The following is a 57,671-nucleotide window of genomic DNA, read 5'->3' as shown; positions in this document are numbered from 1 at the left end:
CAAAGTTTGGTCCGCCACTAATCGTGACACCTTTTTCGCTAATAAATTGCAGCCACTTAAGTGGTTTACGAATAAAATCCAGCGGTGACATTACATAGCAGGTCAGTCCTACATACACAGTCTGCAAAACTGATCCGATCAATCCCATGTCATGATAAACAGGTAGCCATGTAAGACCGATATCATCGGCTTGTGTACCAAAAGCTTCAGCAATCATGACTTCATTTGCCATGATGTTTTTATGAGTGACAATTACCCCTTTAGGCCAACCAGTTGACCCTGAAGTGTATTGAAGGAAGCAGATATCGTCTTCAGCAATATGTGAAAAATCCTTTTCCACTAAGTCACGCTGTAATTGGGCATCAACAGCATGCAATATTAAACTTTCGTTTTGGGCTTTTAATGTGATAAGACCCGATAGCTCAAGAATCTTTTTGGTTGTGAGTACTATCTTTGGCTCACAGTCATTCATAATATTCAAAATATTAGAAAAACCGTTGCGGTTAAAAGGCAAGCTGACAGGTACTGCGATAATTTTAGCTTTTAAACAGGCAAAGAACGATACGATAAAGTCCAATCCAGGCTCAAACAGCAACACGGCGCGATCACCACTATCTACAAGATTCATTAAGATTTGGGCCTGACGTTGAACTTGCTCGTTCAGCTCTGCATACGTCAGAGATTGAATCCCACCGGATTGGCGCCCTAAATACTCGAAAGCAACCCTAGCTCCATTTGAATTTGCGTGGGATTCCAAAGTTGCAATGATATTATCCGTACCCATTACAGCCATAACTTACTCCGATTAATTATAATTCACCCTTTAAACTCGCTAATTCAGAAATGAGACTTCTAGCTGGGGCTTTTAATAAAAAATGAATATACTTTTTGTTTAAAATATAAATTCACATTATATTTTATGTGCGAGTGTTTTTTATTACACCTGTAAGGTTTTACAGGTTGGCCTGTTTTTATTAAGAATTAAGAAATTGGATATCTTTCATAAATTATTTTTATTCACTTCAATATTGTGAAGGCGGGCAATTAAATTAAACCTCTAACTCAATTTTTGCCCTTATTTCGTTAATATTTAATAGTGTTTCGCAAGGTTTCTTAGCATGCCAGCTATATGGCCTGTTCGTATTCTTACTTTGTGAGTCTCTTGATTGGATATCTTGTATTTACAATCTAATGTATTGTTTATTTGCTTTTCTTAAGGGCAATAAATGATTCAGGTAAGACCCCCTCACAGCCTTTATTTATAAGGATAAAGCTACTAAAGAAATCTGCTTTAATTTGTACTTGAATAGCTTAAAACTATGTATAGCACCTTGACTGATATATAAACCTATAAATTAATAAATTTTGTCTTCTGAGAATCGATAAAACGCGAACACTAAATTTTAAAATAATAATATCAATTAAAATATTTTACTTATAAAGCTCATTATTCGTTACTTTATCATTAAGTAAAAAATATTATGAAATTAAATTATTATATAAAATCAATTTTTAAAATAAAACTTCTATAAATAAGATTTCCTATATAAACTCAACTTTAATTAAAATTTCTTAAATTAAAAACTTTCAATTAATCCCATTTTACATAAACATCTAACAATAATTTATTTTACCAAAATTAATTATTATATTTCTATATATCTAACTTTATAAAATTCCTAACATGACAGCTCTAATCGCTGCTGAAATTTTATTATTCACATTTAACTTCTGCATTGAATTACAGAGATGAAAATTTACTGTTCTTTCAGTTACCCCGAGAATCTGAGCAATCTCTGCTGATGTTTTTCCTTCCGCAGTCCAACGTAGAACCTCTTTTTCCCGATTCGTTAAATAAAGATTAAACTGAGCAAATTCAGTTTCATTCACAATTTTAGCAATACTGGAATGTACTGTCTGAGACAACCAAAACATATTGGTATATTGAGCTTTCTGCTCTTTTTCTGATAATTGGTCAGTGGATCTTGCTAGTGTTAGCATTCCTCGTGTACCAATAAAGTCACGGCTTGACTGTGCCCAACCGACGTTTAAACCATAAGAACGCGCCTCCTCCCAAAAATCTTTTTGAGATTGTGTGTTCGCAGATTGGCTCGACCAGACAAGAGGTTGAAGTGATAGCATACAATGCTGTACGGTTGGATCTACCCTGACATATTGCTGTTTAATATAACGCTTCTGCCATGCTTCGGGATAATTATTCAACATAATTGTTTTTGGTTCAGCAATAGATAATGGCGACCGCATACCATAAGCACAATAATCAAATCCAAGCTTTGAAGCTGTAGATTTGACTACTTCAAATAGCTGATATTCATTTTTTACTACCAGAGATGCTGATAGTAGATCTTCTTGCCAATTTTCCATTTACTCTCATTAAACCTCATGCATAAATCATTTTTATTTAGTTGCATATAGTGAATTCATAATCCAATTAACAACATTTTGAGCCTGAGAGGGTGGTAAATTTTTCGGATAAACTGGTTTCAGAAAGCTTTTTAAGGTTGTTATATTGCACATGCGAATTATGCTTGAAAGCCTCAAATTTACAGGATGCATTTTATTCCAAAAATGAGTATTTTTTATTTTTAAAAGGAGCCTATTATTTCTTCTTATTTGTATATTTCTATTAATTTAACTAAAGAATAACGTCTACTAGTGACACTAGAAGTATAAATTTTTATTTATTATTTAATGAAACAAAGAATAATGATAATGATTTCTAAAATATTATTTTAACAATAGGATAGATATTATCTACAATACATATAAAAAACTTAAACTGTTGATAATCTTGAAACAAGCAACTCTCATATTGAAGCTATAGATGGGTCAATTTCTGCGTAAGTAAAACTCCCTGCCCGAAGTACTTTCTAAAGAACAGCTTAACGTTGTGTACCACCAGATTATGGCTAACCTGTAAAACTTAACAGTATTTTGTTGGCAATAATTTATGTTATTTATCTATAGAACTGTAATTCAAGTCACTTGAATAGGTAGCATGGTCACAATCCCCCCTGATTTTTCAATCTCAACAGATGGTTTTATTCGGATGAATGAAATCCAGCTTATGAATTACCCCCTCCAACACCTCATATCTATTGTTGAAACTACACAAATTGAAGACTCTCGAATTCTATATTGTGGGTTTACTGAATGGGCAACATTACGGAGCCCAGCTTTAAGTACCGGATGGGACTGGGAATTTATTGAGAACAATGGAATTGCTAGCTTAAAACGAATTGGGCTACCTCGAAGCAATATCATGATTGTTGATTTATCTGGTACAGATATTGGATTTGATGTTACTGAAACATTAATCGAAAAAAAAATAGATTCTTTGTTTTGGGAACAGTTCATTTATGCTCAAATCAATACAACGCAAACAAAGACTAAATTAAGTCCAAATTTCTCTTAGAAACCTGTAAATTCTTACAGTTACCACCTTTTCAGCTGTCGAGTAAAGTCGCCTGAAAAATAAGTGGAAGCACTTGTAATGAATGTTATTGCTGGATTCCAAAACAATTTTTCAGAAGTCCTATATACCAAATTTAAAAGTTACCGCTACAAGGTATTTGTTGAACATTTGGGTTGGGAGTTGAACTGTCCAAATAATGAAGAACTAGATCAATTTGATAAAATCGATACAGCTTACGTCGTCGCTCAAGATAGAGAATCCAATATTATTGGCTGTGCCAGACTACTACCCACGACTCAGCCCTATTTACTGGGTGAGATATTTCCTCAATTAATGAATGGAATGCCTATTCCTTGCTCACCAGAAATTTGGGAATTATCAAGATTTTCAGCCGTAGATTTCTCGAATCCGCCGACCTCTGCTAATCAAGCAGTGTCATCTCCAGTCTCTATTGCAATTCTGCAAGAAGCAATCAACTTTGCAAGAAAACAAGGTGCAAAACAACTCATTACGACCTCTCCTCTTGGGGTAGAGCGGTTATTACGTGCCGCGGGTTTTCGCGCCCATCGTGCAGGACCGCCAATGGTTATCGATGGATATGCCATGTTTGCATGCTTGATTGAAGTGTAGTTGGTTAAAGAATATTGGTGACATAGCAAAGATGAAGGTCTTAAGCCCGAATCTCGTTTCGCTCGCTCAATTTGAAAAGCCCTAGTCAAAAGATTAGGGCTTTTCTTTATTTGAAGATTTAAACTGAATATTAAGACTGCTCAGTAATTTTGGTTTTCAAATTTAATTCTGATTTCTTATGGTAAGCCTCATCAGTTTTAGTCTGCCAATCACGTGGCATAAATGAAGTCGATATGATCGCAACGATAGCCATAGATCCAATATAAATCATAATTAAATAAGGATTACCCTGCCCGATACTTAAAAGTTTGGTCGCAATTAACGGTGCTAAACCACCACCAAGTACCCCAGCCAACTGTACGGAAATTGAGATTCCACTATATCGAATTTCTGCCGGAAATTGACGGGCAAAAAGTTGAGCTTGTGGTGCGTACATAATTGGAAAGACCACGCCAATTGCTAAAACAATTGCTGTCCAGACTAATACTGGGTCTTTTGTATTGAGCATGGTGAAAAATGGATAGCAGTAAAGTGCCAATATGCATAAACCAAACATGAACATATTGCGTTGACCCACTTTATCTGACAAATGTCCACATAACGGTGTCATAAATAGGATGACTATTGCACCACAAATGGTAGCAAACAAAATGTCTTGGCGTGCGATCCCAAGTTGTGCAGTGGTATAAGCCAAGGTAAAAGTTGAAGCAATATAGAACCATGCGTTTTCGGCAGCACGCGCCAAAATAATGGTGATGAGTTGCTTTGGATGGTTTTTAAAAACTTGTAAGGCAGGAACTTTGACTTCTTCGGACTGCTGTTTTACTTTTTCAAAATCGGGTGATTCAGGTACTTTCACCCGAATGTACCAACCTACTGCGAGTAAAATAATGCTGGCAAGAAATGGTAAACGCCACCCCCAGCTAAACAGTGCTTGTTCAGGTAATAACGACACCAGCCCTAATGCAATTGAGGCTAGCATTAAACCGCCACCTGTACTGGCTTGAGGTAAACTTCCCCAGAACCCTTTACCACCTTCGGGTGCGTGTTCAACGGCCATAAGCACAGCACCACCCCATTCACCACCCATTGCCATCCCTTGAATGAATCGTAAGATAACCAAACAAATTGCAGCCCAGTAACCAATTGATTCGTAAGTCGGTAATAAGCCAATCAGTACGGTTGGGATCCCCATGAGCATCAAGGTCAGTAGCAACATCGATTTACGGCCAATCTTGTCACCAAAGTGACCAAAGACTAAGCCGCCTAATGGTCGCCCAATAAACCCAACGGCATAAGTGGCAAATGCAGCAAGCACACCTGTAAGGGCATCCAGATTTGGGAAAAATAATTTATTAAAAATCAGCGCCGCTGCCGCACCGTAAATAAAAAAGTCATACCACTCAATGGTGGTGCCGACCATGCTAGAGATGCCTGCTAATCGATGTGACGACTTTTTAGTAGTTGAACCGTTTCCATGTATTGATTGCATCGTAATATCCTTTTTAGATTTTCTTGTTTTATCTTTTTTATGCTTATGACCAGCCCTGACCATAAGCATTTTCAGGTCTCGCTTTATCTCCTTAAGCTTTTTATGTTTTTGTAATGCGGTTTAGCTCAATTTTTCTAAAATTGGCTCAAATTTCGAATTACGTTCTTGCCACTGTGGTTGTTTATCTTTATCGACAATGAGTGCACGAACACCTTCAATAAAGTCGCCATGCTCAAACCAGATATCCTGTAAATCACGTTCAAGCTGCATGCACTGAGGTAAGGAGAGACCTCGACCTAAATGTTGCAGTTTTAAACTGGTTTGTTTGGCAATAAATGAGCGCTGCTGCAAAATGCTGAGCATCTTACTTGCCCAAGTTTTTAAGCTTTCATCTTGTTCATTTTCAAGACTTTGTTCAATTTCATCTAAATGCTGATATCCAAAGTGTTTACGAATACCTTCAGCCAATTGTTTTAATTCGCTTTCGGCAGGGCGAGTAATAAATCGGGTAATGATGCGTTCAATTCCCTCTTTGCTTAAACTTGGCGCTTCAACGAGAGCATCTTGCAACGCTTGTAACTGCTCGCTTGGCACATGATAGTCAATTAAATCGAGGTAAAGCGCATCGCTACTGCTGATCTGCTCACCCGTAATGGCCATATAAACACCGATATCATCAAGGCGAGACAGGAAGTGTGTTGCACCAACGTCTGGGAAGAAACCAATCGCTGTTTCAGGCATGGCAAATCTAGACTTTTCGCTGCTTACCACAATGTGACAAGCCTGAGCCAAGCCAAAACCGCCACCTAATACATAGCCATCAAGCATAACAATGACTGGCTTTGCATATTCACGCAGTACATTCAGCATTTTATATTCGGCACTAAAGTAGCCTTTGTAGTCGGCCGTGCCATTTTTATAACTGTCATAGAGATAGCGAATATCTCCACCTGCACAGAAGGCTTTTGGACTATTTGATTTGATTAAAACTGCCTGAATAGCAGCATCATTTCGCCACAGTTCCAATTGGGCACCAATACTTTTGATCATATCTAGCGACAATGCATTGAGATGAGTCACACGGTCTAAGGTAATCACGCCAAGCTTACCTTGTCGCTCAATCATTAAGTGATTTTCTGTATTCATTTTATTGATCTCTTATTGATTTTTAAAATTTGGCTTTCGTTTTTCAACGAATGCCTGCATTCCTTCTTTTTGGTCACATGTTGCAAATATTGAATGGAACATACGTCTTTCAAAACGCAAGCCTTCCGTAAGGTTTACTTCAAAAGCTCGGTTGATGGTTTCTTTAAGCATCATGTTTGCAGTTAAAGAGCGTGCCGCAATTTTTTCAGCTGCTTGCAAGGTTTGTTCAAGTAATTCTTCTTTGCTAAACACACGTGCGACTAAACCACTTTGTTCTGCTTCTACAGCGCCCATTTGACGAGCGGTAAAGCACATTTCCATTGCTTTAGCTTTACCAATGGCATGGGTTAAGCGTTGTGTGCCACCAATACCCGGAATTACCCCTAAGGTGACTTCAGGTAAGCCAAACTTGGCGTTGTCAGCACAATAAATAAAGTCACACATCAGCGCCAATTCACAGCCACCACCTAACGCATAGCCACTCACCGCTGCAATTAGAGGTTTACGGCGCTGTGCAATACGGTCTGCAAGATGGAAAAAGTCATCAAAATAAATATCAGGAAATGCTAAATCAGCCATTTCTTTAATGTCTGCACCTGCGGCAAAAGCTTTTTCAGAACCTGCCAATACCATGCAGCCAATTTCGCGGTCTTTTTCGAGCTGATCTAATGCCTGATTAATTTCACTAATTAATTCGCTGTTTAAAGCATTGAGCGCTTGAGGGCGATTTAATGTAATCAGTCCAACCCCATTACGCTTTTCTAATAAAATACTTTGCCACTGCATTATTTATTCCTTGTTCTGATTTTATAGACTACGTGCAATCACTAAACGTTGGATATCGCTTGTGCCTTCGTAAATTTGACAAATACGCGCATCACGATAAATGCGTTCAATTGGGAAATCTCTGAGATAGCCATAGCCACCAAACACTTGTAGCGCACTCGAGCACACACGCTCAGTCATTTCTGAAGCAAATAACTTGGCCATTGAAGCTTCGTTGAGACACGGTTGACCTGCTTCTTTTAAACGCGCAGCGTAGTGAACCAGTTGTCTCGCTGCTTCAATTTCAGTTGCCATGCTGGCAAGGCGAAACGCGATGGTTTGATGCTCAAAAATTGGTTTCCCAAAGGTAATACGCTCTTTGGCATAACGGGTCGCTTCTTCGAGCGCCGCACGTGCTAGACCGACTGCTTGTGCAGCAATACCAATACGTCCACCTTCTAAATTGGCGAGAGCAATTTTCAAACCCTCACCTTCTTTGCCAAGCATGAGGCTTTTATGAATGCGCACATCGGTTAGTGCAATCTGACACGTATCTGAAGCATGTAGACCGAGTTTTTCTTCAACACGAATCACTTCATAACCCGGCGTTTCACGTGGGACTAAAAATGCACTAATACCCTTTTTTCCCGCGCTCGGATCAGTCACTGCAAACACAATAATGACCCCTGCATTATCACCAGAGGTAATAAACTGCTTGGCACCATTTAAAATATAATCGTCGCCATCTTTCACCGCTCGGGTTTTAAGAGCTGCCGCATCTGAGCCCGTATGTGGTTCGGTTAAAGCAAAAGCGCCGATCATTTCACCTTGCGCCAAAGGTTTTAAAAAACGCTCTTTTTGCTCATCAGTACCAAATTTTAAAATAGGTACACAGCCAACCGAGTTATGTACGCTCATGATGGTTGAAGTTGCGCCATCTGCTGCCGCAACTTCTTCGAGGGCTAGTACATAGGCTAAGTTACCCGTGTCTGAACCGCCCCATTGCTCTGAAACAAGCATACCCATAAAACCGAGTTGCCCCATTTGAGCCAAGGTTTCTTTCGGGAATGTCCCGTCTCGATCCCAATCGCTGGCATGAGGCTTAATTTGTTCTTGGGCGAAACTTTTCGCCATATCACGAATGAGTAATTGTTCTTCGGTAAATTGCATTGTTATTTCCTTTACCCTGCTTTAGCTTGTTGTTTAGCAATTTCTTGATTACGCAATAAAAAGCGCTGAATTTTACCACTTGGAGTTTTAGGTAATTCACTCACAAATTCAACTAAACGTGGGTACGCATGTGCAGAAAGTCGTCTTTTAACAAATTGGCTGAGTTGTTCAGCAAGTGCATCTGAAGGTTGAGCATCCGTAGCTAAAATTACAAATGCCTTAACCACTTCGGTACGGTCCGGATCAGGCACGCCAATCACTGCTGCTTCAATCACAGCATCGTGTTCGAGTAGTGCGCTTTCTACATCGAAAGGCCCAATACGATAGCCCGATGTGGTGATTACATCATCACTGCGCCCTACAAAGCTCATGCTGCCATCAGCATGTAATTCGGCAGTGTCACCAGTTAAATAGTAATGACCAACAAAAGGTGATTTACGGCTTTCTTTATAGCCGCCGAACCACATCATTGGAGACTGGCTAATGTCGACTGCTAAAATTCCTGGGGTGTCCGCTGGCAGCTCTTCACCTTGTTCATTGACAATCGCAACACGATAGCCCGGACTTGGGAAACCTGCTGAACCGGCATGAATTTCATGTTTTAAACCATGGTGATTACACACCACCATGCCTACTTCAGTTTGCCCATAGTGATCATAAATCGGAGCATCAAGCACTTGTTTAAACCAGCGAATTACTTCTGGATTCAGCGGTTCACCTGCACTGCTCACGACACGGAACTGCCCTTTTAACGGCGCCATTTGTGCTGGATCAGCCGCCATCATCATGCGGTAGGCAGTCGGAGCCCCTGCCAAGTTGTTAATTTTATAATCTTTCACAATTTGACATAGGCTATCTGTGCTAAAGCCACCTTCATAGAACAAAGTAGCGTGGCCCAAGAATAACGGCCCAGTAATCGCATAGTACAGACCATACGCCCAACCCGGATCGGCAATATTCCAGAATGAATCTTCTTCGGTTAAACCAATGGCATCTTGCATATATCGACCAAAGGCAATCAGTGCTTTTAATGGCACTTCCAAGGGTTTAGCAGGACCTGTAGTACCTGAAGTAAACATGAGCAAGAAAGGATCTTGGATACTCCGCATCACCAAATCACATTGATCGGACTGCTGTTTCACTTCATTCCAAAAGTTAAAATCGCCTGCTTTAAGCGGAGTACCTTGTGCGTCGGCCACCGTCACAATTGCAGGGCAATTTTCAATTTCATCAAGCTTGCTACGGTTGCCCATATCAGTCACCACCAGCTTACTTTGTGCAAGCTGAATACGGTGCTCAATCGCTTTTGGACCAAACGCAGTAAAGAGCGGTTGATAAACGGCACCAATTCGCCAAGCTGCAAAAATGGTCACGATCAGTTCAGGTGTTCTTGGTAATAGACCTGAAATACGGTCACCCGCTTTCACACCTTGTGATTTTAAAAAGTTAGCAAACTGACTCGACCATTCTTTTAATTCACGGAAGGTATATTGCTCTTTTCGTCCATCTTTTCCTTGCCAATACAGCGCAATTTTGTCGCCATCGGCATGTCGATCACAGCATTCATAACAAGCATTTAAGGCATCAAGTGAACCTGATAACATGTGTTTTGCAGTACTTTCCAAATCGAAAGCCTGTGCAGCATTTTGATAATCCATCATATCTTTTCCCTCAGTCCGGATTTGTTGTTATTCACGACAGGGTTTAATGTGTTTAAAGCCATCCTTTGGCTTTACCGTTATGCTTCTTGTGGCAGGTATTGCTGAATAATGCTCGAAAAATCGAGATTGGCATTCCCGCGCATGCACATTTGCTGATAGAGCTGCTGCACTATCCCACCTAATACAACTGGCTGTTTGACTTGGCCCGCGGCCTCTACAGCAAGTCCTAAATCTTTCAGCATCAGTTGAGTCGCAAAGCCGTCTTGGTAGCCTCGAGATGCTGGCGCATTTTCATTAATATGCGGCCATGGGTTACACACATCCGAACTCCAACAACGACCGCTTGAGGTGTTAATGACGCCTGCCAATGCTTGTGGGTCGATGCCCAGCTTTACACCGAGTGCCATACCTTCAGCAACAGCGGCCATTGAAATACCTAAAATCAGGTTGTTGCAGATTTTGGCAATTTGACCTGCACCCACATCACCACAGTGAACAATATTTTTGCCCATGTAACTAAGTACAGGCTTCACGTCGTTAAAGGTTTGATCATCGGCACCCACCATAAAGGTTAAGGTTCCTGCTTGAGCTCCAATGGTTCCACCTGAAACTGGCGCATCACAGATTTTAATATTTTTACTCTGTGCAACAGCGGCAATGTCTTTAATGGTTTGTGGGTCAATGGTACTGCTATCAATGCATAAGCTACCTGCTTTTAGCACTTCCAATACACCATTTTCACCCAAGTAAACTTCTTTAACGTGCTTGGCCGCAGGTAGCATGCTAATGACCACATCAGCTTGTTTTGCTGCTGCCTGTGGGCTGTCGCATACTATGCCACCTGCCTCGGCGAAGTGCTGAATAGCAACTTCACTGAGGTCATAACCGTAAACATTGAGTCCGGCTTTAAGTAGGTTATGGGCCATTCTGCCGCCCATATTCCCTAGACCGATAAAGGCGATATTCATCCGTGATCCCCTTAACGTAAACTAATGGTTGTATTTACACCGCCAACTTCATGGCTATCTTCAAACCAACGACTGGTAATGGTTTTAGTTTGGGTATAGAACTGTACAGCTTGTTTGCCGTATGGCCCCAAATCACCAAGTTTTGAACCTCTTGAACCGGTAAAACTAAAGAAAGGCACTGGCACAGGAATTGGAATGTTGATACCAACTTGACCAACATCAATTAAGTTTTGGAAAGTACGTGCAATCGCGCCACTTTGTGTGAATAGACCTACACCATTACCAAATGGGTTGGCATTGATTAGAGCAATCGCTTCCTCAAGGGTGTCTACACAAATAATGGAAAGTACAGGGCCAAAGACTTCTTCTTTATAAATACGCATGTCGGTATTTACGCCGCTAAAAATCGTTGCACCTACAAAGTTGCCCGATTCATAGCCTTGGACTTGAACATCACGGCCATCAAGTAGCAACTCCGCCCCTTGCTCAACACCGCTATTAATTAAATCAAGCACACGCGCTTTAGCACGTTTTGAAATGACTGGACCAATATCAGTATTTGGCTCATGGCCTGCGTTTACTTTTAAAGTCTTCGCTTTTTCAACTAATTCTTGAATCCACTGTTTACTTTCACCCACCATGACTGCAACCGACAATGCCATACAGCGTTGCCCCGCTGCACCAAATGCTGCACCGACCAAGGCATTTAAGGTTTGCTCTTTATTGGCATCAGGCATAACAGCCACATGGTTTTTTGCACCCATCATTGACTGGACGCGTTTACCATGTTGTCCAGCAAGGTTATAAACATGCGTTCCAACAGCAGTTGAGCCTACAAATGAAATCGCTTTAATATCTTTATGGGTACACAAACGGTCAACCACTTCTTTACCGCCATGCACAACGTTGAGCACACCTGCTGGAATACCTGCTTGAATCGCAAGCTCGACCAGCATCATGGTTGATAACGGATCTTGTTCTGATGGTTTTAAAACAAATGTATTGCCACACACGATTGCCATTGGGAACATCCAAAGTGGAATCATGGCAGGGAAGTTAAACGGTGTAATACCCGCACAGACACCCAAAGGTTGCTGCAAGGTATAAGTGTCTACACCACGCGCTACACCTTCAACATATTCACCCATTTGCAAAGTGCCGATCGAACAAGCATGTTCAACCACTTCTAAACCACGTTGAATATCACCTTCTGCATCGGCCAAAGTTTTGCCTTGTTCAGCCGTTAGTACTTGTGCAATTTCCTTCATGTTGGCACGGATCAAGTCTTGTAACTTAAGCATGATGCGCATACGTGCCTGAATTGGGGTCTGACGCCAAGAAGCAAAAGCATCTTGTGCAGCTTGAATAGCAGCGTCAACTTCTTTAACCGTTGCAAATGGTACACGACCAATCACTTCCTGAGTTGCAGGGTTAACAATGTCTTGCCATTCCTGTGTTTCAGATTCGATAAAATTTCCGTTAATGAGTAATTTAGCGGTTTCCAATTCGATTTTTTGGATTGTGTTCATAACCTCTCCGTAGGCCATATTTTTATTGTGTTCAATTATTAGAAAATACTTCTTGATCGTATTTTCTTTATTCCAGTTTCAATTGAGACTAACAAAGAAAACTTTGACCACCAACGGAAATTCATGCACGATTGTTGTGCAAATATGCACAAGGATGACAACAAAAATGAAAGTGGATTGGGATCATCTACATTTTTTTCTGGTTTTAGCTCGGACTAAAACATTGACCAACGCTGCGCGGATTATTGGTGTCGAGCACAGCACAGTGGCTAGACGGATTCAGGCACTAGAACTTGCTTTGGGTACAACGCTGTTTAAGCGTGAAGCGACTGGTTATGAGTTGACACTCGAAGGTATGGCACTGGTTCCTCGAGTTGAGCAAATGGAACAAGCTTTCTTACAAATTGAGAAACCACATCAACCTTTGCAAGGTCGTGTGCGAATTGGCACACCTGAAGGTTTTGGCACTGCGTTTTTAGCCCGTTTACTGGCTGAGTTCTCTATTCAATATCCATTGCTCACCATCGATCTGATTCCAGTGCCGAAAATGATTAAACTCTCACACCGTGAAGCAGACATTGTGGTGTCAATTGATCGTCCAACGTCTGGACCCTACATCATTACACGGTTATCAGACTACTGCTTAAAAATTTATGGCAGCCAAAACTATCTGGCGCAAAACCCACCCATTCGTGGTTTAGAAGATTTAACCCAACACCGCTTTGTGAACTATATTGATGATCTGGTCTATAGCCCTGAGTTGTACTGTTTAGAACGGTTACCCTTAAAGCTTAATGCGAACTTCCGTAGCAGCAGTATTTTAGCCCAACAAATTGCGGTGAGTGCTGGTGCAGGACTTGCGATTTTGCCCAAGTTTTTGGCAGATGATAAACCAGAACTAGACGTCGTTTTAGAGCAGCAAGTTCGCTTTACTCATACCTTCTGGATGCTGACTTTTGTTGATTTACAACATGAACCACGCATTAAGTTAGTTTGGGACTATTTGCGTAAACAAGCCGATAAATATCAGCATTTGTTGGTTGATTAAAGAGTGTAAATAAAAAAAGCCAATCACGGATGATTGGCTTTTTTGAAATTAGTAATAATTAATCAAAACTTTCTTGGCCTAGTTTTTTCATGCGTGGTTTATAAAACACATGATAGCTAACGCCTAAAACAACTAGCCACAATGGACTAACATATACCGCTTTTAATGTATCTGGCTCTAGTGCCAAAATCACTAAAGTGAACAAGAAGAAAGCAATGACAACATACGCCATTAACACACCACCCGGCATTTTAAAGGTCGATTTAGCATGTAACTCTGGACTCAACTTACGGTAACGTAAATAGCATGCCATGATCAGAAGCCATACACTAATGAATAGAATCACACAGAGTGAACTTGCCAAAGTAAATGCTTCCATGGTGTTTGGAACAAAGTACTGAAGCACTGCCCCACCCATAATGAAAATACATGAAAAGATTAAACCATTTGAAGGTACGGCACGTTTTGATAAACGCCCCAAGGCACTTGGCGCCTGACCATCTTTCGATAAACCGAACAGCATACGACTGGTTGAAAACACACCGCTGTTCATTGAAGACATCACTGAAGACAGTACCACCAAGTTCATGATGATAGCTGAAACAGGAATACCCGCATTTAAGAACAACTCAACAAACGGACTTTTATCTGCACGAATGTGATCCCAAGGTGTTACTGACATCACCACAAAGAGTGCCAATACATAGAATAGAATAATACGTACAGGAATCGCGTTAATTGCCTTCGGTAGATTTTTCTCTGGATCTTTCGTTTCAGCGGCTGTTGTACCAATCAATTCGACGCCAATAAAGGCAAACACGGCAATCTGGAAACCTGCCAAAAATCCGCTTACACCTTTTGGAAATATGCCGCCATGCGACCACACATTACTTACACTCACAACCTCACCATGCGGAGCTTGAAAATGAGTGAGGATCATGTAACCACCGACTCCAATCAGGCCAATAATGGCCAGAATCTTAATCAGTGCGAACCAGAATTCAACTTCCCCAAACAACTTCACCGTAAGAAGGTTAAGCCCTAAAATGAATAGTACACAGCCTGCACTAATCATGGCTTGTTGTGTTGGTGAGAAACTGGCGCCTTCCGGCAGCCAGAAACTTAAATAGTTAATGACCGCAGATAAATCTGCAATACCGACCAGTACCCAGCCTAACCAATAGGTCCAACCTATATAATAACCAGCCCATGGGCCAATCAAATCATATGCCATATCGACAAATGACTTGTAATGTAAGTTGGCAAGTAGTAGTTCACCCAATGCACGCATAAGGAAAAAAAACATCCCACCAATTAACATGTAAATCACGAGGATTGAGGGACCTGCGAGGGAGATGGTTTTGCCCGAGCCCATAAATAACCCGGTTCCAATTGCACCGCCAATTGCAATCATTTGTAGATGGCGATTATTTAATTTCCGTTGTAAATGATCAGGGGAGCTTGCCTCATCTGGATGATGAACCATTGTCATATTAGAAGTCCTTTTTATATTTTGCTTAACTTAAAATCAGCAACCTATAGGGAGAAAAACGAACCGTATATCGTGGGTTGCTGAGTCTATACCTCAGGACAAGATGTTCAAGTATATTTTTTCCTTAATTGATAAATCGTTTGTCCTGTTTTTTTAAGTCACATTATTTATGTACTGCCTTCACGGCAATTTTAATTAACATATCTGGATTCTCCAGATTAGCCGGAGTGTAGCATGTGATAATGCTAGATGTCGCTTTTACGCCCCCCTCTAAACTGCTCTATTGAGTTAAAAATAAACAATATTATTCCGATAAAAAATCGAAAGAAAATAAAAAAAGCCAATCATGATTGATTGGCTTTTAATAAAACTTAATGATCGTTGACGAGTTCGCGTCCTAGTTTTTTCATGCGTGGTTTATAGAGCACATGATAGGTAACACCTAAGATAACTAACCATACTGGACTGACATAGAGCGCTTTCAATGTATCTGGCTCAAGTGCCAAGATGACTAAAGTGAAAAGCATAAATGCCAAAACGATATAGCTCATCCAAATGCCACCCGGCATTTTAAAAGTAGATTTTTCATGTAATTCAGGACGTAATTTACGATAGCGTAAATAGCACACCATGATGAGACTCCAGACACTAATGAATAGAATCACACAGAGTGAACTTGCCAAAGTAAATGCTTCCATGGTGTTTGGAACAAAGTACTGAAGTACTGCCCCGCCCATGATAAAGATACAAGAGAAAATCAAACCATTTGAAGGTACTGCACGTTTTGATAAACGCCCCAAGGCACTTGGCGCCTGACCGTCTTTTGATAAGCCGAACAGCATACGACTGGTTGAAAACACACCGCTGTTCATTGAAGACATCACCGAAGACAGTACCACCAAGTTCATGATGATAGCTGAAACAGGAATACCCGCATTTAAGAACAACTCAACAAACGGACTTTTGTCTGCGCGAATATGATCCCAAGGCGTTACTGACATCACAATAAAGAGTGCGAGTACATAGAACAAAATAATACGTACAGGAATCGCGTTAATTGCTTTCGGTAAATTCTTCTCTGGATCTTTGGTTTCAGCAGCCGTTGTACCAACCAGTTCAACCCCTACAAAAGCAAACACGGCAATCTGGAATCCTGCCAAGAAGCCTTCTGTACCTTTTGGAAATAAACCGCCATGCGACCAAACATTGCTAATGCTTGCAACAGCGCCTTGTGGAGCTTGGAAATGGCTGAAAATCATATAGCCACCCACTCCGATCAGGCCAATAATGGCTAAAATCTTAATGAGTGCAAACCAAAATTCAATTTCACCAAATAGGCGTACAGTCAGTAGGTTAAGACCCATAACAAACATTACACAACCTGCGCTAATCATGGCTTGTTGCGTTGGCGAAAAGCTCGTGCCATCGGGCAGCCAGAAGCTCAAATAGTTAATGACCGCTGAAAGGTCCGCAATACCCACCAGCACCCAACCTAACCAATAGGTCCAACCCAAATAGTAACCGGCCCAAGGACCAATCAAGTCATGAGCCATATCAACAAAAGATTTGTAATGCAGATTTGCAAGGAGCAACTCGCCCATTGCCCGCATTAAGAAAAAGAACATTCCTCCAATAATCATATAGATTAAAAGAATTGAAGGACCAGCGAGGGAGATGGTTTTGCCCGAACCCATAAATAGGCCGGTTCCAATTGCACCGCCAATTGCAATCAGTTGTAAATGACGGTTAGACAGTTTTCGTTGCAGATGATCAGGAGAGTTTTCCGTATCTGAATGACGAGCCGTTGTCATATTAAAATTCCTTTTTGAATTCCTTTGTTAAGATCAGCAACCTATGGCGAAAATCGAACCGTATGCCATAGGTCACTGAATCTGTTCACCAAAAATGACTGGATAAACCGTATCTATCTTCCTTCTGTTAGATACATCATCATTTTTGGAGTAAAAACGAATTACTTTTGTGCTGCCGTCACGGCAATTTCAATTAACCAATCTGGATTGACCAAATCGGCCTGAATTGTGGCACGCGATGGAGCAACACACCCTTTTAACCAGTCAACCCAAATTGCATTTACGGTTGAAAAGTCAGAAAGATTTTTCAAATAGAGCTGTGCAGAGAGCAAGCGAGATTTGTCGGTATTGGCTAATGCCAAAAGTTCATCAATCGTTGCAAGAATTTCACGAGTTTGGCCTGCCACGTCTTGCTCGGTATTTTTAGGTACCTGACCTGACAGATAAACCACTTTGTTAAAAACAGTCACGGCGCTCATGACTTCGTTAGTGTTAATCTTTTGTATATCTGAATTCGACATTCGGATTTCCTTATACCTGATTAATAAATTGAACACGGGCGGTGACAGCACACATCAGTTCATAGCCCACCGTACCGGATGAAACTGCGACATCATCAATAGGTAAAACGACGCCTGTACTTGATTGGCCCCAAAGCACAACTTCACTGCCGACTTTGGCACTCTCAATGCCCGTTAAATCGACTGCCAACATATCCATGCTGACGCGGCCAATTGTACGAGTGAGGACAGAGTCCACTAAAACAGGCGTACCTGTTGGTGAAATACGCTGATAACCATCGGCATAGCCGCAAGCCACAATCCCAATCATCATAGGTTGCTCTGCGACAAAGTTTGAGCCATAACCTACGCTTTCATTCGGTTCTAAATGCTGAACGGAAATAATTTCGCTGCGTAAGCTCATGGTCGGTTGTAAGCCCCAGTCCGCAATACTATGCGTCGGGTAGTCTGGCGAGCTGCCATAGAGCATGATGCCGCTACGCGCATAATCTGATTTGAGCTGGTCTTGATAGCGCAGAATTGCTGCGCTATTACTTACTGACCTTTCACCCGGTAAATCTTTAATAATTTCTTCAAATGCAGTGATTTGATAATCAATGCCTTGCTGGCCGAAACGATCGCCATCTGCATCTGAAAAATGCATCATGTGCGTAATCTTGGACACATTTGCCAAGCTATTTAAACGTTTCCATGCCTGAACATAGTGCTGTGGTTTAAAACCAAGGCGGTTCATACCACTGTTCATTTTTAGACAAACATCAAATTGAGCTGGATAAGGATGCTTTTCTACCCACTCGATTTGCGCTTCACTATGAATGGTGAAACTGAGTTGATACTGCACACAATCAAATAAATCTTGAGGAGAGAAAATCCCTTCGAGCAACAAAATTGGACCTGTCCAACCTAGAGCACGAATGCGTTTTGCTTCATCAAGATCAAGTAAGGCAAAGCCATCTGCTGCTTTAAATGCTTCATAAACACGTTCAATTCCGTGTCCATAAGCATTGGCTTTTACAACGGCAAAGACCTTACTGTTTGGCATAGCCTTGCGTACCACCGCCAAGTTATTTTGTAAGGCTTGACGGTGGATCACTGCGGTAATAGGACGAGGCATGATTACTTTCCTAACGTCCGTTATGCAGCATGCGCGTGTGAATAACGCTGAATTGAAAGGCCATCGGTACTGATTTCAGTCTTATGATTCAATACGATGTCACTAATTAATTTTCCTGAACCACATGCCATGGTCCAACCTAAAGTACCGTGACCTGTATTCAAGAACAGATTTTTAAAGCGAGTCGCGCCAATAATTGGAGTGCTGTCTGGTGTCATTGGACGTAGACCAGTCCAGAAAGATGCCTGTGCCATATCACCGCCTGGGAACAAGTCCTGAGTGACCATTTGCAAAGTTGCACGGCGGTCTTCGTTCAGACCTAAATTGAAACCACTTAACTCAGCCATACCACCTACGCGAATACGTTGGTCAAAACGAGTAATCGCGATTTTGTAGGTTTCATCAAGCACCGTAGATTGCGGAGCAAAAGCTGGGTCAGCAATTGGAATCGTCAACGAATAACCTTTCACAGGATATACAGGCAACTGTAGATCAAGTGGTTTCAAGAAATCACGTGAATAGCTACCAAACGCTAAAACATAACGATCTGCTGTTAAGACCTTACCATTGACCTGAACGCCCTTAATTTCATCGCCTTCAACAATCAATTTTTCTACGTTTTGGTTGAACTGGAAGTTAACACCCAACTCTTTAGCAATTTGAGCTAAAGCATTGGTAAATAAATAACAGTCACCTGTCTCGTCATTTGGTAAGTGTAAACCACCAACGAGTTTATCTTGCGCATTTGCCAACGCTGGTTCTACACGGCCAAGTTCGTTGCCATTTAATAACTCGTAGCTTACGCCGCACTCTTGTAGCACGCTAATGTCGCGTTGAACCGCTTCCATTTGCGCTTCTTTACGGAATAACTGCAAAGTACCTTTAGCGCGGTTTTCGTAATTAATGCCTGTATCTTTTCTAAGTTCACGTAAGCAATCACGGCTGTATTCAGCCACACGCATCATACGTTCTTTGTTTACAGCATAACTTTGTGGATTACAGTTTTTTAGCATTTGAGCCATCCACTGTAACTGCCACATGCTGCCATCTAAATTAATCGCAAGCGGTGCGTGATGTTGGAACATCCACTTCACAGCTTTAAAAGGGATTCCTGGTGCTGCCCAAGGGGTCGAATACCCTGGCGAAATTTGACCTGCATTACCAAAGCTTGTTTCTTCAGCAGGACCTGACTGACGGTCAAGAACAGTGACCTCAGCTCCTTGTTGAGCTAGATAATAGGCACTTGCCACTCCGATAACGCCGCTACCTAATACAATTACGCGCATTTCCATTCCCTCACGCACACCAGTTTATTTAACTAGTATATTTCTGCTTCAATAGTTTATTTCACTGTTTTTCAGGGTATAATCTAGGTAAATTTATGTTTTTCTCGCGAGAATTTTAAAAAAAGAGGAAATATCTATGCGTCCCTTAGATCGTATAGATCGCATGATTCTGGACATTTTGCAGCGCGAAGGACGAATTGCGATTAGTGAATTGGCATCGAGAGTCAACCTCTCTACCACCCCTTGTTCAGAGCGTGTAAAACGCCTTGAGCGCGATGGCATTATCATGGGTTATTACGCCCGTCTAAACCCAGCTTACGTAGACCGTAACCTGCTCGTCTTTTTAGAAATTAAGTTATCTGCCAAATCTGGTGATGTATTTGATCAAGTGGCCAGAGATTTAGTTGAGATTCCTGAAGTGCTCGAATGTCATCTTATTTCAGGTGAATTTGACTACCTTGTAAAAGCACGTTTAAAAGAAATGAGCGCATACCGCCGCTTATTAGGCGATCTATTAAAGAAACTCCCCGCATCGGCATCGTCACACAGTTATGTGGTCATGGAAGAAGTGAAAGAAACTTTATATTTAGATGTAAGCAAGTAAAGCGAGCATTATTGAACTCGCTTTACTCACATTTTAGAAATTAGAAATATTTTAAAATCGAAATATGTTTATTTTGATGTTTGAATTTCGAGAAACATTTAACCGCTGGGTAGAGTGCAAAAGACAGCACAATTGTGATTAACCACAACATCCACACATGGCTGACCGACAAATAATTTCCGTAGTTGGCTCCCCATAGACTGAGTGCAAACATATACATCAGTTTCAGCACATATAAATGCAATAAATAAAAGAACATCGGCACCGAGCCAAACACCACCAATGGTTTTAAAAACGAGTGCTGCTGCATACGTTCAAAAGCAACCAGCACAAGCAAACCAATTCCAACATTCAGCAAAATAAATAACAAAGACGGTGGATACTTGGTGAGGTTAAAAAAGCTCATGAGGCTCAGTTGTAATGACTCAAAATGTTGCCACGGCTGGTCACCATAGACGTTGATAAAACGCAGTAAAACAAATAACCCAATACTTGCTAAACCAAGGCTGAGTAAAGCGCGGCCTCTTTGCTTTGCTGTATATTTTGAACTAAAGAACTGACCTAAAACGTAGCCTAATAAAATCACCCCAATCCAAGGTAAAACAGGGTAACTTGTGCGAAGCTTAATACCCGCAAACTCAAGCCAGCTACGTTCATGTAAAACAAACCATATATTCTGTAGGATGCCTTGTGAAAAGTGCACAGAATCTAATAAGTTGTGCCCAAAAATAATGACCAACGCTACACCAGCAAGAACTGGCAAAGGCAAACTTACACAACAAGCTAGCACCACCATGCTAATACCGATCGCCCAAATCACCTGTAAGTAAATGACTTCGGGTGGAAAAGTCGCTGTCCATGCAAAATTCACAAGCGTAAGCTCTAATACAATCAAAAATAAGCCGCGTTTTAATAGAAAAGCACGTGTTTGCTGTAAATTTTGTTTTTTTGACTGAAATAAAAATGCAGAAATCCCGGTTAAAAGTACAAAAACCGGAGCGCAAATATGTGCCAATAATCGACTGCCAAATAATGCTGGTTCTGTTACTGTTACGTCCATTGGATCGGTAACCTGTTTATGTAAATAGAAAGTTTCTCTTACATGGTCGAGCAACATAATGATGATCACCAAACCACGCAATGCATCAATCGACTGTAAACGTTCAATATTCTTTTCTAAAGACATAGCAGTAATCAACAAAATAATGTAACGTTATACTATTACATTATAGTTCTTTTGTCTTTCATGGCTGATTATTTATGCAACACAAATTAGGATTGTTGTCTTCGTTGGGTCTATCATTTATATCGACATTCACTTGGGCAGAAGAAACGTCAACGGTACTTGAAACCATACGTATTCAGGCTGAAAGCACCCAAGAGGATGTGAGCCAAAATAGCTCGGCGACTAAATTTTCTCACGATGTTTTAGATGTCCCTTTTAACCGTGCTTATCTTTCTAAACAAATGATGGAACAACAAGACGTTCAACGGATTGATGACGCATTAAGCTTGGTGAGCGGAGTTTTTCATCAAAATAGTTTTGGTGGTGGCTTTTGGGATAATTACTCTTTCCGTGGTTTTAGTACCGACCCCAATTTAGGTGCCTCCATGATCCGTAACGGTTTGAGTGTCAACCGAGGGATTAGCGCTCCAAAAGATGTCGTAAATATTGAATCTTTAGAGTTTTTAAAAGGACCGATGGCTGCGCTATATGGCCGCGGCGAAACAGGTGGTTTGCTTAACCTCAACAGTAAAAAACCACAGTGGGAAAGCGAAAGTGAAGTTAACCTACGTGCCAATACTCAAGAACAATATCGAATAAGTCTAGAACACACTGCCCCTATTAACGATGAACTGGCCTATCGCGTAGCCGTGGCTCACGAAGATAATCAAAGCTTCCGTGATCATGTCAGTAGTGAACGCTGGTTCTTTTCACCGCAGCTCACGTGGAAAATTTCAGACCAGACACAACTCGACTTTGACAGTGAATTTACAGAGCACAAAGGAACCTTTGACCGTGGTGTAAGTACAGTCAATCACCAGTTTGTGATGGACCCGAAAACCTTTACAGGTGAACCTGACGACGGCGATTTGAAAATAAAAGATTACTTTTACCAATTACGTCTGAGTCATGAATTTAACCCTGAATGGAAGCTAAACAGTGCTGTCAGTTATAAAGACGCCAAAATGGTCGGCTTTGCAACCGAACCTCGCCGTATGCAAGCCGATGGACGTACTTTAGAGCGTCAACGTCGCTATCGTGATTATACAAGTGAAGATGTGCTGGCTCAGACAGAGTTACTTGGCAAGGTTGATACCTCTTGGGCTCGCCATGAAATTTTACTTTCGACCGAGCTTGGTCAACTCGACTATAAGCAAAACCAGCTTCGTCGCAATCACAGCACAAGCTCAACAAGCACAATTGATATTTACCAACCTGAATACGGCAAATATTTACCGAACTTAGCTCCGTTTACTAACACCAAAGAACAGCAGCGTTACTTTGCGCTTAATTTACAAGACCAGATCTTTTTCAATGATCAGTGGAGTGTGCTATTCGGCAACCGTTTTGATCAGGTCGAACAAGACTTTAAAAATCATCTGACTCAGACTGAAAGCAACCAGACGCTTCACCAGAATAGTCCGCGTTTCGGAATAAATTTTAAAGCTTCTGACCAATGGGCGTTTTACACCAACTATGGTCGCTCATTTGCCATGAATAGTGGTATGAACCGAAATGGTCAGACTTTTGCCCCTGAAAAAGGCGAAAGTTATGAGGTCGGCACCAAATATAAAATAAACGATCAAAGTGTGCTTAGTCTCGCTTTGTTTAAAATGAAAAAACGAAATGTACTCACAACTGACCCAATCGACAGTAACTTCCAAACCGCAGCAGGCGAAGTGAGTAGTAAAGGAATTGAGTTTGACTTAAATAGTCAAATCACTGACCGCTGGTTCGTCAATGCCAACTATAGCTATACCGATGCTCAAATTGAAAAAGACCAAGACTTGGCAAAAGGCGCTCGTCTAAGCAATGTTCCAAAACACCAAGGCGCTGTAAGTACTAACTATGAGTTTCTACAAGAAGGTCCACGAAAAGCAGGCGTAGGTGCCAATCTTACCTATGTGGGCGAACGTAGCGGACATAACCTTGATAATGGCTTTAATTTACCAAGCTATACGCTGGTCAATTTAAATGGCTACTATGCCCCATCTGACCGCTTACGCTATCAGCTGAACGTAAACAACCTGTTTGATAAAACTTACTATGTCTCAAGCTATAGCGATTTATGGGTTCAACCAGGTGAGCCACTAAATGCCTCAATTTCGGCACAGTGGAAGTTTTAATTCATACATAAACAAAAAGCCCGAATTATTTCGGGCTTTTTTATTAGAACATACCATTTTCATTGACGAGCGGGTCAGGCTGTACTTGGCCAATATCCCAAAACTCAGCAATTTTTCCATTTTCAAAACGACAAATATGGACCACAGCCAAGGTGGTTAACCCATTCATTTGCATTTCAAGTTTAGAATGCACAGCAACCAAATCGCCCTCTTCAATGACATGTTGAACGTCAAAGACTTTGTTTGGAGTTTCAGCCGCGCTTTCACGCATCCCTTCTCTTAAAGAAGTTGCATCACCCGCATAATAAGGGTTGTGATGCTTGAAGTTCGGTGCGGTGTAATTGCTATAGGCTTCATCGACTTCGCCAGCTGCGGCAAGCTCTAAAAACCGTACTGCAATTTGTTTTTGAGATAGGTTCATGATTATCTCCTACTCTTTATTTTAGACCTTACTGCAACAGGTCATCTTCGTCGTCGCCTTCCTCGAAGACATAGGCCATACAGCCCCATCCATCATATTCACCTTGAAATTTTTCAGCGATGCTAGCAAACCATTGTTCCAAATCAACAATATCTGAATACTCAGGTTCCATGTTGACAAAGATGGTAATCACCCACTCGTTTGGCTCAACAGAGTCATCTTGGAAAAGTGAAACTTTTTGTTCTTGGTAAAGTAAATAGAGTGCACATTGCTCTGCATTTTTTTGATCTTGAAAAGCAATTGAAAATTCAATTTCATGCAGCTCGGTTAAATCATCCCCATCTTCAGCCATTTGCCAAAGTACATTGCCGTTATCGTCATCTGGAAATTGTTCGTAGTCACGAGTCATAAAGTGATCCTTGTTGTTGTCGCAGTATTAATATTATTCGACATCAAGAATACCCGACTTTTATTGCAGTTTGGGTATATATTCCGTTCCCAATTGCATCAAATTGAATTTTTAATTGTATGTAAATTTTAAAAAGGCACTTGGGATTGAATGACCACATCTGTGCCTTTCAATGGATGCTGAAAAGCCAGATACGCAGCATGTAAAGCCATACGGCTTAAATGAAAACGTTTCGGTTCAGGATGGTATAACTTGTCACCCATAATCGGGTGTCCAATATGCATCATGTGCACACGTAACTGGTGCGAACGCCCTGTGACTGGTTCAAGTAACACTCGCGTTTGATCTACTTTTTCGTCATAAACGAGCGGTTGAAACAAGGTTTTGGCATGTTTGCCTAATTCAAAATGTACAATTTGTCTTGGGCGATTTTCCCAGTCAGTAATGAGAGGAACTTCAACACTACCCTCTTGTGCGACTTGGCCTTGCACCAAAGCAATATAATGTTTTTTGACTGTTCTGGCCTGAAACATTTTACTTACCGCAACCTCTGCATCACGGTGCTTGGCAAACATAAGTAGGCCCGACGTCGCCATATCTAAACGATGCGTGACTTTAGCCAAAGGGAACTTTTCTAACACCCGTAAATAAGCGCTATCATGATGCTCAGGTAGGCGACCCATCACAGACAACAATCCCGCAGGTTTATCAACCACAATTAAATCGTCATCTTCAAATAAAATTGAAAGCGGATCTTGTGGCGGAGCGTAAACAAAATTGTCGTTTAAAGGCATGGTCGTAGAAACAGCAATGGAGCATGGCGGCAAATCATAAAGAAATTTCAGACCTACCGCAAAACAATCTATAAGCTATCATCATGTTCCACGTGAAACTCGAAAAATCTTTATCGCTTTTTATTCATTTCAGCTAAAAGATCGAGCTGAATTTCTTGAATATGCGCAAGCCTTTCCCACTGATGCGATAAAAGATGATCCATTTTTTCATGTAAATGACGAATCTCAAGCTCAGCTTTTAAATTAATTTGATAGTCATGTTGCGAACGTAAGCGATCTTTGGCTTCTTGACGGTTCTGACTCATCATAATGACAGGTGCCTGAATTGCAGCCAAACATGACAAAATCAGGTTAAGTAAAATAAATGGATAAGGATCGACTGGACGTACTACCATCACGACGGTATTAAAAAGGATCCAAGCCACTAAAAACAGCCCAAAACAAGTTAAAAAGACCCAACTTCCACCAAATGAAGCTATTTTATCTGCTAACTTTTCACCCAAAGTCCAATTCTGATCGAACTCTGTCTCTGTATTACGAGTAATGAGTTCATGCCGTTGCATACTGCCAATTACTTCATTCTCCAAAGTGGTTAGCTCCCCCTTTTCTGAACGTAATAGGGACTGCACATATTTAATACGGTAGTCCGCCAAATCAGCACGACAAATAAAAGTTGAAAAAGACCACTCTGGGTAATCTTTCAAGATTTCTTCACCAATGACATCTCGAATGACTTCACCAGACACAAGATCTTTTAAGGGAAAACTCTTTCCGCATACGGCGCATTGGCGATACTGATTTTTATTGTCCATATTATTCAGCCCATTATTATGATAATAAGATTAGTATATAAACGATTTCGGCCTAACACATCGTAAATAAAAATAGTACTCTAACCTAATATCTGTAAAGTCGCTGGCACTATTTTTCGATGCGCAGGAATTACAGGCACCATGTACAATCGCCCAAGTAGATTTTTAATATGTACCACTGTAGTCACTGTAAGCACTTGGGTATCTTCATTTTTATAAATAGATAAAGTCACATTCAAATGTTTATCATCATCTCCGATCACTAACTCATTTTCGGTACGCTGTAACAAGGTAAAAATTCCAATTCGGTCGCCTGCGACATATTCATTTTCTTTTTTATTCGAATCAATCTGCTTAAAACTTCCTAAATCTTTAAGGCCAATCTTGGAGGTAATTTTATTGCGTAGATTCATACTCCACTCTATCCACTGCGGAGTATGCTGGAACAATTTAATGAGCTGCCCAAATACATTCAGGTCAGGCTGACCAAGCACAATACTCCACGAGTCGTGGAAATAAGCATTGTTCAATTGAGATGAGATTTGGCTGTCATGCGGCAAGGCAGAAAGATAAGGCTTATTCATGAATTATATTCTTGTAAAGTATCATTTTTATTATAGAGAATTTTTTAGGGTGTCAAGGGAAACCGTATATGGTTTACTTCAACAATTATAACTTTGTAAGTTAGAACCTTATGCCTATAAACTTTTGATCTATAGCGTCCTAAGCCGAATCGAGACCTTTTGGGTGAGTACACACTAACGTTATACGTTTTGGTGCATGCTACTCTTTTCGATCCCTATCACACCCTTGAGATATAGTTTAGCCAGCACCCTATGGGATTGTTTTTCTAAGAACAGCTAATTTTAAATATTTTTGGTAATTTTTACGCAAAAAATCAAATTAAAAAGAATATATTTCCATTTCATAATAATTAGTCAAATTTAAATTCCACTTTATTTGTTTTTTACGGTTTATTTTACCAATTAATTAAACTTATATAGTCAAATTAAAAACTACTTCACTAGCAACCGTTTAGCCGATTCTATAATCATTGCTCTACGCTTTTTATGAGGATTATCAATATCCTCGATCGGGGTAAACATTCTGGCAACTTGAGGCAACATAAACCAGCTATTTGCAAGTGCTAAAATCATGAAAGTTAAATAACTTGCTTCAATTTCATCGGTTACCCTGCCTTCATCTTGTTCTTTTTTAATTGCTTCAATTTTACAATTATAATTTTCGCAGCGGATATTTTCATTTGGCACTTCTTGTGAAGAGTAAATCAACCCTTCCCAAAGCAATAAACGACTCAGTTCAGGGTGTACACAATGATAGTCATACACACGCCCAGCATATTCAGCAATATCTTCTTCTTCAAAAGATTTAAGAGGTACAGACTGAGCAACTTTAATTAATTCATTGCTTAAAACCACCGCGAATAAATCTCTTTTAGCCCCGAAATAATTATAAATACGCTCTTTGTTAACACCTGCAATTTTTGCAATTTTATCAACAGTGGTACCATCTGGACCATGCAAAGCAAACTCACTAATTGCAGCTTTCAAGATTTTTTGTTTTGTTCCTTCAGTATCCCACGACATAATTATTTTTCACTTGCATATATTATTAAAACATATTATAAAATATTTCCAACCAAATAGTTGGTTTTTTTTGGAACTTTATAATGAACAACAATATTATAATTTTTGGCTATGGAACAGGTATTTCCAAAGCCGTAGCACATAAGTTTGGTAAAGAAGGCTATAAAATCGGGTTAGTGGCAAGAAATGCTGAAAAACTCGAGAAGGCCATTCTAGAACTTAAAACACAAGGTATAGAAGCTTATGCTTTTACATGTGATTTAGCAGTTCTGGAAGACATACCAAATCTAGTAAAACGTATTAAAGACCAATTCGGAGAGATTAAAAATATTCATTGGAACGCTTTCCATGATATTGAAGGCAACATCTTAGAAACCAATCCGCTAGACCTCACCCAAAGCTTCCATATTCGTGTTTCAAGCTATATTGCTACGGTACAAGCTTGCCTACGTGATTTAGAAAAGAATAACGGTAGTATTTTATCAACCAATGGAATTTTTGCGTTCGATGCCGTGGGAATAGATTTAGTTGCCAAAGAATATTCATCTTTAGCAATTGCAGCCGCCGCTCAATATAAAACCACCAACTTACTTGCTCATAGTCTCGCTGACTCAAATGTTTACGTGAGCCAAGTCATTGTGAATGGCTTTGTTGATGGAACACCGGGTGCACAAGATAAAAGCTACACGGTACATCCAGAAACGATTGCGGAGCAGTTCTGGTACTTACATCAACATAAACAAGAAACTGTCTCTCTTTGTGGTGAAGCAATTCAAGCTGCCTAAAACAATTCCTGATGAAAAATTTATTTAATGAATTTAAAATTATTTATTAAATAACAATACATTAAAATATTTCTAATATAGAGAAAACTATGAAAGTCCTTCATATCAACTCATCAACTCGTGGTGAGAATAGTCAGTCTTTACTTATTGCTGAACAAGTAATTACCCAGCTTAAAATAAAGCACGCTGATTTAGTTATTGATGAATTTAATCTTTTTGAAGATGATCTACCTGCGTTCGATAAAAATGCTGTGGGTGCCAAAATGGCATTATTTACAGGACAAGATTCAAACTCGAAAGAAAAAGAAGCATGGACAAAAATTAAAGAGGTTTATAACCGCTTTGCATCTGCCGATATCTATGTATTTAACGTACCTCTTTGGAACAACAACATTCCTTACATCTTAAAACAGTTTATTGATGTCGTAACTCAGCCAGGTTGGGCTTTTGGTTTTGACCCATCTACTGGTTACACAGGCTTGTTAAATAATAAAAAAGCATATGTCGTGATTGCTAGTGGTGTGTATTACCAAGGTATTTCTAATAATTTCGGTTCTGACTTTGCAACGCCTTATCTTAATGACTGGTTAAAGTTTATTGGCGTAAGTGATATTGAGAATATCCATATTTCACCTACAGTAGTGAATACTGACTATGAGAAAACAAAGCAAGATGTGATGAGTAATGTCGAGAAACTAATCGCGTAAGACTATGAATAGCAAAATAAATTATGCAGTTGCTATTTGTGAGCCATTAGAAATTGAACATCCAGATTCATTTCTGGATGTTCAAGTTCCTTACCCACAAGCACTGCCTCACGATGTTATTGTAAAAGTTCAAGCAATTTCAATTAACCCTGCCGATACGCGTGCACGACGTAGAAAAACTAAAGATAACCAAACTACAGTTTTAGGATGGGATGTTGTTGGAACTGTTACTGAAATTGGTTCACATGTTCCTGAAAAATTTAAAATTGGAGATACAGTCTATTATGCAGGTGATATTAGCCGTTCTGGAGGTAATTGTACTTACCATGCAATTGACTCAAGATTAATTGCTCATGCGCCTAGCACTATTTCTATAGAAGATGCGGCAGCTCTTCCCTTAGTATCATTAACTGCATGGGAAGCATTAGCTGAAAGGCTATCACTTCAGATTAGCTCTACTCATTCAAACAGCCAGCTTCAACATACCAATAAATCAAGATCTTTATTAGTGATTGGAGGTGCTGGTGGCGTAGGCTCAATGGCAATTCAACTTGCTAAACTTGTTCCACAGTTGACAGTTATCGCTACAGCTTCACGGCAAGAAACGAGTAATTGGTGTCGGAAATTAGGTGCCGACTATATTATAGATCACACTCAAGACATTCCAACTCAATTATCCAAATTGGGTTACTCTGAGGTCGACTATGTTTTGATCTGCAATTCACCAGATTCATATTTTAATATTCTGCCAAGTATTACTAAGCCATTTGGAAAAATTTGTAATATTGTGCCTTTTTCTCATTTGCAAGATTTCAATCTATTGATGAAAAAAAGCCTCTCATTCCATTGGGAACTTATGTTTACACGCTCTAGTTTTCAAACTACAGATATGGCAAAACAATCTGAAATTTTAGATCATATTGCAAAGCTAATTGATCAAAATATTATTATTTCACCAAGACTTACATCTCTAGCTCCTATTAATGCTGAAAAAATTAAGCAAGCACACCAGTTGGTTGAATCTAATAAGACAATTGGCAAAATTGTAGTGGTTAATGAAAAGCAAAGTTAAAGCAACATAGAAGAAGCGTAATAAATTACGCTTCTCTGAATTTTTAATTTGATGTTTATATGTCGTAGTAGTATTTAACTACTTTTCATACTCTGATGGATCAATTTTGTATTTTTTAAAGAGAATAGAACGTACGGAGTCATTTATACTGTCATCATATTTAATGATTAAATAAATATCCTTCTTAGTTAAGGGAATAGTTTTTAAAATATCACTTAGCTCTGTACTTCTAATAGATCGTACTTCACTTGGTTGTTTGGATATTTCAGGATCTTGCTCTTCAAAATTAAAATCTACACCTTGTAAATTAAAATAAACCATAACTCTTCTATTTAAAGAATCACTATCATCATATAAAACAGTTCCTGCTGGAAGGATTGTATATTCTGAATAATTATCACCATTTGAAGAAATTTTTAGAGGCCTCTCTAAAATATGTATCTTAGGCATTTCTCTAGAGCTCCACAGATAAAAATTTAAAACTAATTGAACTAAAAACAAAATTCCTAATATGATTATTACCAGATTTTTTTTCATATATCCCTACTTTTTAAGATGATATGTATTTTTAATATCTACTTTTACATCAGGAGACTTCATTAAATAATCATTTAAATTATCGGGTAAAAATAGGTATTTTGGCATTTCATATTTACTTGCCTTAAATGCTAGCTTTACTGTAGTGGATAGTACTTTCTCAGCATTTACAAACATATGGCCTGATTTCGCCATACTTGGAATTGCTTTTTTCGTTGCTTCTAAACTTTGAGTAGTGCAATTAGGGGCCAAAGCAAAATAGTCCTGAGATAAAGCATAACTTTTATAGTATTTTTCATTTCGTCTTAATGTAGCTGTTTTCAATAAATTATTATAATAATTTAATACCAGCATAGCCTGACTATCAAAGATTTTATAGCCATAAGCATGGGTTGTCCTCGTTTTTGAAGTTCCTACCCCTTGGCTATTTTCATCAGCAATATAAGCGTCAAAGCTACTCCAAATCCTTAATATCCCTTCCCCGCGGGGACTATTAGCACCCTCTAAAGTAAAAATACCAAAGCTTTCAGGTTTCGTCTTACCATACCTACCAAAATCATAGATATAATCCTTACCTTTCAACTTAATATAAACAGCAGTATGGCCATACGGTGACTCTCTATCTCCTTCCCCATATGCACTCCCTACTAATAGATGTAACTCAGCTTCTGGTTTCAAAGGAACTTTCTGGGTCGGTGGATTAGCTGTATTCGTTGTAGTACTTGTTGTTGAATTATTCGCCATTTACCCTATCTTCCTGTTCGAACCAATTAACAACTAATTCATCATTTTCAGCAGATTTTATAGTTTTCGTCATTCCTTTCTCATTGGTAAAACCATAAGATTTTATTCCTGTTCTTTTATTCAAAATTGAATAAGGTATTCCTTCTAATGGTTCATTCTTAGATGAATCTATAGCTTGGAAATTACGATGCTCAGTTTTAATTCTCAAATCGGGCAATGCAGGAACATTAGCATTCGCACTCCCGCCTCCCATAAACACATGCTGCCCAGCCTTCACCTCAAATTTGCCGCCCGTGGTCATAAAAATACCCGAACCGGTAATTCTGACTTGAGAGCCGCCTGCGGTGAGCACAATTTCTTTGGCTGCGGTCGCTTCGATTTTGTCTTCGGTCGAAATCACCTGAACAGCTTTACGGGCGATTAAATCTGCTCCATCGCCTTGTGCTTGTATTTCGACTTTACCCTTGCCTGCATAAAGTCTCGCCCCTTCTTGCGCTGCAAAAAGGCTAATTTTATTTTGAGCGTGTGCGATCAGGTTCTTTTGGGTAGATAAGTTAATGCTATCGCCCGCAGTTTGGTTGAGCTGCCCATCTGCACTTAGGTGAATGTCTTCATTACTGCTTAGCGCGACGCTATTTGGGCTTGCCAGCAGCATAATCGCTTCTTTAAAGGTTTTGGCTTTTGCGTTGTCTTGCTGCTCAAGTTTTTCAATAAAAGATTTTAGGTTTTCTAAATTTTCTAACGGATCAGTTTGCTGATTTTTAGCTACTTCACTGAGTGCCTTGGCATTGTTAAGGCCGCCTTCGATTTGTTGTTTGGCCTCATTTGCATCGAGGTGTACACCTTGGGCTTGGTCCTGTTTATGGGTACTAACGAGTAAGCCACTACCCGCTCTTACTGCGCCCCACTGATCTGTTCTAAGTTCAAAACCTTCACCTCGGCCATCACTCTCTGCCTTGTCTTTTGGATGGCTTAAGTTACCCAAGTTGAGCTGGCTTGCCGCATGGCTGCTTTGTAGCTGGGCACTGATTTGCCCTGTGGTGTCATCAAAACGTAGCTGGTTAAAGCCTTTGCCATCCACTTCTTCTGAACGGATACCACTGAGTTTTTTAGTGTCAGGTAGCTGGCCTTTTTGGTCAAACTGAGTTGGGTGGCGTTCGGCTTCATGAATACGACCCACCACAAATGGGCGGTCAATATTGCCGTCAAAGAAGTCGATGACCACGATCTCACCCACGCGAGGCAGGAAACGTGCGCCATAACCGGCGCCCGCCCACGGAGTCAGCACATCAACCCAAGCGGAGTCAGTATCATTGTCGTTACTTCCTGCTCCACCATCATGGCTATGGTCGTCAGTTCGGGTAAACAGGAAACGGACTTTAATGCGCCCCCACTGGTCGACATGGATGCTTTCGCCTTCTAGTCCCACCACTTTAGCGCGCTGCGGGTAAGCGGCTGGTCGGTGTTCTAGCGGGCTATATTCAGGTACAGCTTTAATATTGCGTCGAACCACGTTCAGCTCAGCAAAGTGGCGTTGTTCAGGGTTTTGGCTGTCGAGCTGGGCAGCCTTGAGTTTGTCTTCTGGTAACAAGCGTTCGAGTTGCTGCTGTAATTCTTTTGGTAAATTATTCTGGTTATAGTAGTGCTTGCTTAAGATTAAGAACTCTTTATCGGCACTGTCATGTTGGTCGAGTTCAGGGTGATCATTGAGTTCAAACCAGTAACCTACCTGTGCATCACGGACGTTACCCGAAACGGTAAATTGTTTAGAACTCAGGTGATAGTAAGCATTGATGTGCTGGTTAAGCTGTTCAATCTGGCTATTACCTGAAGCGGTGGCTTGGTCTTCACCGTTTAAGTCCTGCATCCAAGCGGGGCTAACATGCCATGCATCTTCAAGGTTTAGGCTGGCATTGTCATAGTGTTCGCTGTGCTTTTGTGTGCCTTGTACGCTACCGCTGCCTTCTTCTTGTTGTAGGGCATCAGCTTGCCAGCGTTGCACATGAACCGAGGTTGGTTGTAAGCGGCGCTCAGCTTTAACTTGGGTAATGGTATCGAACTGTTCTGTAGCACTGCTGCGTTGGTAACGTAGGCTACGACGTTCAAGCGCTTGATAATTTTGGTTATCGTCAATTAAACGTAATACCTGCGGCTGAATAGAAGCATTCGGGTCAGCGACCAAAAGTTGCGATTCATCGATTAACCAGTTAATTCCTTCGCTACGCCACAAGCGGGTTAAAAAGTCATAGTCACTTTCATTGGACTGCATCACAAATGGACGCACATCGTAGTCTTTGGTTAAGCCTGCTGCGTCGAGTGTTAAGCTTGCGGCAAATAACGGGCTTTTGCCCTGCCATTCTTTAAACAGAATTTCGCTAATATCGCGCACGCTTTTATTCATAAACACGCGGCTATTACGGCGTTTATGCCAGAGTGCAGTTGGGTCTTTTAAGGTGAGGTTATAAATGGTGAGTGAGCCGTCGCTTTGCCCTTGGCTTGCTTCGGTAATAATGCCCGTGGTTCTAAAAAACTGACCTGTATCCGTAACCTGATCGACAGCTACCTGACAGCCAATAAATTGTTTTAATGCAATGTGCGCGTTTGTCGACAGACACAGTAACTCAGCAACGCTACCTTGGTTGAGGGTATGTTCACCCTCAATGCGTTGCAAGAAAACTTGCTGATTTAAAGACTGATTTGAGAATTGGATATGAACAGCGCGATTTTGTGAAACAAGGCCTAAACGCTCCAATATACTCGACACACTCATCTGCATTTTTATTATCAATCAAACTTATATTTAGGCCGCATTTTAATTAAAAAAAGACTAATCTGTCTATCTATACTCATTTTCAAAATGTAACTAGTCTAAATATGCAGTTTTAGGTTAATTTCTTATTAGATAGGTATTTAATCCGTAAAATTTACTCATTTTAAAGTGCTATAAACCACCCAAAGATATTTAATATTTTTCTTTTATATTCAAATAGATATTAAAGAAAAATAAATATTAAAATTAATAAAATTCAGGATGAGATATGAAAATAAAAAAGTCTGCTTTTTATATATTTATGGTGATTTTTTCACTTCATTCTCATGCATTTGCTGAACCGAGTGTGGCCGATATTCAATATCGTGCAGAACAAGGGCAAGCTGTTGCTCAATATCATCTTGGCATGATGCTTTTAAGCGGCGAACAAGGCGTTGTTAAAAACTATGAACAAGCGTTTAAATGGCTAACTGCGGCTGACCAAAATGGAAGCGTGGGGGCAAAATATAGTTTAGGGATGATGTATTACACAGGCACGGGTGTAGAAAAAGATGCCAAGCGCGCTTTTGATTATTTCACCAAAGCTGCGGCCAAGAACCATGCGAAAGCGCAATATAACTTAGGGGTGTTATATGACAGAGGGGAAGGAACTGCGCAAGATTATGGAAAGGCGTTTGAGTGGTTCAGTCGTGCTGCCAACCAAGGCTACCCACCCGCAGAATATAATTTAGCTCAGCTCTATAAAAAAGGTCACGGCGTCACCCAAAGTGATGAGCAAGCGCTTAAGTGGTACACCAAAGCGGCTGAGCACAATGAAAGCGATGCTCAGTACAACTTGGCCCAGATGTATTTAAATGGTGAAGGCACACCGAAAAACCTACAACTGGCAAAGAAATGGTTTCAGCAAGCGGCCAATGCAGGCGATGTAGATGCGAAAGAAATGCTCAAAAGTTTAGAATAAAGACTGTCTTCTCTCTAATATTTTATAAATCAATGAGTTTCTATTACTTATAAAAACAGTATGTATGACCTATTTTATTGTTTTTATAAGGTCACATTCATTTCGATTTTAAATTACCCTTCCCATTTTCTAAAAACGAGACAGGTATTTACCCCACCAAAACCAAAGCTGTTGCTCATAACTGTTTTTAGTTCGGTTTCTCTGCTCTTTTGAACAATATCAAAACTTTTAGCTTCTTCGCGCAGTTCGGTAATATTAATACTCGGTGCGATAAAGTTATTTTGCAGCATTAAAATAGAATAAATGGCTTCGTGTACACCTGCTGCCCCCAAACTATGTCCAGTCATCGACTTGGTCGAACTGAGTGGCGGTACTTTTTCGCCACCAAAAGCTCTTTCTATAGCCAATAGTTCCGGAATGTCTCCTGCTGGCGTTGAAGTGCCATGCGTGTTGATATAGTCGATGGTTTCACAGCCGTTTTGTTTGGCTTCTGCGAGTGCTAGCTTAATACAGCGAGTCGCACCTTCGCCACTTGGGGCAACCATATCGACACCGTCACTATTGGCAGCATACCCAACCACTTCTGCCAAAATTTTTGCTCCGCGCTTTTGGGCATGACTTAAAGACTCCAAAACTACCATGCCACCGCCGCCAGCGATCACAAAGCCATCGTTATCGACAGAATATGGGCGTGAAGCCGTTTCAGGTGCATCGTTATATTTAGAACATAATGCGCCCATTGCATCGAATATTGCCGTTTGCGACCAATGGTCTTCTTCGCCGCCACCAGCCAGCATTACGTCTTGTTTACCAGCGGCAATAAGGTGAAATGCATAGCCAATTGCGTCGGCTGAAGTAGCGCAGGCACTTGCAATGGATTGCGATATACCTTTTAGGTTGAAAGCATTTGCTAAGTTAGAACTAACCGTATTTGTAAGATAGCGTGATGCTAAATCAGGTGATACTCCGCTTGCGCCTTTTTCTTTTAAGCTATGTAACATGTCGATGATGGAAGCTGTCGAGCTGCCGCCTGTTCCCCCAATCACGCCATATTTTGAGTTATTGGCAATATCACTCACATCAAGCTCAGCGTGTTGTAGCGCATCGACCGCTGAGTTGTATGCATACATGGCACAAACGCCCATGTGTTTTTTTAATTCTGGATCAATATTTTCAAAATCCATTTCGGCTGTGGCGCTGACATGGCTCCGAAAATTCAATTGTGCATAGACATCGTTATAGCGAATGCCTGAGCGACCTGCTTTTAAGGAGTCGGTTACTTTCTCTAATGTATTTCCAATACAGGAATTTATTCCCATACCTGTTATTACAACACGTTCCATTCTTATCTCTATAAAAACGACAAAAATAGATCTTAACAATCAAGTTCTTTTTTGGAACTGGCAAAATATCTCTATATTTATTATTTTTTATAATCAAATATAAATAAAAAGTTAATAATAATATTTTTATTTTAAAATCTATTTAGTTTTATTATTAAATCAAAAATATTCTAAATATTAAATTGACGTAATTAAAATCACCGATTATTATCTCGTTGCTGGCCTACATTGCCAGTCGGTTATGACAGACCGCGAATAACAAAGACGATGTGCAAAATTCTTATTTTGTGTGTCGGGAACTCGTTCGCCCCCTTTTTCTCTATGGTAGGGCGGAAGGGGGACACCTTTGTGTGTGCTGGTTCCTTTGTTTCCAGTCTGTCAACCCTCTTTCGTTCTACCACCATAAATTAATTCGCGGTAATCTGGTGGTAGGACTCCATAAATTATAAGGAGTTGACCATGACATTTTTCAAACTTATTCCCCCTCCTGCTTAATCATTTTATTTATTTAAAATTTAGGTTTTCTATTGTCTATTTTTAAAATTTATAAATTATTTTTATTTTAAAAATTTAATTATTTTATTTTCCTATATACATGGGAGGGTTAATTATTACCTAAAAATTATTTTAACCCTTAAAACCAATTATATTTTTATTCTACTCATAGATATAAATCATTATGAGAATAATATGACAATTTATAAATCTATTTTGGCTTTAAGTTTGGTTCTAAGCAGCTACGGTTTTTCAGTTTGCAAAGTCCTGTTCTCCCACGGGACTTTGCCCCTACTTTTTTCAGCGTCATGCAGCGGTGTGACAAAAGTAGTCTGGGTTAAGCGTTTGGCTTAGCCCCTTTATCTCTGTGCTGCAATGGTTTATTACTTTAAATCAGCGCAAAAGATTAAAGTCTGTTGTGGCACAGAGGCCTAAAGAAGAATATTTTTAAGAAATTTGAATTCTTATAGTTTAGATATTTCTATACCCAGCTCGTTTTTAACGATAAAGTCATGTTTAATAATTAGTATTTTTTATCATTAATATCATAGAGCTAATAAAAATGAGTTTTTATACAGAACTACAAGTCCGTTATACAGATTTTGATACGATTGATTTATCTACTGAAAAGCAAAAAATTCTAGAAATATTAACGGAGGATTCAATCCACGAAGATGTTTATGGTGATTTAGTAGAAGCCTTTACTAATGGTCATGCAGGTCTTAATGTCGATCCAGTTTATTGCTTACAACTCATAGAAAAAATTACCGCTCTATTTCCAAATGCAAATTTTGAATGTCGAGGGTTAGGAGAAGAGTATTTTTATACATGGATTCTTTGTGTTGAAAATGGCCAGATTATTTTTAGTAGCAAGCCTTGGGAAACTGAAAACCCTTTTATATAAGGATAACCATACCCATTCTTGTACGTTTTAACCTACAAACTTTTAGGGATTTTGCGGATTGGCGACTTCCTGCTTTTTTCCTATGATGAGTTCATACAGGAACAGGATGTTCCGGAACACAAAACAACAATAATAGGTTCATGCACCAGGAGCGTGAGATACGACAGGAGTCATATCTAGCAACCAAATACGAAAAAGCCCGACATGATGTTGGGCTTTTTTTATTGCTGTTTAAAAATGCTCTAAAAGAAAATTCTTATATTGTTTTATTCACAATATATCTTTGAACTACTTGATCGACATTAATTTCAGAGTGAAGGCGGCCATTATTTGCTTGAATTACTTTTGCAGACGCTAAATTAGATTTATAACAATGTATATGTAATTCCGTTAAACCTAACTTCCACGCCTCCTGAATCGTAAGCTCTAATAATTTTGAACCAAAATCATTTCTACGTTTAGAAGGGCGAATACCTAGACCAATATGCCCACCACAATATTGAATCTGTTCATTAAGCTTAGGCCGTAAGTTAGATACACCAATAATTTCACTGCCTTCTACTAACCAATATGTAATATTGGCAACATGTCCCTCCTGTAAGGATTTCCCATTTTCATATTCTTTTAGTTTATTCAAAAACGAATCAAAATTTGTATGATCAAAATCCATTGTCAAAGGATAACGTTCTTCATCAGCTAATTCATTGATATAGCTGTGATAGCTCTCTTTAAATCTTAAATGAGGTTTTACCAACATAACGGTCATTTCTTACTCCCGAAAATTGTTCTTTTTATAATCACAATTTAAAAATAACATATTGTTATCAATAACAACTCTTTTTCCACTCCTAATCCTAAACAGTTATTTATAAAAGTAAGCCTGACTATTTACTTGTTTCTCTCATCTACAAAACCTCCCAAGAAACTTTTCGATGTACGCTTTAACCTACAAACTTTTAGGGATTTTGCGGATTGGCGACTTCCCTCTTTTTTCCTATGATGAGTTCATACAGGAACAGGATGTTCCAGAACATAAAACAACAATAATAGGTTCAAGCACCAGGAGCGTGAGATACGACAGGAGTCATATCTAGTACCCAAATACGAAAAAGCCCAACAGGATGTTGGGCTTTTTTTATGGCCATTTAAAAATGATATTAAAGCTAACCTATAGCGGACTATGTGCCTGTTCTTGCTTTTTATGACGTATCCAACGTATTGCCAAAATAACAGCAATAACCACCACAATCGCAACAAGCGCAGGAACTAACAAAGCTGAAACCGAAAGTAAGATTGCCCCAATCCACTCCCCTGTAGCAACAACAAAATTTCCTAAGCCACCTGTGGTTGCAGTTGAAACACCACGTGCAGCGATTGTACTCATTTGCACCACACCTGCCGTACCACCGCCCACAATAATCGCTGCCGCCCAACCTGCGAACTGTGACATTTCACCACTACTCACAGCCATGGTCGTTAACGTACCCGCAATCATGGCCGCAGGAGTCGCGACTGTGTCTAAAGCATTATCGACCCATGGAATATAATAGGCTGCAACTTCACAGACTGTTGCCACAGCTAAAGCCAAGCAAACCGATGGCATAGCCAACCACTCAAAACCTTTTGATGGTTCAAACCATCCCATCATTGTTGCAATGCTCATGACCAACAACGGCACAAACACGCGAAAACCGCAGGCAGCGCTCAGCCCCACGCCAATACATAAACCCAATATTGTTTCCATAACGGTTTCCTTTTTCATGCCCATCGCGGGTCTTGTTATGTAAGTCTTATTTTAAACTAACAAAAAGCCCCATCGGGTGACAGGGCTTTTTGTTAAATGCGAACGCAAATATTATTTTATTCTTAACGTTTAAACTCAGTGCAATAGCATTTAGTGCATGGTGGTAAACGATCTGTATTAATTTCTAAAAACACTCTCTGGCCACATTGAGCGCAGAAATAGAAGCCTGTTCCGGGTTTTTCGCCAGCTGTTACCATGATTGCATTCCTATAATCGTATAGATATTAAACAGGAATATAACCCAGTTAGAGTGATTGTCAATTGTCCATTTCGCCCGATGATGATGGCATAAATGCAAAAAATGTTATTTGTACGATTTATCTTACAAACTTTTAGGGATTTAGCGGATTGGCGAATTCCCGCTTTTTTCCTATGATGAGTTCATACAGGAACAGGATGTTCCGGAACACAAAACAACAATAATAGGTTCATGCACTAGGAGCGTGAGATACGACAGGAGTCATATCTAGCAACCAAATACGAAAAAGCCCGACAGGATGTCGGGCTTTTTTTTATTTATTAAAAGAATATTAATCAGTTGAATCATTATAATTGATTATGCTTTTTACAATATTATGTCTTTGTAGACGATTAGTTTTATCTCTAGTTCCCTCTTTTGACAAGGATTTATATTGATAAATCTCGCTAATAATTTTTGAAAAAGAATTTTTCAAAAATTCGTCATTATCATAATTATCTAGAAATTTTCTATAATTACTTAATTGTTGCGAACTTAGTATTGCACCATCACTTATTAACTCATAAAGAGCAGTAAATAAACTATAAAAATGAACATTTCTTTTAAGGACTTTTCTTCTATCTTCATTTTCGTCAATAATTTGATCAATTTCATTTATCAGCTGATTAAACTTAGTAATATCATTTTCTTTATCAGGATATAAATCATTATAAAGATCATAAATTTTATTAAGATTTTTTTCAGTTACATCTTCTTGAATACCTTGTTTCATAAAAACTAAAAGTGTACTTATAACTGAAATATCACGCATTCTTCTTCTATCTGCTATTCCAAATATTTGATTCTTATTCCAGAATTCTAATTCAGAAAGAGTTGAAACAACCTTCATAAACTCCCCTTCAAATTCCGCGTTCCGTAATTCTTGTGGGTTTAATGTTAAATTATTACTATTCAGTCTGAGAAACATTTTAACAATATTATCTCTAGCAACATTATTTCTAACTAATCGTATTGAAAAAATATATGACCAAATTGCTTTTTTATCTTCAACATCTAAGTCTTTAAAAAACTTATTTCTAATTCTTTCATAACAATCCGTTTCTTTATTAAGAACAGAATCTGTGAGCTTATAATGATTTGCAACAAATTGAAAAATTGCCCCAGTTCTTTGCTGACCATCAACAATAGAGTATTTTGTATCACCTGTATTTTCGTCAGTTCCAACATTCCAAACATAAATTTCAGGAATCGGATAACCCATTATTACTGACTCTATCAATTGAATTTGATTTTTCTGATTCCAAACATAGTTTCTTTGAAATGAATCATCAACAATCAATAACCCCTTTGCATTTAAATCATATAACCATTTAATATTCTGCGGCTGAATATCTATTAAATCAATTAACTTCACTTTGCACCAACCCTTCTTTTAATTTATTAATACCACGTATATGATAATCTTGAACCGACTCCCAATCAGCATATATTCTATAGTTAACTTCATGGTTAACAGAGAATTTTAATTGTAATTCAGCCTTAAACGTTCTTACTAACCTTTGCCACTCTTTTAAATCTTCATTACCATATGTTTCATCTGTATCTTTGATTCCAATAAAACCATTAAAAATATTGTTTGCTTTATGCTGAAAACCATACAAATTATTTTCCTGTGCGATTTTCCTGTAAGCATTCCAAATTTTTTTATAGTAATATTTCGATACAATAATTAAATCCAGATCAGAATCCTCACAAAACTCTTTAAACTCCTTACGAGGCGAAAAGCTAAATTTTGTTTTAGCACTTCCTACAATTGCAATATTATTAAATGGAATATCTAGATTTTTAGAAATAAATTTTTTAAATTCATCATATTTTTCACTGTGGCCTTCCCCTTGATCTTTAAAATACCATACCTCTTGCCCAATAAGATATTTGTAATATATTTCCATGACATCATGTTTTTTTATAAAATCAATTAAATCGACTTTCAGCATTTTTTCAAATACCTCACCTCTTTAAACTAAAACAGCTCTATAAAAATTAAAAAACCCCATAATCAAGATAGAGCCTTTTAGAATAATTTTCAATCAGTTATAGACTAAGTATTAAGCAAATTGACCTTCTAAAGAGTCTTCCACAATTTCATTTTGTATGCTTTAACCTACAAACTTTTAGGGGTTTTGCGGATTGGCTCTCCCCCACTTTTTTCCTATGATGAGTTCATACAGGAACAGGATGTTCCGGAACACAAAACAACAATAATAGGTTCAAGCACCAGGAGCGTGAGATACGACAGGAGTCATATCTAGCAACCAAATACGAAAAAGCCCGACAGGATGTCGGGCTTTTTTTATATTCTTATTTTTCTGCTAAATAGCTTCTTACACGTGCATCATTGAGTAAAGTCATTACCCCTTCTGCAATACATCCATTTAAATCTTGTACTAACACACCACTCGTATGAGGAACGGTAAATGGAATAGTTTGCCCATTTCCTAAAGTCGCTTCGAATTTAATTTTACTGCGCCAGAAAAGCAGATTGGTGTAGGTACTACGTAATGAATTTACTTTAATCGCAATCGATTTCGATCCATTACCCTCAACAGGTTGACCATTTTTCAATAGTTCCTTTTGAGTCTGTTGTACCATCGTTTCTGTAATAGACTTAATGCTAGAGTCCAGTTTTGTGCCCATATAAGAATATACAATCACTCGTTCATCTGAAGTTTGAGCATTGGTCACATCAGCCTTGCCAATGACCTTCACAGGTTGAATTAAACCTGCACGCAGAGGGTACTCTGTACTTACATAAGGCATCGTCCCACAAGCAGTTAATATAAGAGAGCAAATTGAAATAATGAATAAGTTACGCATTGATATTTTCCAAGAAATCTATTGTGATTTATATTTAAGTCTAAGCGCCGCGTATCTTAATGTAAGTTAAAGAGAATTTGATGACAAAAATAAAATAATTTTAAAAAATATAATATATGCAGTCATTTTTTATAATTAATTAACTATGCGTAAATAAATAAAAACCCCACTCTAAAGCAGGGCTTTTAAAACAATATCAATAATGTTTAACTAAAGTATCAAGCCACTTGGCCTTCTAAAAAGTCTTGCGCAAAACGCTGTAATACACCGCCCGCTTCATATACAGAAACTTCTTCTTCTGTATCTAAACGGCAAGTCACAGGCACTTCAAGAATCTCTTCTTTACCATCCGCTGTGGCACGCTCAATCACTAAAGTTAAAGTCGAACGCGGCGCGATATTACCAATCACGCTATAAAGCTCTGTACCATCTAGTTTTAAAGTCTTGCGGTTTACACCCGGTTTAAACTCAAGTGGTAACACACCCATACCCACCAAGTTAGTACGGTGAATACGCTCAAAGCCTTCTGCCACAATCGCTTCAACACCTGCAAGGCGCACACCTTTTGCAGCCCAGTCACGGCTTGAACCCTGACCGTAGTCAGCACCCGCAACAATAATTAATGGCTGCTTACGGTTCATGTAGGTTTCAATCGCTTCCCACATACGCATTACTTCGCCTTCTGGCTCTACACGCGCTTTTGAACCTTGCTTAATGGTGCCGTCTGAACGAACCACCATTTCGTTATACAGTTTCGGGTTAGCAAATGTTGCACGTTGTGCAGTCAAATGGTCACCACGGTGCGTTGCGTATGAGTTGAAGTCTTCTTCTGGTAGACCCATTTTGTGAAGATATTCACCCGCAGCTGAGTCCATCAAAATCGCGTTTGAAGGCGACAAGTGGTCAGTCGTAATGTTGTCACCCAAAATGGCAAGCGGACGCATGTTCGCTAAAGTACGTGGTGCAGCCAACGCCCCTTCCCAATATGGCGGACGGCGGATGTAAGTACTTTGTGGACGCCAGTCATAAAGCGGACTTTCGGCCTCTACAGTTACACCTAAATCAAACATTGGGATGTAGACTTTACGGAACTGTTCAGGCTTCACAGCTTCTTTAACTAACGCATCAATTTCAGCATCAGATGGCCAAATGTCTTTCAGGTAAATCGGGTTACCGTCTTTATCGTGACCTAAAGCATCTTTTTCGATGTCAAAACGAATCGTACCCGCAATTGCATACGCCACAACAAGCGGTGGAGATGCCAAGAACGCCTGTTTTGCATATGGATGGATACGACCATCGAAGTTACGGTTACCAGACAGTACTGCTGTTGCGTACAAGTCACGGTCGATAATTTCTTGTTGGATGACTGGATCTAATGCACCCGACATGCCGTTACAAGTCGTACAAGCGTAAGCCACAATACCAAAACCAAGTTGTTCTAAGTCTTTTAGAACACCTGCCTCTTCGAGGTAAAGAGCAGCTGCTTTTGAACCCGGTGCAAATGATGATTTCACCCAAGGTTTACGAACTAAGCCAAGCTCATTTGCCTTACGTGCCAACAAACCTGCTGCCACGGTATTACGTGGGTTAGAAGTGTTGGTACATGAAGTAATTGCCGCAATAATGATTGCGCCATCTGGCATTAAGCCATCAGAACGGTTTTCAACAACACCTGCAATGCCTTTTTCTTTGAGGTCCGCAGTTGAAACACGTGCATGTGGGTTTGATGGCCCAGCAATGTTACGTGTTACTTTTGATAGGTCAAAACGAAGTACACGTGGGTACTCTGCTTTGGTCATATCAGATGCCCAAAGGCCGATTTCTTTTGCGTACTGTTCAACCAATGCCACTTGTGCATCTTCACGGCCTGTTAGGCGTAAGTAGTCAATCGTGTTTTGGTCGATGTAGAACATTGCCGCCGTAGCGCCGTATTCTGGTGTCATGTTCGAAATGGTTGCACGGTCACCCACAGACATGCTGTCAGCGCCTTCACCAAAGAACTCAAGATAAGCACCAACCACACGTTCTTTACGCAAGAATTCAGTTAGGGCAAGTACGATATCTGTTGCAGTAATACCTGCCTGACGCTGACCTACAAACTCAACACCAATAATGTCTGGTAGACGCATCCAAGATGCACGGCCCAACATTACGTTTTCAGCTTCTAAGCCACCAACGCCCACAGAAATTACGCCCAAAGCGTCTGTATGTGGAGTGTGTGAATCTGTACCTACGCAAGTGTCTGGGTATGCCACGCCATCACGCGCCTGAATCACCGGAGACATTTTCTCTAGGTTAATCTGGTGCATAATGCCGTTCCCCGCAGGGATCACATCGACATTTTTAAATGCTGTTTTAGTCCACTCAATAAAGTGGAAACGGTCTTCGTTACGACGGTCTTCAACAGCACGGTTTTTTTCAAAAGCGTCTGGGTCTGCACCACCGAATTCCACTGCTAAAGAGTGGTCAACAATGAGCTGTGTTGGTACAACTGGGTTGACTTTAGATGGGTCACCGCCTTTGTCGGCAATCGCATCACGTAAACCTGCAAGGTCAACCAATGCAGTTTGACCCAAGATGTCGTGACACACTACGCGCGCTGGGTACCAAGGAAAGTCCAAGTCCTGACGGCGTTCAATTAGCTGCGTTAAATAAGCAGTTAAGTTCTCGGCATCGGCACGGCGTACCAATTGCTCTGCAAGTACTTTAGACGTGTAAGGCAGTTTTTCGTATGCGCCTGGCTGAATATCTTCAACGGCTTGACGCACGTCGTAATATTCAAGCTGGGTTCCTGCCAGCGGTTTACGGTATTTTGTGTTCATTAACCACGCTCCGCCAATGGTTTAAATTTGAGGTTTTCAGGGCCTGTGTAGTTCGCGCTTGGACGAATGATCTTGCCGTCTTGGCGTTGTTCAATCACGTGAGCTGACCAACCTGCTGTACGTGCAATCACGAATAATGGTGTGAACATTGCAGTTGGAACGCCCATTAAGTGATAACTCACAGCACTGAACCAGTCGAGGTTCGGGAACATGTTTTTCGCATCTTTCATCACTGCTTCTAAGCGTTCAGCGATTAAGTACATCTTGGTGTTCTCTTGTGCTTGTGCCAAGTCATGTGCCACTTTTTTGATGACTTCGTTGCGTGGGTCAGAGATTGTATAGACAGGGTGACCAAAACCGATCACAACTTCTTTCTTCTCAACACGGCTACGGATGTCTGCTTCTGCTTCGTCTGCGTTGTCGTAACGTTGTTGAATGACGAATGCAACTTCGTTCGCACCACCATGTTTAGGTCCACGAAGCGCACCAATACCGCCTGTAATTGCCGAGTACATGTCAGAACCTGTACCTGCAACCACACGTGACGTAAATGTAGATGCGTTGAATTCGTGCTCAGCATACAAAATGAGTGATGTATGCATTGCTTCAATCCACTCTTCAGATGGTTTTTCACCATGAAGTAAATGTAAGAAATGCGCTGCAATTGAGTCGTCATCAGTTTCAACTTCAATGCGACGACCGTTATTGCTGAAGTGATACCAATACAACAACATTGAACCTAGGCTTGCCATTAATTTGTCAGCAATGTCTTTTGCGCCAGCTTCGTTATGGTCTTCGTGTTCTGGAGTTAAACAACCAAGAACTGAAACACCCGTACGCATTACATCCATTGGATGTGCAGACGGAGGAAGTTGTTCAAGTGCAGTTTTCAGTGCTGCTGGTAAGCCACGAAGTGCTTTTAATTTTGCTTTATACGCTTTGAGTTCAGCTTTGTTTGGTAATTTGCCATGTACGAGCAAGTGAGCAACTTCTTCAAATTGGCTACCCACTGCAAGGTCAAGAATGTCATAGCCACGGTAGTGCAAGTCGTTACCGCTACGTCCTACGGTACAAAGTGCTGTGTTGCCTGCAACTTGTCCGCTCAGTGCAACTGATTTTTTTGGTTTGAAGCCTGTTGTTGTTTCATTTGAGCTCATAAGATTGTCCTTTCCTATCTATCTGAATTTATTTATTAAACACGACGGATTCGTACCGTTTTCACTTCTTATTTCTTTTTAGCAAATGCGTTGTCTAAGTAGTCTTCAAACGCATAGTAATTAATGCGTTCATATAACTCTTTACGCGTTTGCATAATATCAATCACGTTCTTTTGCGTGCCTTCTTTACGTAAGGTTTCATACACAGTTTCGGCAGCTTTGTTCATCGCACGGAAAGCAGAAAGCGGATAAAGCGCAAGGCTTACATCAGCAGATGCTAACTCTTCAGTGGTAAACAGTGGTGTAGAACCAAACTCGGTAATGTTTGCCAAAATTGGTGCGCCAGTCTTCTGAGCAAATTGCTTGTACATATCAAGCTCGGTAATTGCTTCAGGGAACAACATGTCTGCACCCGCTTCAATGTAAGCACCTGCACGGTCAATTGCAGCTTGCAAACCGTCTACTGCCAGTGCATCGGTACGCGCCATAATTACGAAGCTGTCATCACCACGCGCATCGACCGCAGCTTTAATACGGTCAACCATTTCTTCTTGAGTCACAATGGCTTTGTTCGGACGGTGACCACAACGTTTTGCGCCCACTTGATCTTCAATGTGCATTGCCGCAGCACCAAACTTGATGAGTGCTTTTGTGGTACGCGCAATGTTAAATGCAGAAGCACCAAAACCTGTATCAGCATCGACCAATAATGGAAGATCACATACATCGGTAATACGGCGTACATCGGTCAACACATCATCAAGGTTACTGATTCCCAAATCAGGTAAGCCTAAAGAACCAGCGGCTACACCACCACCTGATAAGTAAATCGCTTTATAACCTGCACGTTTTGCCAAAAGTGCATGATTGGCGTTGATGGTTCCAACCACTTGTAATGGCTTTTCTTGGGCTACGGCATCGCGAAATAGCTGACCTGCGGATTGTTTAGCCATTGTTATGTTCTCCTTGTGCTTGTAGCAGTGTTTGCTCAATAATTTTGTAAGAGGCATTGATATGTCGATGCATAAGCAGCTCGGCAAGTTCTCCATCGCCTTCTGCAATTGCATCTAAAATACGGATATGTTCGTCCCAAGCTTTGCTCGGTCGATCGGGTGTGTTTGAAAACTGAATTCGGTACATACGAATGAGGTGATAAAGCTCATCACATAGCATTTTTTCTAAGGTTTTATTGCCACTACTTTTGATAATGCAGTAGTGAAAATCATCCTGCCCTTCTTGCAAGTAATATCCTTTACCTGCTTTAAAGTTTTCATCTTCAGCGTGCATACGCAAAACATCACGTAGCGCCAAAATTTGCTTTTTATCAATATGCTGTGCAGCAAGTTTGCAAGCCAAACCCTCTAAAGACGCACGAATTTGGTAAAGCTCTTTAAACTGTTGCAGGGAGAGCGAAACCACACGTGCACCCACATGAGCAGTTCGCTCAACCAAACGTTGCCCTTCAAGGCGATGAATCGCTTCACGCAATGGCCCACGGCTAATGCCATAAGTCCTAGCCAACTCAGGCTCAGAAATTTTGCTACCTGCCGGAATTTGACCTAAAACGATCGCCGTCTGTATTTGTTTAAATACATTCTCGGTCAGTGTTCTTCCCTGACTTTGTAATGGCTCTGGTGCGTAGGTCAAATCTTGCATATTGTCGACAATTTTTAATCAATTATGGCTTTTATAGCGGTATGAATGAAAAAAATCAAGGTGATTGTTGACACTTTACAGAACGCATCAGGTCAATTTTTATCGTTTGACCTGTTATTTCACCTTATATTTAAACCATTAAACCACTTACCAATTAGTACTTGTAAAACAGTTATTTAATATTGTTTTACCTATAGATTTATGGCACTTTTTTAGCTGCTTTTCGACCGCTAATCTTTTGTTTCAAACTTTAGTCTACAACCAATGTATTACAGCAAGATTGTAGACAATCTGCTTGAATGAAAGCATGAGTTATAAATTAGTATCTATTTACCGTAATTTCTTTTAAATCTTTTTATCATTTTCATCCAGAAAATATCGATATTAGTGAAATTATCAGGTGCTTCACGGTAGCTTTATTGATACATTATTGAACATCGACATAGTTGTGGCGTATTTTTCGAGACAGAAAAAACCCAGCACTATGCATATTGTTGAATGAAAGGACTTTTTTGATGTTTCAACATATCCCCCCATACGCAGGCGACCCAATTTTATCTTTAATGGAACAGTTCAACGCTGATACTCGTTCTGGAAAAGTGAACTTGAGTATTGGTCTTTACTATAACGAAGACAGTATTGTTCCTCAGTTAGAGACCATTATTGAAGCGCAAAAGCGTATTGAGCCTAAAAACGGTAAAACCAAACTTTATTTGCCAATGGAAGGCTTCAAACCTTACCGTGAAGCAATTCAAGCACTTTTATTTGGTGCAAACAGCCCAGCAGTTAAAGCTGGCCGTGCTGTAACCATCCAAACGCTTGGTGGTTCAGGTGCATTGAAAGTTGGTGCGGATTTCTTAAAAACTTATTTCCCAAATTCTGACGTTTGGGTAAGCCAACCAACTTGGGACAACCACGTTGCGATTTTCAATGGCGCTGGCATCAAAACTCATTTCTACCCATATTTCGATAACGAAACGCGTGGTGTAGATTTTGACGGTATGCTTTCAACACTTAAAACTTTGCCTGAGCAAAGCATTGTGTTATTGCACCCATGCTGCCACAACCCAACGGGTGCTGACTTAAACCCAGCGCAGTGGGATCAAGTGATTGCAGTATTAAAAGATCGTAACCTTATTCCATTCCTAGATATCGCTTACCAAGGTTTTGGTGACGGTATGGAAGAAGATGCGTATGCAATCCGTGCTTTAGACCAAGCGGGTCTAAACTTCATTGTGAGCAACTCGTTCTCTAAAATCTTCTCTTTATATGGCGAGCGTGTTGGCGGCTTAACTTTCGTATGTGACGATGCAGAAGCTGCTCAGTGCACATTCGGTCAGTTAAAAGCGACTGTACGCCGTATTTACTCTAGCCCTCCTACTACAGGTGCTTGGTTAGTTGATGAAGTGTTAAATGACGCTGAACTTAACCAACAATGGCAAGGCGAAGTAAAAGAGATGCGCGAGCGTATTATTAAAATGCGTAGCATCTTGAAAGACGAACTCACTAAAGCACTACCAGACCGTGACTTTAGTTACCTTGTAAACCAAAAAGGTATGTTCAGTTACACAGGTTTAACTGCTGAGCAAGTGGATATCTTGCGTGAAGAATATGCAATCTACTTAGTACGTAGTGGTCGTATTTGTGTAGCAGGTTTAAACATGAACAATGTTTACACTGTTGCTAAAGCAGTTGCAGAAGTACTTGCTAAATCTGTAGAAGCTGCATAAGACATCTACAAAAAAAGGCGCTTCGGCGCCTTTTTTAATGTCTCGATATTACGATTTAGCTTTGCCCCAATATTTCAGTTTTGAGGTATGTCCAATCCCCACATTAAAGCTATTGGTTGGGTCAAGTTTTTGATAGAAGTTGGCTAAAGCAGGCTTGGCAATGTAGAGATGCCCAACATTATGCTCTGCTGGATATTCAGCACGGCGCGCATCGAGTAATTTCCACATTTGATGTTCCATTTCTAAAGGGTCATGGCCCTTTTTAAGAATATAGTCTTGATGGAATACATGACAAAAGAAATGCCCATAATAGAGTTTATGGAGGATTTTATTTTCCATTTCGCTAGGCAGTTGCTCTACCCACTCACGGTCATTACGACGTAACGCAATATCAAGCGCCACAATATCTTCAACTTCACTATGATGCGTATCACGATAACGAATTGCCGCCCCTGCAATCGCAAAACGGTGTAAGAAGGCCTTTCGTCCTTCTTCTTCGCTACATACGAAATAGTGACCTGACTGATGTACTGCAAAATATTCTTTTAAAAACTGCTCGGTCTGAGCTTTTGAATTATTTTCAACACGTAGCACTAAATGGTGCTCATAACGATCTCGATATTCGGTCATACGCTTCGGTAAATGACTCGGTAAAAAGAAGGTAATCGCCTGCAAAATATGGTCTGTTAAGCCTTTAATTTTAAATCGTTCTAAAAAGCCATCGACTTTATCTTTCATCGCAAAAGCTTTTGGAACATTGGCTGTGCCAAATTTCTCAATAAACAAAAACGTGTCTTTCCCGTACTTTTCGCCAATTAAATAAGCATCTCGGTGAATATATTCACCTGCAATCGGCAAGCTTGGTAGTGAGGTGAGTAAATAACGGCGAATCGCTGTTAAATCATTGGCATCATTAGTACCAATATAAAAGACATTACTTTCTACTTTTTCATAGGTATCAAGGCGCACGGCAAATACACAAACTTTACCCGCCGAACCCGAAGCCTCAAACAAACGTGACGGATCTGCATTAAAACGTGCAGGCGTATCTTCATCGACTTGAGTCACATCATGGGCATAGCGATGGTCCGATGCCTGTTTTTCGCTATCATCTAAAATATCTACGGCTTGATATTTCTGCTTCTCTAATCGAGTCAAAATTTCTTCAGGAGTCGAACCTAAATTCACCCCTAAATGATTCACCAATTCTAATTGACCAGCAGCATTCACCTGAGCATATAACGCCAGTTCAGTATACGCAGGACCACGGCGTACCAAAGCACCACCAGAGTTATTACACACCCCACCCAGTACCGATGCTCCAATACACGATGAACCAATTACTGAATGTGGCTCGCGATCATAGCCTTTTAAAATTTGCTCTAAATTGTCTAAGGTCGCGCCGGGTAAGCAGATCACTTGCTTGCCGTCATGAATGACCTGAATGCCCTTTAATCTACGCGTACTCATGACTAAAACAGGACGATCATAATCATCACCATATGGGGTTGAACCACCTGTAAGTCCTGTATTGGCTGCCTGCATAATCACAATACAGTCTGCCTCAATTGCAGCTTGTAGCACCTGCCATTGCTCTAACAATGTGCCTGGCACCACTACAGCAAGCACTTTCCCCTCACCAAAACGACGACCTTGACGGTACTGACGCGTACTTTGGTCATCGGTCAAAACATGCGAACGCCCTACAATGTTTTGTAAACGTTCGATCACTACTTGAGGAGAAAATGTTTGCATGATGGTTTCCTTTTGGTCATCCATTTATCAAATTAGACCAACACGACGGTATCTTACCGTTTGTAATTTATAATTTAATTAGCTGATTCTCTAATGTGAATCAGCCCTATATTTACTATCGTGGTTGGCGGCAGGGATGTCGCCGTTTCGATGCGGTAGCAAGGACGTACCGTCATCGAAACAAAGGTTTTTGGTTACTTTTAACCTTTCAAAAGTAACCAATGCCTGTGCGTAAAACATTAGCAAATCACCAAATTTTGAGGCTGTGCTTATTGCTTCACTTAATAAAGTTATTTCTTAAAAACTCTGTTTCATCGCCTGTACTAAACAATCCGCGTTAATATCCGAAATCGACTTAGCACCCGTCAGCGTCATCGCAACACGCATTTCTTTATCAATCAAATCAAGCAAGTTCGACACCCCTTGCCCACCAGCTGCTGCCAAGGCATACACAAATGCACGGCCAAGTAAAACCGTATCGGCACCGAGCGCCAACATACGCACCACATCTAGGCCATTACGAATGCCTGAGTCAGCCAAAATAGCCAAATCACCTTTTACCGCATCAGCGATTGCAGGCAACGCACGAGCAGAAGACATCACGCCATCTAACTGACGACCACCGTGATTCGACACCACAATACCGTCAGCACCAAAACGCACAGCATCTTTGGCATCTTCAGGGTCTAAAATACCCTTAATTACCATTGGGCCATCCCAAAATTCACGAATCCACTCAAGGTCTTTCCATGAAATCGATGGGTCAAAGTTCGAGCCTAACCAGCCAATATAGTCTTCAAGCCCAGTCGGTTTACCTAAATATTTAGAGATATTACCCAAGTCATGCGGACGCCCCATTAAGCCGACATTCCACGACCAATGTGGATGGAACATAGACTGCATATAGCGGCGCATCGCAGCATTTGGTCCGCTCATCCCCGAATGGGCATCACGGTAACGTGCACCTGGCACAGGCATATCTACAGTAAACACAAGTGTTGAACAGCCAGCTGCTTTTGCTCGTTCCAAGGCATTACGCATAAAACCACGGTCGCGTAATACATAAAGTTGGAACCACATTGGGCGGTTAATTGCAGGTGCAACTTCTTCAATCGGACATACCGAAACCGTTGAAAGCGTAAATGGAATGCCCTTTTTGTCGGCTGCCATCGCGGCTTGCACTTCGCCGCGGCGTGCATACATACCTGTTAAACCAACCGGTGCCAACGCAACTGGCATCGACAATGTTTCATTAAACAGTTTTGTCTCTAAACTTAACGCTGACATGTCATTCAGCACACGTTGACGCAATGCAATTTCTGACAAATCTTGTACGTTACGCTTTAAGGTATATTCCGAATACGCTCCACCATCAATGTAGTGAAATAAAAATGGAGGTAAGCGACGTTGTGCCGCAGCACGATAATCATTGCCAGAAGAAATAATCATTTTGAATCAACTCTATTTAAACGATTTGCACGTTTCTGGCGAGCTTCGTCTTCATCCAGAGAACGCACATGATTAATCACAAATTCAATATGACCGCAGACAGCTTGGCGTGCGGCCTCGGGATCTTTACGATCAATAGCATCCATCACCTGAAAATGCTGCTCGCTCAGCAAGTCACCATTGACTGGGTCGTTATAAACTTTTTTACGCCCTAACAAGACGTTGTATTGCAGCAAATCAAACAAGCTGCGCATCATTTGAATCAGCACCACATTGTGAGATGCTTCAGCAATTGCTAAGTGAAATTCGGCATCTGCCACAGCAGCCTGTGCTGAGTCACCTGCATTTTGATGGCGACTAATTTCATTAAAATAATGATGGATTTTGGCGCGATCTTCAGGCGTTGAGCGCAATGCGGCATACCATGCCGTGCCGCCCTCAAGCAATAACCGCGCCTCTTGTACATCAAAACGGTAGAGTGGATCTTCTTCAATCAGGTTACTAATTGGGTTCACAATGAGTTGCTGTGGCCACTGTTCAGGTAATTGCTGAATATAAGTCCCATCGCCACGGCGGCTACTGAGCACCCCTTGACTATTGAGCTGTTGAATTGCTTCACGCAAAGACGGACGAGAAACTCCTAAACTTGTTGCAAGCTGGCGTTCGGCAGGCAAACGGTCACCTTTTTTCATGTGACGCTCTTCAATTAATGCCTGCAATTTCATGACCACTTGATCGGAGATTCTCATCGCGTTTCCTTCACTGGAGTTATGGAATCATCCACGGAACCAGATAAGCCTGAACCGTAATAATGATGCCAACAAAGACAGTGAATATGATGCTATGTTTTACCGTGAAACGGAACAAGTCAGATTCTTTTCCAACTAAGCCTACCGCTGCACACGCAATCGCAATCGACTGCGGAGAAATCATCTTACCTGTCACACCACCACTGGTATTGGCAGCCACCAATAACACTTCTGGAATACCAATTTGCTGAGCCGTAGTCGCCTGTAGTGCCGAGAACAAAGCATTTGAAGATGTATCTGAACCCGTAAGGAACACACCCAGCCAGCCCAAAAATGGCGAGAAGAAAGTAAACGCATGACCCGTATGCGATAGAGCCAAAGCTAAAGTTGCAGATAAACCTGAATAGTTCGCAATGAAAGCAAACGCCAACACCATACCAATCGAGTAAATCGGTGTTTTCAACTCATTGATTGTTTCACCAAAAGTCGTTACTGCCTCACTTGCTTTCATTTTCAAGAAAATAGCAGTGATGATTGCAGCAATAAAAATTGCCGTACCTGTTGCAGAGAACCAGTCAAACTTATAAATCGCTTCGTATGGCTTCATCTCTGCCACAATCGGTGGCATTTTTTCGACCAATTTATGCAAGTACGGTACTTCAAGTTTAAAAATCCAGTGCTCAAGAGCACCATCTTTTGCAAATAATGCTTTAAATGGCTTAACACTCCAGATGGTCACCATGACTGTTAAGATGGCAAATGGAGACCATGCCTTAGCAATTTTCCCAATACTGTAACGTTGAACCGTTGTAGGTTGCTGAATTAGAGTTTGGCCAGCTTCAGGTTCAAAGCGGAAAATATGTTTTGGTTTCCAGAAACGGAACAACACAGTCAGGCTGACCAATGAAGCAATTGCAGCAGTAATGTCTGGTAATTCAGGGCCAATAAAGTTAGATGTAAGATATTGGGCAATCGCAAAAGCGCCACCACCCACTAATACAGCAGGCCAAGTTTCTTTAACACCACGCCAACCATCCATAATCGCCATGATCCAAAACAGTACGATCAGCGTTAAAAACGGCAACTGACGACCAACCATCTGGCTAATTTCCATAGTGTCTACACCAGAAACCTGCCCCGCCACAATAATTGGAATACCCATTGCACCAAATGCCACTGGCGCGGTATTTACAATCAAGCATAAACCAGCAGCGTAAAGTGGCTTAAAGCCTAAACCTACAAGGAGTGCAGCCGTAATTGCGACAGGAGCACCAAAACCTGCTGCTCCTTCTAAGAAAGTACCAAAAGCAAAACCAACCAATAACATTTGTAGACGTTGGTCTTCGGTAATTGACAAAATGCTTGAGCGAATAACTTCAAACTGTCCCGTTTTTACCGAAATTTTGTATAGAAAAACTGCCCCAATAATGATCCATGAAATTGGCCATAGACCATAGAAGAAACCGTAAATGATTGACGCAAAGGCCATTTGACCCGGCATTTGATAGAAAAAGAGAGCAATCAATAATGCAATAATGACTGTGCCCGTACCCGCGATACTGCCTTTTAAACGAAAAACTGCTAATGCCAAAAAGAAGAAAATAATCGGGATTAATGCAACCGCGCTGGACAGCCAAATATTATTTAAAGGGTCATAAAGTTGTTGCCACATATTGAGCATTGTCATCTCCTTGAAATGCCGGGGCGAATTTTTGTACCTTAAATTCTTAAACATTTAACACAATTGGTATGACCAATTAAAAATTAAGTGCAAATGTTGTTCCTTAAACCACAGATCGCATCATAAACACAGATATTAGCAAGATCAATCATTAAATAACCACCACAATTGGTATGACCAATAGTGATGAGTAAAATCAAGCTATTTCGAGCTTTTGGTTTTATTTATTAGACTAAAGTCGTAAAAAAATATTCTTATAAATTTAAATCTGAACTACAGAAATGAAGCGTAAAACTTGAATATAAAAACTATAAACATAACCATTTATTAAGAAATGTATAATAATGCTCAAAACTTAATTCATTTGTATTGAACTGAATAATGACTACTTTAACGTGTTTTAAAGCTTATGATATCCGAGGCAAACTCGGCACCGAATTGAATGAAGAAATCGCTTATAAAATTGGCCGCGCTTACGGGCAAATCTATAAACCAAAGACTGTAGTTGTAGGTTGTGATATTCGTCTAAGCAGTGAAGATTTAAAACAAGCGACCATCCGTGGTTTAAATGATGCGGGTGTGAATGTTCTTGATTTGGGCATGACGGGTACCGAAGAAGTTTACTTCGCTGCTTTCCACTTAGATGTGCAGGGTGGTATCGAAGTTACTGCTAGCCATAATCCAATGGACTATAACGGCATGAAATTAGTTCGAGAAAATGCTCGTCCAATTAGTGCAGATACTGGTTTAAAAGAAATTCAGGCTTTAGCAGAAACCAATAACTTTGAAGAAGTTAGTCAAAAAGGCACAACTCAAAGTTATAACATTTTACCTGAGTTCGTTGATCACTTAATCACCTACATTGAACCAGCAAAAATCCGCCCACTTAAGTTAGTGGTAAACGCGGGTAATGGGGCTGCTGGTCATGTGATTGATGCCATTGAAGAAAAATTTAAAGCGCTTAACGTACCAATTGAATTTATTAAAATTCACCATGAAGCAGATGGTACTTTCCCAAACGGAATTCCTAACCCAATTTTAATTGAAAACCGTGACAGCACTCGACATGCTGTAATTGAGCATAAAGCAGATATGGGAATTGCCTGGGACGGTGACTTTGACCGCTGTTTCTTATTTGATGAAAAGGGACAGTTCATTGAAGGCTACTATATTGTTGGTCTATTGGCTCAAGCTTTCTTGATTAAGCAATCAGGCGAGAAAATTGTGCATGACCCGCGTTTAGTCTGGAACACATTTGATATCGTAGATGAATATAAAGGTGTTGCTGTACAGTCAAAATCTGGTCATGCATTCATTAAAGACGTGATGCGTGAACACAATGCCGTATATGGCGGAGAAATGAGTGCACATCACTATTTCCGTGACTTTGCTTACTGCGACAGC

Annotated in this window: 52 protein-coding genes and 1 pseudogene (2 of these 53 cut by a window edge); 14 read left to right on the top strand and 39 right to left on the bottom strand. The window is 40.3% G+C overall.

The window, feature by feature from the left end:
- Both AC1PJP_RS09460 and abaR read right to left on the bottom strand, forming a co-directional pair.
- Positions 1 to 793, bottom strand: the 5' portion of a protein-coding gene (locus AC1PJP_RS09460; RefSeq protein WP_311070017.1) for a fatty acyl-AMP ligase. The gene continues 1,097 nt to the left of window position 1, outside the view; only the first 793 of its 1,890 coding nucleotides appear in the window; its start codon is at positions 791 to 793; the stop codon falls past the left edge of the window.
- 875 nt (positions 794 to 1,668) lie between these two features.
- Positions 1,669 to 2,385, bottom strand: a complete 717-nt coding sequence (gene abaR / locus AC1PJP_RS09455) for a LuxR family transcriptional regulator AbaR (protein ID WP_311070016.1) — start codon at positions 2,383 to 2,385, stop codon at positions 1,669 to 1,671.
- Positions 2,386 to 3,019: 634 nt separating this feature from the next.
- Between abaR and AC1PJP_RS09450 the strand changes: the two genes are divergently transcribed.
- Both AC1PJP_RS09450 and abaI read left to right on the top strand, forming a co-directional pair.
- Positions 3,020 to 3,436, top strand: a complete 417-nt coding sequence (locus tag AC1PJP_RS09450; protein ID WP_005309101.1) for a DUF4902 domain-containing protein — start codon at positions 3,020 to 3,022, stop codon at positions 3,434 to 3,436.
- A gap of 63 nt (positions 3,437 to 3,499) precedes the next feature.
- Positions 3,500 to 4,066, top strand: a complete 567-nt coding sequence (gene abaI / locus AC1PJP_RS09445) for an acyl-homoserine-lactone synthase AbaI (RefSeq protein ID WP_080632436.1) — start codon at positions 3,500 to 3,502, stop codon at positions 4,064 to 4,066.
- Between the two features lie 130 nt (positions 4,067 to 4,196).
- Here the strand turns inward: abaI and AC1PJP_RS09440 are convergent, their stop codons facing one another.
- The 7 genes from AC1PJP_RS09440 to AC1PJP_RS09410 form a co-directional block, all read right to left on the bottom strand.
- Positions 4,197 to 5,558, bottom strand: coding sequence for an MFS transporter (locus tag AC1PJP_RS09440; RefSeq protein WP_479766880.1), 1,362 nt, complete (start codon positions 5,556 to 5,558; stop codon positions 4,197 to 4,199).
- Between the two features lie 120 nt (positions 5,559 to 5,678).
- Positions 5,679 to 6,704: an enoyl-CoA hydratase/isomerase family protein gene (locus tag AC1PJP_RS09435; protein WP_049838226.1), complete on the bottom strand. Its 1,026-nt coding sequence runs from the start codon at positions 6,702 to 6,704 to the stop codon at positions 5,679 to 5,681.
- Between the two features lie 12 nt (positions 6,705 to 6,716).
- Positions 6,717 to 7,490, bottom strand: a complete 774-nt coding sequence (locus AC1PJP_RS09430) for an enoyl-CoA hydratase (protein ID WP_479752451.1) — start codon at positions 7,488 to 7,490, stop codon at positions 6,717 to 6,719.
- Between the two features lie 21 nt (positions 7,491 to 7,511).
- Positions 7,512 to 8,639, bottom strand: coding sequence for an acyl-CoA dehydrogenase family protein (locus tag AC1PJP_RS09425; protein ID WP_224970371.1), 1,128 nt, complete (start codon positions 8,637 to 8,639; stop codon positions 7,512 to 7,514).
- Positions 8,640 to 8,650: 11 nt separating this feature from the next.
- Positions 8,651 to 10,300 carry an AMP-binding protein gene (locus tag AC1PJP_RS09420; RefSeq protein WP_479766879.1) on the bottom strand — a complete coding sequence of 550 codons (1,650 nt, stop codon included), beginning with the start codon at positions 10,298 to 10,300 and terminating at the stop codon, positions 8,651 to 8,653.
- 77 nt (positions 10,301 to 10,377) lie between these two features.
- Positions 10,378 to 11,268 carry a 3-hydroxyisobutyrate dehydrogenase gene (gene mmsB, locus AC1PJP_RS09415; RefSeq protein ID WP_479766878.1) on the bottom strand — a complete coding sequence of 297 codons (891 nt, stop codon included), beginning with the start codon at positions 11,266 to 11,268 and terminating at the stop codon, positions 10,378 to 10,380.
- A gap of 11 nt (positions 11,269 to 11,279) precedes the next feature.
- Positions 11,280 to 12,797 carry a CoA-acylating methylmalonate-semialdehyde dehydrogenase gene (locus tag AC1PJP_RS09410; RefSeq protein ID WP_151767853.1) on the bottom strand — a complete coding sequence of 506 codons (1,518 nt, stop codon included), beginning with the start codon at positions 12,795 to 12,797 and terminating at the stop codon, positions 11,280 to 11,282.
- 166 nt (positions 12,798 to 12,963) lie between these two features.
- Between AC1PJP_RS09410 and AC1PJP_RS09405 the strand changes: the two genes are divergently transcribed.
- Positions 12,964 to 13,845, top strand: a complete 882-nt coding sequence (locus tag AC1PJP_RS09405) for a LysR family transcriptional regulator (RefSeq protein ID WP_004640467.1) — start codon at positions 12,964 to 12,966, stop codon at positions 13,843 to 13,845.
- Positions 13,846 to 13,903: 58 nt separating this feature from the next.
- Here the strand turns inward: AC1PJP_RS09405 and AC1PJP_RS09400 are convergent, their stop codons facing one another.
- From AC1PJP_RS09400 to AC1PJP_RS09380, 5 genes are all read right to left on the bottom strand, one after another.
- Positions 13,904 to 15,331 carry an amino acid permease gene (locus AC1PJP_RS09400; protein WP_081402316.1) on the bottom strand — a complete coding sequence of 476 codons (1,428 nt, stop codon included), beginning with the start codon at positions 15,329 to 15,331 and terminating at the stop codon, positions 13,904 to 13,906.
- Positions 15,332 to 15,708: 377 nt separating this feature from the next.
- Positions 15,709 to 17,148 carry an amino acid permease gene (locus tag AC1PJP_RS09395; RefSeq protein ID WP_282496099.1) on the bottom strand — a complete coding sequence of 480 codons (1,440 nt, stop codon included), beginning with the start codon at positions 17,146 to 17,148 and terminating at the stop codon, positions 15,709 to 15,711.
- Positions 17,149 to 17,309: 161 nt separating this feature from the next.
- The gene (locus AC1PJP_RS09390; protein WP_000071347.1) at positions 17,310 to 17,669 is read right to left on the bottom strand and encodes a RidA family protein; all 360 of its coding nucleotides are present in this window, start codon (positions 17,667 to 17,669) and stop codon (positions 17,310 to 17,312) included.
- Between the two features lie 10 nt (positions 17,670 to 17,679).
- Positions 17,680 to 18,783, bottom strand: a complete 1,104-nt coding sequence (gene alr, locus AC1PJP_RS09385) for an alanine racemase (RefSeq protein WP_282496100.1) — start codon at positions 18,781 to 18,783, stop codon at positions 17,680 to 17,682.
- A gap of 20 nt (positions 18,784 to 18,803) precedes the next feature.
- Complete coding sequence (locus AC1PJP_RS09380) at positions 18,804 to 20,069, bottom strand: D-amino acid dehydrogenase (RefSeq protein WP_282496101.1); 1,266 nt, start codon at positions 20,067 to 20,069, stop codon at positions 18,804 to 18,806.
- A 136-nt stretch (positions 20,070 to 20,205) separates the two neighbouring features.
- Between AC1PJP_RS09380 and AC1PJP_RS09375 the strand changes: the two genes are divergently transcribed.
- Positions 20,206 to 20,673: an Lrp/AsnC ligand binding domain-containing protein gene (locus tag AC1PJP_RS09375; protein WP_001247568.1), complete on the top strand. Its 468-nt coding sequence runs from the start codon at positions 20,206 to 20,208 to the stop codon at positions 20,671 to 20,673.
- 40 nt (positions 20,674 to 20,713) lie between these two features.
- Here the strand turns inward: AC1PJP_RS09375 and AC1PJP_RS09370 are convergent, their stop codons facing one another.
- The gene (locus AC1PJP_RS09370; RefSeq protein ID WP_479766877.1) at positions 20,714 to 21,859 is read right to left on the bottom strand and encodes an acetyltransferase domain-containing protein; all 1,146 of its coding nucleotides are present in this window, start codon (positions 21,857 to 21,859) and stop codon (positions 20,714 to 20,716) included.
- Between the two features lie 74 nt (positions 21,860 to 21,933).
- On the opposite strand from AC1PJP_RS09370, the gene AC1PJP_RS09365 reads away from it, so the two are divergent.
- The gene (locus AC1PJP_RS09365; RefSeq protein ID WP_479766876.1) at positions 21,934 to 24,024 is read left to right on the top strand and encodes a TonB-dependent receptor; all 2,091 of its coding nucleotides are present in this window, start codon (positions 21,934 to 21,936) and stop codon (positions 24,022 to 24,024) included.
- A gap of 43 nt (positions 24,025 to 24,067) precedes the next feature.
- Here AC1PJP_RS09365 and AC1PJP_RS09360 read toward each other — a convergent pair whose 3' ends face one another.
- From AC1PJP_RS09360 to AC1PJP_RS09335, 6 genes are all read right to left on the bottom strand, one after another.
- The gene (locus AC1PJP_RS09360) at positions 24,068 to 24,445 is read right to left on the bottom strand and encodes a nuclear transport factor 2 family protein (protein ID WP_049838218.1); all 378 of its coding nucleotides are present in this window, start codon (positions 24,443 to 24,445) and stop codon (positions 24,068 to 24,070) included.
- Positions 24,446 to 24,473: 28 nt separating this feature from the next.
- Complete coding sequence (locus AC1PJP_RS09355) at positions 24,474 to 24,854, bottom strand: ribonuclease E inhibitor RraB (protein ID WP_004795383.1); 381 nt, start codon at positions 24,852 to 24,854, stop codon at positions 24,474 to 24,476.
- 128 nt (positions 24,855 to 24,982) lie between these two features.
- Positions 24,983 to 25,648: an RluA family pseudouridine synthase gene (locus AC1PJP_RS09350; protein ID WP_479766875.1), complete on the bottom strand. Its 666-nt coding sequence runs from the start codon at positions 25,646 to 25,648 to the stop codon at positions 24,983 to 24,985.
- A gap of 110 nt (positions 25,649 to 25,758) precedes the next feature.
- Entirely contained in the window at positions 25,759 to 26,460 is a 702-nt protein-coding gene (locus tag AC1PJP_RS09345) for a DUF1003 domain-containing protein (protein WP_479766874.1), read from the bottom strand.
- Positions 26,461 to 26,540: 80 nt separating this feature from the next.
- Positions 26,541 to 27,044: a DUF2867 domain-containing protein gene (locus AC1PJP_RS09340; RefSeq protein WP_151767845.1), complete on the bottom strand. Its 504-nt coding sequence runs from the start codon at positions 27,042 to 27,044 to the stop codon at positions 26,541 to 26,543.
- Between the two features lie 432 nt (positions 27,045 to 27,476).
- The gene (locus AC1PJP_RS09335) at positions 27,477 to 28,067 is read right to left on the bottom strand and encodes a TetR/AcrR family transcriptional regulator (RefSeq protein WP_250374939.1); all 591 of its coding nucleotides are present in this window, start codon (positions 28,065 to 28,067) and stop codon (positions 27,477 to 27,479) included.
- Positions 28,068 to 28,150: 83 nt separating this feature from the next.
- On the opposite strand from AC1PJP_RS09335, the gene AC1PJP_RS09330 reads away from it, so the two are divergent.
- The 3 genes from AC1PJP_RS09330 (at position 28,151) to AC1PJP_RS09320 (ending at position 30,631) form a co-directional block, all read left to right on the top strand.
- On the top strand, positions 28,151 to 28,852 hold the full coding sequence (locus tag AC1PJP_RS09330) for an SDR family NAD(P)-dependent oxidoreductase (protein WP_016139631.1): 702 nt from the start codon (positions 28,151 to 28,153) through the stop codon (positions 28,850 to 28,852).
- Between the two features lie 89 nt (positions 28,853 to 28,941).
- A complete protein-coding gene (locus AC1PJP_RS09325) occupies positions 28,942 to 29,559 on the top strand; it encodes an FMN-dependent NADH-azoreductase (RefSeq protein WP_250374940.1) in 618 nt (205 codons plus the stop codon).
- Between the two features lie 4 nt (positions 29,560 to 29,563).
- On the top strand, positions 29,564 to 30,631 hold the full coding sequence (locus AC1PJP_RS09320) for a zinc-binding alcohol dehydrogenase family protein (RefSeq protein WP_479766873.1): 1,068 nt from the start codon (positions 29,564 to 29,566) through the stop codon (positions 30,629 to 30,631).
- Positions 30,632 to 30,709: 78 nt separating this feature from the next.
- Here the strand turns inward: AC1PJP_RS09320 and AC1PJP_RS09315 are convergent, their stop codons facing one another.
- Genes AC1PJP_RS09315 through AC1PJP_RS09305 form a run of 3 tightly spaced genes read right to left on the bottom strand, consistent with a single transcriptional unit; the run spans position 30,710 to position 34,688 of the window.
- Positions 30,710 to 31,168 (bottom strand): hypothetical protein, encoded by a 459-nt coding sequence (locus tag AC1PJP_RS09315; protein ID WP_000739925.1) that lies wholly within the window; start codon positions 31,166 to 31,168, stop codon positions 30,710 to 30,712.
- A 6-nt stretch (positions 31,169 to 31,174) separates the two neighbouring features.
- Positions 31,175 to 31,912, bottom strand: a complete 738-nt coding sequence (locus AC1PJP_RS09310) for a hypothetical protein (RefSeq protein ID WP_000002885.1) — start codon at positions 31,910 to 31,912, stop codon at positions 31,175 to 31,177.
- Complete coding sequence (locus AC1PJP_RS09305; protein ID WP_479766872.1) at positions 31,902 to 34,688, bottom strand: type VI secretion system Vgr family protein; 2,787 nt, start codon at positions 34,686 to 34,688, stop codon at positions 31,902 to 31,904. Before AC1PJP_RS09305 ends, AC1PJP_RS09310 begins: the two co-directional genes overlap by 11 nt.
- A gap of 262 nt (positions 34,689 to 34,950) precedes the next feature.
- Here AC1PJP_RS09305 and AC1PJP_RS09300 point away from each other — a divergent pair, with 262 nt between their 5' ends.
- Positions 34,951 to 35,643 (top strand): tetratricopeptide repeat protein, encoded by a 693-nt coding sequence (locus tag AC1PJP_RS09300; RefSeq protein WP_192455721.1) that lies wholly within the window; start codon positions 34,951 to 34,953, stop codon positions 35,641 to 35,643.
- 113 nt (positions 35,644 to 35,756) lie between these two features.
- Here AC1PJP_RS09300 and AC1PJP_RS09295 read toward each other — a convergent pair whose 3' ends face one another.
- Positions 35,757 to 36,986, bottom strand: a complete 1,230-nt coding sequence (locus AC1PJP_RS09295) for a beta-ketoacyl synthase N-terminal-like domain-containing protein (RefSeq protein ID WP_479766871.1) — start codon at positions 36,984 to 36,986, stop codon at positions 35,757 to 35,759.
- 743 nt (positions 36,987 to 37,729) lie between these two features.
- On the opposite strand from AC1PJP_RS09295, the pseudogene AC1PJP_RS09290 reads away from it, so the two are divergent.
- Together AC1PJP_RS09290 and AC1PJP_RS09285 are read left to right on the top strand one after the other, a co-directional pair.
- A pseudogene (locus AC1PJP_RS09290) lies at positions 37,730 to 37,822 on the top strand (hypothetical protein); the annotation flags it as partial.
- A 221-nt stretch (positions 37,823 to 38,043) separates the two neighbouring features.
- A complete protein-coding gene (locus AC1PJP_RS09285) occupies positions 38,044 to 38,385 on the top strand; it encodes a hypothetical protein (protein WP_479766870.1) in 342 nt (113 codons plus the stop codon).
- Positions 38,386 to 38,641: 256 nt separating this feature from the next.
- Here AC1PJP_RS09285 and AC1PJP_RS09280 read toward each other — a convergent pair whose 3' ends face one another.
- The 10 genes from AC1PJP_RS09280 to AC1PJP_RS09235 all read right to left on the bottom strand — a co-directional run bounded on the left by AC1PJP_RS09280 (position 38,642) and on the right by AC1PJP_RS09235 (position 48,903).
- Positions 38,642 to 39,151 carry a GNAT family N-acetyltransferase gene (locus AC1PJP_RS09280; RefSeq protein WP_479766869.1) on the bottom strand — a complete coding sequence of 170 codons (510 nt, stop codon included), beginning with the start codon at positions 39,149 to 39,151 and terminating at the stop codon, positions 38,642 to 38,644.
- A 402-nt stretch (positions 39,152 to 39,553) separates the two neighbouring features.
- Entirely contained in the window at positions 39,554 to 40,129 is a 576-nt protein-coding gene (locus AC1PJP_RS09275) for a DUF4126 domain-containing protein (protein ID WP_479766868.1), read from the bottom strand.
- Positions 40,130 to 40,251: 122 nt separating this feature from the next.
- Positions 40,252 to 40,386 (bottom strand): zinc ribbon-containing protein, encoded by a 135-nt coding sequence (locus AC1PJP_RS09270; RefSeq protein WP_004640417.1) that lies wholly within the window; start codon positions 40,384 to 40,386, stop codon positions 40,252 to 40,254.
- Between the two features lie 333 nt (positions 40,387 to 40,719).
- Positions 40,720 to 41,802 carry a DUF262 domain-containing protein gene (locus AC1PJP_RS09265; protein ID WP_479766867.1) on the bottom strand — a complete coding sequence of 361 codons (1,083 nt, stop codon included), beginning with the start codon at positions 41,800 to 41,802 and terminating at the stop codon, positions 40,720 to 40,722.
- Positions 41,789 to 42,385, bottom strand: a complete 597-nt coding sequence (locus AC1PJP_RS09260) for a hypothetical protein (RefSeq protein ID WP_479766866.1) — start codon at positions 42,383 to 42,385, stop codon at positions 41,789 to 41,791. Before AC1PJP_RS09260 ends, AC1PJP_RS09265 begins: the two co-directional genes overlap by 14 nt.
- Positions 42,386 to 42,749: 364 nt before the next feature.
- Complete coding sequence (locus AC1PJP_RS09255) at positions 42,750 to 43,265, bottom strand: hypothetical protein (protein WP_111856312.1); 516 nt, start codon at positions 43,263 to 43,265, stop codon at positions 42,750 to 42,752.
- Positions 43,266 to 43,483: 218 nt separating this feature from the next.
- On the bottom strand, positions 43,484 to 46,090 hold the full coding sequence (gene acnD, locus AC1PJP_RS09250) for a Fe/S-dependent 2-methylisocitrate dehydratase AcnD (protein ID WP_479766865.1): 2,607 nt from the start codon (positions 46,088 to 46,090) through the stop codon (positions 43,484 to 43,486).
- Positions 46,090 to 47,247 carry a bifunctional 2-methylcitrate synthase/citrate synthase gene (gene prpC, locus AC1PJP_RS09245; protein ID WP_003655705.1) on the bottom strand — a complete coding sequence of 386 codons (1,158 nt, stop codon included), beginning with the start codon at positions 47,245 to 47,247 and terminating at the stop codon, positions 46,090 to 46,092. The genes acnD and prpC overlap by 1 nt, the downstream gene beginning before the upstream one ends.
- A gap of 68 nt (positions 47,248 to 47,315) precedes the next feature.
- Positions 47,316 to 48,200, bottom strand: a complete 885-nt coding sequence (gene prpB / locus AC1PJP_RS09240) for a methylisocitrate lyase (RefSeq protein ID WP_005071840.1) — start codon at positions 48,198 to 48,200, stop codon at positions 47,316 to 47,318.
- Positions 48,193 to 48,903, bottom strand: a complete 711-nt coding sequence (locus AC1PJP_RS09235) for a GntR family transcriptional regulator (protein WP_014208068.1) — start codon at positions 48,901 to 48,903, stop codon at positions 48,193 to 48,195. The genes prpB and AC1PJP_RS09235 overlap by 8 nt, the downstream gene beginning before the upstream one ends.
- A gap of 45 nt (positions 48,904 to 48,948) precedes the next feature.
- Here AC1PJP_RS09235 and AC1PJP_RS09230 point away from each other — a divergent pair, with 45 nt between their 5' ends.
- Both AC1PJP_RS09230 and AC1PJP_RS09225 read left to right on the top strand, forming a co-directional pair.
- On the top strand, positions 48,949 to 49,083 hold the full coding sequence (locus tag AC1PJP_RS09230) for a hypothetical protein (RefSeq protein WP_479766864.1): 135 nt from the start codon (positions 48,949 to 48,951) through the stop codon (positions 49,081 to 49,083).
- A 335-nt stretch (positions 49,084 to 49,418) separates the two neighbouring features.
- Positions 49,419 to 50,633, top strand: a complete 1,215-nt coding sequence (locus AC1PJP_RS09225) for an amino acid aminotransferase (protein ID WP_005309021.1) — start codon at positions 49,419 to 49,421, stop codon at positions 50,631 to 50,633.
- Between the two features lie 48 nt (positions 50,634 to 50,681).
- Here AC1PJP_RS09225 and dld read toward each other — a convergent pair whose 3' ends face one another.
- The 4 genes from dld to lldP all read right to left on the bottom strand — a co-directional run bounded on the left by dld (position 50,682) and on the right by lldP (position 56,273).
- On the bottom strand, positions 50,682 to 52,388 hold the full coding sequence (gene dld, locus AC1PJP_RS09220) for a D-lactate dehydrogenase (RefSeq protein WP_479766863.1): 1,707 nt from the start codon (positions 52,386 to 52,388) through the stop codon (positions 50,682 to 50,684).
- Between the two features lie 297 nt (positions 52,389 to 52,685).
- Positions 52,686 to 53,837, bottom strand: coding sequence for an FMN-dependent L-lactate dehydrogenase LldD (gene lldD, locus AC1PJP_RS09215; RefSeq protein WP_014208065.1), 1,152 nt, complete (start codon positions 53,835 to 53,837; stop codon positions 52,686 to 52,688).
- Positions 53,834 to 54,586, bottom strand: coding sequence for a transcriptional regulator LldR (lldR, locus tag AC1PJP_RS09210; RefSeq protein ID WP_002120807.1), 753 nt, complete (start codon positions 54,584 to 54,586; stop codon positions 53,834 to 53,836). Before lldR ends, lldD begins: the two co-directional genes overlap by 4 nt.
- Positions 54,587 to 54,605: 19 nt before the next feature.
- The gene (lldP, locus tag AC1PJP_RS09205; protein WP_171067784.1) at positions 54,606 to 56,273 is read right to left on the bottom strand and encodes an L-lactate permease; all 1,668 of its coding nucleotides are present in this window, start codon (positions 56,271 to 56,273) and stop codon (positions 54,606 to 54,608) included.
- A 375-nt stretch (positions 56,274 to 56,648) separates the two neighbouring features.
- Between lldP and AC1PJP_RS09200 the strand changes: the two genes are divergently transcribed.
- On the top strand, positions 56,649 to 57,671 hold the 5' portion of the coding sequence (locus AC1PJP_RS09200; protein WP_479766862.1) for a phosphohexomutase domain-containing protein. 348 nt of this gene lie beyond the right edge of the window; the window shows 1,023 of its 1,371 coding nt (coding positions 1-1,023); the start codon lies at positions 56,649 to 56,651; its stop codon lies beyond the right edge, outside the window.

This window comes from Acinetobacter sp. V116_7, from assembly GCF_056735735.1.
Note: the sequence above shows the minus strand (reverse complement) of the source record. Positions and strands in the feature narration are given on the sequence as shown.

Excerpts from the sequence above, each read along its gene's own strand:
- abaR (WP_311070016.1), bottom strand. The coding sequence starts at position 2,385 with ATGGAAAATTGGCAAGAAGATCTACTATCAGCATCTCTGGTAGTAAAA.
- AC1PJP_RS09450 (WP_005309101.1), top strand. The coding sequence starts at position 3,020 with ATGGTCACAATCCCCCCTGATTTTTCAATCTCAACAGATGGTTTTATT.
- AC1PJP_RS09440 (WP_479766880.1), bottom strand. The coding sequence starts at position 5,558 with ATGCAATCAATACATGGAAACGGTTCAACTACTAAAAAGTCGTCACAT.
- AC1PJP_RS09435 (WP_049838226.1), bottom strand. The coding sequence starts at position 6,704 with ATGAATACAGAAAATCACTTAATGATTGAGCGACAAGGTAAGCTTGGC.
- AC1PJP_RS09430 (WP_479752451.1), bottom strand. The coding sequence starts at position 7,490 with ATGCAGTGGCAAAGTATTTTATTAGAAAAGCGTAATGGGGTTGGACTG.
- AC1PJP_RS09425 (WP_224970371.1), bottom strand. The coding sequence starts at position 8,639 with ATGCAATTTACCGAAGAACAATTACTCATTCGTGATATGGCGAAAAGT.
- AC1PJP_RS09420 (WP_479766879.1), bottom strand. The coding sequence starts at position 10,300 with ATGATGGATTATCAAAATGCTGCACAGGCTTTCGATTTGGAAAGTACT.
- mmsB (WP_479766878.1), bottom strand. The coding sequence starts at position 11,268 with ATGAATATCGCCTTTATCGGTCTAGGGAATATGGGCGGCAGAATGGCC.
- AC1PJP_RS09410 (WP_151767853.1), bottom strand. The coding sequence starts at position 12,797 with ATGAACACAATCCAAAAAATCGAATTGGAAACCGCTAAATTACTCATT.
- AC1PJP_RS09405 (WP_004640467.1), top strand. The coding sequence starts at position 12,964 with ATGAAAGTGGATTGGGATCATCTACATTTTTTTCTGGTTTTAGCTCGG.
- AC1PJP_RS09400 (WP_081402316.1), bottom strand. The coding sequence starts at position 15,331 with ATGGTTCATCATCCAGATGAGGCAAGCTCCCCTGATCATTTACAACGG.
- AC1PJP_RS09395 (WP_282496099.1), bottom strand. The coding sequence starts at position 17,148 with ATGACAACGGCTCGTCATTCAGATACGGAAAACTCTCCTGATCATCTG.
- AC1PJP_RS09390 (WP_000071347.1), bottom strand. The coding sequence starts at position 17,669 with ATGTCGAATTCAGATATACAAAAGATTAACACTAACGAAGTCATGAGC.
- alr (WP_282496100.1), bottom strand. The coding sequence starts at position 18,783 with ATGCCTCGTCCTATTACCGCAGTGATCCACCGTCAAGCCTTACAAAAT.
- AC1PJP_RS09380 (WP_282496101.1), bottom strand. The coding sequence starts at position 20,069 with ATGCGCGTAATTGTATTAGGTAGCGGCGTTATCGGAGTGGCAAGTGCC.
- AC1PJP_RS09375 (WP_001247568.1), top strand. The coding sequence starts at position 20,206 with ATGCGTCCCTTAGATCGTATAGATCGCATGATTCTGGACATTTTGCAG.
- AC1PJP_RS09370 (WP_479766877.1), bottom strand. The coding sequence starts at position 21,859 with ATGTCTTTAGAAAAGAATATTGAACGTTTACAGTCGATTGATGCATTG.
- AC1PJP_RS09365 (WP_479766876.1), top strand. The coding sequence starts at position 21,934 with ATGCAACACAAATTAGGATTGTTGTCTTCGTTGGGTCTATCATTTATA.
- AC1PJP_RS09360 (WP_049838218.1), bottom strand. The coding sequence starts at position 24,445 with ATGAACCTATCTCAAAAACAAATTGCAGTACGGTTTTTAGAGCTTGCC.
- AC1PJP_RS09355 (WP_004795383.1), bottom strand. The coding sequence starts at position 24,854 with ATGACTCGTGACTACGAACAATTTCCAGATGACGATAACGGCAATGTA.
- AC1PJP_RS09350 (WP_479766875.1), bottom strand. The coding sequence starts at position 25,648 with ATGCCTTTAAACGACAATTTTGTTTACGCTCCGCCACAAGATCCGCTT.
- AC1PJP_RS09345 (WP_479766874.1), bottom strand. The coding sequence starts at position 26,460 with ATGGACAATAAAAATCAGTATCGCCAATGCGCCGTATGCGGAAAGAGT.
- AC1PJP_RS09340 (WP_151767845.1), bottom strand. The coding sequence starts at position 27,044 with ATGAATAAGCCTTATCTTTCTGCCTTGCCGCATGACAGCCAAATCTCA.
- AC1PJP_RS09335 (WP_250374939.1), bottom strand. The coding sequence starts at position 28,067 with ATGTCGTGGGATACTGAAGGAACAAAACAAAAAATCTTGAAAGCTGCA.
- AC1PJP_RS09330 (WP_016139631.1), top strand. The coding sequence starts at position 28,151 with ATGAACAACAATATTATAATTTTTGGCTATGGAACAGGTATTTCCAAA.
- AC1PJP_RS09325 (WP_250374940.1), top strand. The coding sequence starts at position 28,942 with ATGAAAGTCCTTCATATCAACTCATCAACTCGTGGTGAGAATAGTCAG.
- AC1PJP_RS09320 (WP_479766873.1), top strand. The coding sequence starts at position 29,564 with ATGAATAGCAAAATAAATTATGCAGTTGCTATTTGTGAGCCATTAGAA.
- AC1PJP_RS09315 (WP_000739925.1), bottom strand. The coding sequence starts at position 31,168 with ATGAAAAAAAATCTGGTAATAATCATATTAGGAATTTTGTTTTTAGTT.
- AC1PJP_RS09310 (WP_000002885.1), bottom strand. The coding sequence starts at position 31,912 with ATGGCGAATAATTCAACAACAAGTACTACAACGAATACAGCTAATCCA.
- AC1PJP_RS09305 (WP_479766872.1), bottom strand. The coding sequence starts at position 34,688 with ATGCAGATGAGTGTGTCGAGTATATTGGAGCGTTTAGGCCTTGTTTCA.
- AC1PJP_RS09300 (WP_192455721.1), top strand. The coding sequence starts at position 34,951 with ATGAAAATAAAAAAGTCTGCTTTTTATATATTTATGGTGATTTTTTCA.
- AC1PJP_RS09295 (WP_479766871.1), bottom strand. The coding sequence starts at position 36,986 with ATGGAACGTGTTGTAATAACAGGTATGGGAATAAATTCCTGTATTGGA.
- AC1PJP_RS09285 (WP_479766870.1), top strand. The coding sequence starts at position 38,044 with ATGAGTTTTTATACAGAACTACAAGTCCGTTATACAGATTTTGATACG.
- AC1PJP_RS09280 (WP_479766869.1), bottom strand. The coding sequence starts at position 39,151 with ATGACCGTTATGTTGGTAAAACCTCATTTAAGATTTAAAGAGAGCTAT.
- AC1PJP_RS09275 (WP_479766868.1), bottom strand. The coding sequence starts at position 40,129 with ATGGAAACAATATTGGGTTTATGTATTGGCGTGGGGCTGAGCGCTGCC.
- AC1PJP_RS09270 (WP_004640417.1), bottom strand. The coding sequence starts at position 40,386 with ATGGTAACAGCTGGCGAAAAACCCGGAACAGGCTTCTATTTCTGCGCT.
- AC1PJP_RS09260 (WP_479766866.1), bottom strand. The coding sequence starts at position 42,385 with ATGCTGAAAGTCGATTTAATTGATTTTATAAAAAAACATGATGTCATG.
- AC1PJP_RS09255 (WP_111856312.1), bottom strand. The coding sequence starts at position 43,265 with ATGCGTAACTTATTCATTATTTCAATTTGCTCTCTTATATTAACTGCT.
- acnD (WP_479766865.1), bottom strand. The coding sequence starts at position 46,090 with ATGAACACAAAATACCGTAAACCGCTGGCAGGAACCCAGCTTGAATAT.
- prpC (WP_003655705.1), bottom strand. The coding sequence starts at position 47,247 with ATGAGCTCAAATGAAACAACAACAGGCTTCAAACCAAAAAAATCAGTT.
- prpB (WP_005071840.1), bottom strand. The coding sequence starts at position 48,200 with ATGGCTAAACAATCCGCAGGTCAGCTATTTCGCGATGCCGTAGCCCAA.
- AC1PJP_RS09235 (WP_014208068.1), bottom strand. The coding sequence starts at position 48,903 with ATGCAAGATTTGACCTACGCACCAGAGCCATTACAAAGTCAGGGAAGA.
- AC1PJP_RS09230 (WP_479766864.1), top strand. The coding sequence starts at position 48,949 with ATGAAAAAAATCAAGGTGATTGTTGACACTTTACAGAACGCATCAGGT.
- AC1PJP_RS09225 (WP_005309021.1), top strand. The coding sequence starts at position 49,419 with ATGTTTCAACATATCCCCCCATACGCAGGCGACCCAATTTTATCTTTA.
- dld (WP_479766863.1), bottom strand. The coding sequence starts at position 52,388 with ATGCAAACATTTTCTCCTCAAGTAGTGATCGAACGTTTACAAAACATT.
- lldD (WP_014208065.1), bottom strand. The coding sequence starts at position 53,837 with ATGATTATTTCTTCTGGCAATGATTATCGTGCTGCGGCACAACGTCGC.
- lldR (WP_002120807.1), bottom strand. The coding sequence starts at position 54,586 with ATGAGAATCTCCGATCAAGTGGTCATGAAATTGCAGGCATTAATTGAA.
- lldP (WP_171067784.1), bottom strand. The coding sequence starts at position 56,273 with ATGACAATGCTCAATATGTGGCAACAACTTTATGACCCTTTAAATAAT.